Source organism: Moritella sp. JT01 (genome assembly GCF_001574435.1).
Classification (GTDB): Bacteria; Pseudomonadota; Gammaproteobacteria; order Enterobacterales; family Moritellaceae; genus Moritella.
Map to the genome: position 1 here is coordinate 14,774 of NZ_LOCN01000001.1, position 57,671 is coordinate 72,444.

Sequence of the window (57,671 nt, forward strand, 5' to 3'; positions counted from 1 at the left end):
TCTAGTTCACGTGCATCTGCTTGACGTAGGAACGTATAAATCTCTTCGATTAGTGCAGGTACAGACGTTTTTTCGTGCATTGATTGGTCAGGTAAAGGACCGAAGTCAGAACGCAGTGCCGCAACCATCCAACCAGAAAGGTAAACATAGCTTTTCTTGGTTGTTTTTTCGTGGCGTTTAACAGCCATCATCATTTGTTGCGCAGTGAAACCATGCCAGCAACCTAAAGACTGTGTGTATTGTGAAGAATCTTCGTCGTATTCTGCCATATCTGCACGCATAATATCAGCAGTGAACTGTGCAACGTCAAGACCCGTTTTGAAACGGTTTTGAGCACGCATACGCGCTGCATATTCAGGGTTAATAGCGGCCCATTTCGAACCTTGTTCAGCTTTTAATGTAGCAACTGAATCGATATCATTGTTGTATGTTGACATAGCAAATCCTTTACAGTGATCAAGTGATTATTAAATTGAAACGCAGCGATTAAAGCCTTTTATTCGTTTGCGTTTTGATGAGTTAATATTAAACGCTCAATTAATATTTAGTTAGTTTATATTTTCTATAGTCAGCATTCACACTATGAATATAGATGGCTGTTAATTTATCTTATTTATGGTGTATTCTGGTTATAGTCGTTAGATATGGTTAAATTTTTTTAATGGAAGTTGCTATACCATTGAGTTAGCATTGTTTTATTACTTTTACTGTTGTGGGTATTTATTTTATGAATATATCAGGGATTGATCTTAATTTATTGATTTACTTCGATGTTTTGTTGCGTGAAAAAAACGTAACGCGTGCAGCAAGTATGCTTAATATTACCCAACCGGCAATGAGTAATGGCTTGCGTCGATTACGTACTTTACTTAACGATCCAGTTTTAGTGCGTACCTCTGGTGGTATGACCCCGACTGAAAAAGCACGTAAATTAGCGCCAGTGATCAGAAAATTATTGCTGGAACTCGAAGAAGCCTTACAAGAAGAAAAAGAGTTTGATCAAAATAGTCAGCGGGTTTTTCGTATTATGGCTAGTGACTATGCGGAGTCAACTTTGATACCTAGGCTATTGAGCAAGCTAAATAAAGTCGCACCGAATATGACGGTGGATATTATGACGCCCTCTGATGTGACCTTCCATGATGTAGAGGAAGGTAAGATTGATATGGCGATTAACCGGTTTGATGAATTACCGCAATCGTTTTATCAAAAAACCTTATGGTATGATTCATTTACTTGCATGATGAATGCGGATAATCCGATCGTAAATAAATTTAATTTGAATCACTATTTAGCATCAAAGCATGTATGGGTATCTAAGACTGGTTTTGGCGTCGGTGTTGGGATGAATCCACATGATGTACAAAAGTTGGGTTGGGTAGATGAAGCACTCAGTCGCTTAGGTAAGAAACGTGATATTACGGTATTTACACGTAATTATAATGTCGCGATGCAACTGGCGCTACAAGATGAGCTAATAGCGACATTACCGACTCAGGCTGCGCTCATTCATAAAAACAACAGTAGCTATACTTTGCTTGAACCGCCATTCCCGATCCCAAAAATTGAATTGAAAATGATTTGGAGTCCGTTGCTGCATCACGACGCTAGCCACATTTGGTTCCGGCAGTTGGTACTTGAAGCCGCCACGGAACTACGTGCGGACAATTAATACTGCTGGATCTCTAAGCTGCTGATCACGTGATGGCCACTTGTTACTTGCTGGCTTAGTTGATACATCGCATTTGCAAGCTGGTCGATGCCTATCGGCTTTTGTTGCTTTAACAGAGGCACTGGAAAGACGGATAATACGGCAAGCGGGTAATAGGCGATGGCTTCCATGAATCTAAACTCATCACGTTTGCCATGTAATAATGTCGGTTGATAAAGGTATAAAGCAGTGAGGGGCAACTGACGTAATAATTGCTCTGTTTCGCCTTTAGTTTGTAAGTAACTACTTACCGATTTAGCATTGGCACCTACAGCACTGATGACATGTAATTGTGCTTTAGTATTATTTGCTACCCAAGTGCCAAAGTTAACAATATAATCTTTGTCTACTTGCCTAAATGCGGCTAATGAACCCGCTTTTTTACGTGTCGTACCGAGGCAACAATAAGCACTGCTAATGTCCGCTTCAATAGACAAATCATTAAAATTGGCTAAATCGATAATGATCTCAGTGACCTTATCTTGATGCTGAAACTGTGTCGGTCGATAATGCACGACATAGATATTTTCAACCGTCACATCATTGAGTAACTGCTGCATTAATTGGCTGCCCGTTGCTCCTGTCGCGCCTACAATAATGACATTTTTCATGCTAATTCCTTAATTTATAGTTCTACAACACGGCTAAGCAGGTTTATTACCGCGAATATGAAAGCGGGCAAACATTAGCGTTAATAGTTTTAAACTGAATAGCCAAAATAGGTTTAGCGTTATCCCGCCAATTAACCCCGTCACTATTGCAGCTTGGCTTAATGGTATGCCTGGTGTGAAAAGTGATAAGGTATTTTCAGCTAATTTACTGTCGATGCGAGTAACAAAATAAGTGAGTTTATTTATATAACTACCTTCTGTTAGGATCGTCAAATCGGTCGCTAATTCAGGTAATGATTGCTGTAATGTGAGCACTTGCTTACCTACTTGCTGAACAGCCGGTGCAGGGCTGGATTTAAAGTCGGCAATGAGTGTATCGAGCTGACCATTAAAGTTAGTATCGGCAATTAATTGAAATTGTTGTAGTTGGTTTTGTTGGGCGAGGTAATAACCGGAAAGTTGCTGGCTGTAATGATCAATAAATTGCGGAAGCTGCATAAATAACATGACGCCAATGGTAAATAATAAGCGTTGTAGTAAACCATGAATAAACGTCATATTGCGCGCGTCCTTTGCGATGATTCGACCCTGTAAATCACTACAGAGTCGTGCTTATAAATTTTATTGATTATAGTGTGACGCGGTATATCTTTGTTTACAAATTATAGCTATTTACCGTTATAACTCTGCGCCATATTGCGATTCCATCCAGCCTTCTAAGATCACCATCGCTGATGCACTGTCAATGGCGCCTTTTTGCAGGGCTTTAAAACCACCTTCTTCAAACAAGCGTGCTTTGGCATCTTTTGTCGTTAGACGTTCGTCATGCATTTCTGTTTTCACATTAAAGCGGCCTGTTAAACGATTGGCAAATTTAATCGCACGTTTGGTGATGTCTTGCTCGGTACCATCCATGTTGAGAGGTTTACCTACGATCACAAGATCGGGCTGCCACTCTTTAATCTGTTGTTCAATTAAATCCCAGTCTGGGATGCCATCATTGGCTTTAAAAGCCACAAGCGGTCGCGCTGTTCCTGTGATCTCTTGACCAACGGCGATACCAATACTTTTTGTTCCGAAATCAAAACCAAGCAGGGTTCTTTGTCCGTTTTCTGCATTACTCATATTCTTCTCCGTAGGGCTCTTTATACTCAAGCTACTTGGCTATATATTAAGAGTGACCTACTTGACTCGATAATTGGCTGACGTCGATACCTATTTTTTGTACGGCCTGTTCCCAACGTTGGTGTACTGGCACATTAAATAAGATATCTTCGTCTGCATTAATGGTTAGCCAACTGTTGTCAGCAATCTCTTGTTCTAATTGTCCTTTTGTCCAACCAGAATAACCTAACGCGACAATATAATTGTCGGGTTGTTTGTTGGTGCCAAGTGTTGCTAATACATCCAATGATGAGGTGATCATCAAGTCATCATTGATTTGTAAGCTCGAGCTAAAACCTGGATAGGCTGTATGCAATACAAAACCACGGTCTTCAGATACGGGACCGCCTTTAAATACCAGATCATCGATGACTGTTTTCGGCTCGATAGGGGAGGCTGTCTCATCGTCGAGATCAGCTTCGACTGTTTGTGATAATAACTCGTCGATAGAAATATTGACGGGAAGATTAATGATGATCCCCATCGCACCTTCGTTGTTATGTTCACAAATATAGATAACAGAGCGCTCGAAAATACCATCTTTCATGCTCGGCATCGCGATAAGGAAGTGATCTTGCAAAGAGTCCATAGGCCTATCTTTAATTGTTAGCTGTGAATTTTATTATGGCAGAAAACCATAGCTTAAGCGGTGAAATTCACTATAAGCTATGATTTATTTCATTCTTTATTGAGCGTGGGCAGGTAAATTAATCTTTCTTTAAACGCGCTTCAATCGCATCCATCAACATTCCGGTGATACTGACATCATAGGCGGCTTCGATTTCACGGATACATGTTGGGCTAGTTACATTGATTTCGGTAAGTTTGTCGCCAATCACGTCTAAGCCAACAAAGATCAGGCCTTTTTCTTTTAATTTAGGACCTAATGTTTTGGCAATATGCCAATCGCTTTCTGATAATGGGCGTGCTTCACCACGACCGCCAGCGGCGATATTACCACGTGTTTCACCACTTGCAGGGATACGCGCTAGGCAATACGGTACTGGTTCACCGTCAATCACTAAGATACGTTTGTCGCCATCTTTAATATCAGGGATGAACTTTTGTGCCATGCAGTAACGCGTTTCATGTTCAGTCAGTGTTTCGATAATCACGCTGACGTTTTTATCTTGTTCGTTAAGACGGAAAATTGATGCGCCGCCCATACCATCAAGTGGTTTTAAGATCACATCTTTGTGCTCTTTATGGAATGCGCGTAATTTGTCTTTTCGACGTGTTACCAGTGTTGTCGGCGTGAATTCGTTAAACCATGCCGTATACAGTTTTTCATTGGCATCTCGGAGACTTTGTGGTTTGTTAACGATTAATGTTCCTTCGTCTTCAGCACGCTCAAGCATATAAGTGGCGTAAATAAACTCAGTATCGAACGGTGGATCTTTACGCATTAATACCACGTCAAGATCGGATAGAAGATGGTTATTTTCTTCACCTAGTTCGTACCAGTTAGCGGGATCTTGTTGTACTTTTAATGGACGAGAAGACGCATATGCACGGCCTTCAAGCATAGATAGATCTTGCATTTCCATGTAGAAAAGCTCGTAACCACGGTTTTGCGCTTCGATTAACATTGCAAAGCTAGAGTCTTTCTTAATGTTAATGTCTGCGATGGGATCCATCACGATGCCAAGTTTAATTGTCATATTCTTTATCCTATCCTAAATCGCCAAAGCGGCATTGTAGTGCGGTTATCGCTGTTAATGCTGCTGTTTCTGTTCGTAATACTCGAGGGCCTAATAACGTTTCTTCAAAGTTAAATTGCTCTGTCATGCTAATCTCATCCGCAGATAAACCGCCTTCAGGACCAATTAATAAACGCACGCCATGTTTAGGTTCGGGTAAGGTATTAATGCTGTATTTTGCGCGTGGGTGCAGGTTCAGTTTTAATTCAGTCGTTTCTTCTGCCGCCCAGTCTTTTAGCTGTTTTGGTGCTAATACTTGTGGCACGAAATTACGACCACTTTGTTCACATGCTGCGATGACAATTTTTTGCCATTGCTGTACTTTTTTCTCTAAGCGTTCACCAGAGATCTTAACGCCACAACGTTCACTAAACAGTGGGGTGATGGCTGTTACACCCAGCTCGACAGATTTTTGGATCGTGAAATCCATTTTATCGCCGCGAGATATTGTTTGACCAAGGTGGATCTTGAGTGGTGATTCACTGTCGACATCTTGGAATTCGTCAATGTGAACTGTCACCGATTTTTTCGTGGTCTGTTCAATTGTGGCATGGTATTGGCCACCTTTACCGTTAAATAAAGTTAGCGTATCACCTGTAGTCATACGTAATACACGACCAACGTGGCCTGCGCCGTCTGGTGATAATTCAAAGCTAGAGCCCACGATTAGTTCGCCGGATTCGAAGATGCGAGGATGACGCATGCTATTTACCTTTATTCAAAAATGTAGTTAATAAAATGATTATACCCACTTTTTTTATTAGCAGATGAAATTTATCCGTTAACAAATAAAATAGTTGTAGGTTACTGCTGTAACCTACAGTGATCACCGTCTCGTTACTGGCATCGTCAGATTCATCCTAAGGTTAAAAATTGATCCTTTGTTCGTTTAAGCGGGGTCGATGCATACTCACTATCTTGAAAAGAATAAGTTATTAAAGAGTGCAAGTGACAAGCTTAAACGTCCTATATTGGCACTGTTATGGACGGTATTTTACTGTTCATGTTTAATCGTTGAGTGAAGGCATATGATGAATAAGACCCGGAACATACAATTAATAAATGAATTTCCATTGTTGGAATCGCTGATAGATCTTAAACCTCTGAGCTGGTTTAATCCTAAAGTGACAAGCTATGCGGAAGCCTTACCTTATGTTGGTTTAACTGCTGTGGATGTGCAGGAGGCGAGTGAACGTTTACTGCGTTTCGCCCCTTTCTTTTGTCAGGCATTTCCTGAAACACAGCAGAGTAACGGTATTATTGAATCACCGCTGCAGACGATCCCGGCTATGCAAGCGGCGCTGGGAGATTACTATCAGACGTCATTACCTGGTCGTATGATGATCAAGTTAGATTCTCAATTACCGATATCAGGGTCAATTAAAGCGCGGGGTGGTATTTATGAGGTTCTGCAGCATGCCGAAAAACTGGCAATTTCAGCAGGGTTGCTTAGTGTAGAGGATGATTATAGTAAGATTTATTCTGAACAATTCAGGGCATTTTTCAGCCAGTATAAAATTGCAGTTGGCTCAACTGGAAATTTAGGTTTATCTATTGGCATTATAGGGGCCAGTTTAGGGTTTCAGGTCAGTGTGCATATGTCTGCAGATGCTCGGCAGTGGAAAAAAGACCGTCTGCGTGCTCATGGCGTGAATGTGATTGAATATGAATCGGACTACAGCATTGCGGTCGAACACGGTCGTGAAGAAGCGTTACAAGATCCGTTCTGTCATTTTGTTGATGATGAAAACTCCACGTCGTTGTTCTTGGGTTATGCGGTCGCTGGTGAGCGATTAAAGCAGCAATTTATGGAGAAAAATATACTTGTTGATGCCCAACATCCACTCTTTGTTTATCTTCCTTGTGGTGTGGGTGGGGGGCCAGGCGGCGTTGCTTTTGGTCTTAAGCTGGTCTTTGGCGATAATGTTCATTGTATTTTTGCGGAACCGACACATTCGCCGTGTATGTTATTAGGCGTTTATACCGGACTCCATGATCAAATATCCGTTCAGGATCTCGGTATTGATAATATGACGGCTGCTGACGGTCTTGCTGTTGGTCGTGCTTCGGGTTTTATCGGTAAAGCAATGGAGCGGATGTTAGATGGCTATATTACGTTAACGGATACTGATATGTATCAGTTATTAGGGCTGATTCATGACACTGAGCAGCTTAAGCTTGAACCTTCTGCACTGGCTGGAATGCCGGGTATTGTGCATGTGGTCAATAATTCAGAGTATCTTGAGCGGATGCAACTTGGCGATAGTTTGGCGGATGCAACGCATTTGGTGTGGGCTACCGGCGGCGGTATGGTGCCAGAAGCGGAAATGAAAGCTTATTTACAGCAAGCTAAACATTGATCCTTCGCTTACCCTACGGGCGACTCGCTCGAATAACAGTACTGCGTTACAATATTTGAAAATGATATTTTAAAATCGAATACCATTATCTGCATATTGTGCCTTGTTCTGATATCCCAGCGAGTCTCTGATATAGCATCTTGAAGGAGTTTGGGTATTAAGTTATGGAATTAACATTCGGCAATCATAAACAATTTAGCGGTAGCCAATTAGCTAACCTGGATACCTTTGTCAAAGCAGCGCAGTACGGTTCATTCACGCAAGCGGCAGAGATGCTTTTTCTCACCCCCAGCGCGGTCAGTCATCGTATTGCGAAGTTGGAACAAGAACTCGGCTTTAAGCTGTTTCATCGTTTGCATAAACAATTGAAATTGACGGGCGAGGGCGCGAGGTTATGCCGTAGTTGCGAACGGTTGTTTAATTCACTGGATGAAGAGTTAAATGATATTCGCAGTAATGAATTATCAGGTCGTCTGACAATCTATGCCCGTCCTTCTATTTCATTGTGTTGGCTGGTCCCTCGGATCCATGATTTTCATCGCCAATATCCAGCTATTCAGTTGGATATTCTTACCGGTAATGACGATATTAATTTTCATACCCAGTTTATTGATGTCGCACTTTATTATACATCGGGCCCCTTTCCTGGACTATCGAACATTGAATTGATGTCTGAGGAGGTTACGCCTGTCTGCTCTCCCGCTTATGCGGAGTTACACGGCCTTATTGATAACCCCGAGAATATTCGTTACTGCAGCTTATTGCATGATTGTAAGGCGTGGCCACAAGCCGCTTATAATGCGGAATGGTTAGAATGGGCTGAGTGCCATCAGATACGTGAAGTGAATTATAATCGTGGTTTGAGTTTTGACCGTTCTGATTTGGCGATGGTTGCCGCGATTAATCATGCTGGATTGGCAATCGGGCGCAAACGACTGGTAGATAAACATTTACGTAGTGGTGAGTTAGTCGCTCCTTTTCCTGAACTCATTAGCCCTGCAGCATATCAATATCATGCTGTATATAGCGCAGACATTACACCCAATCCAAGAGTGAAGGTGTTATTAGACTGGTTACAGCAACAGGCTGAACAATAGTCGTGATTTTAAATATGAAAAATAGACAAAAGTGGTATCACCTGCACTTCATTAATTGGGTGATACCAGCATCAGGGTTGGCGTATTAATGCTATTATTAGCGGAGAATAACGCCTTTATTTAAGTCGATAAGTTTACTTAATACTTTGTCACCGTCCATACGGATACCATTGTGCTCGAACTCTGATGTTAACCAATATTTAAGGTTGTTAACGCGTGCGGCAGTTTCTAAACTGTATTGCATTTCAACATACATATCTTCGCTATAGATCGCCGCGGCAACCGGCACTTGGTTATTTTTAAGCACGTCAAGGTCGTAAAGACCGGACCAATCTTGTTTTTTCGCTAACAGTTGCGCTGCTTCGTGTAATGGTTTCAAATTCTCAAATTGCTCGAACATCCACGGATAAATCATTTCACCAGTGAATAAGAATGGCTGACCTGTTTGGTAATTAAATTCGTCATAGTCTGCGCGAACGCGGTGTGCAGCCCAGTCAGATGCTTGTTGCTGGCAATAGATAGACTCATGCAGTAACGCAAAAATTGGGTTGGTATTGTAATCCAAGAATTGACAGAATTGCGCTAAGAACAATGGATTAACTTGGGTGCTTTTTTGCGTACCTTGTTGCGTAGTGATAAGCGCTTGTTCAAGTAAGTAATAAACAGCTTCCGGTCCTTCTTCCATCCCTAAGTTAACACCAAGTAGTTGCAGCATTTCAACCGTTAGTTTTTCACCTGTCGCAAGGTAAGTATCGTTATCGGTAATATGTTTCGCTAATGCAGTAACAAGGTCTTGCGCATCACTAAAACGGTTAAAGAAATCATTATTTTTCGCCTGAACGCGTTTATAGGTGGCTTGATAAACCTCATCGGCTGGACGAGTCAGTGATGGTAAGCCACCAGTGATGAAAGCTTGTGTTAACCCTTCTGGCGCAGCGGTTAAATAACGTAATACACAGAAGCCACCAAAACTTTGGCCTATGATGCTCCAAGTATTGAACGGTGATAATTGTGCACGGATAGCTTCGGCATCACGAATAATATTATCAGCGCGGAAGTGGGTGAGGTAGTCAGCTTGTTCACTTGCTGTTAAGTGGGCAAGACTCACCGCGCTGATTGGTGAAGATAGCCCAGTGCCACGCTGATCTAGCAGCAATACGCGATATTCTTGTAATGCGCGTTTTATCCAACCGCCATTTGCCATCGGGCGCACCGCGCCAAACCCTGGACCACCTTGAAAATAAACCAAATACGGGAGGTCTTGATCTTGTTTATCTGGCGCGACAAGTTCACGTACAAATACGTCAATCGTGTCACCGTCAGGTTTGTTGTAATCAAGTGGCAAGGTGAATGTGTGCTTTTGTGCAACTAAGCCGCTTAATGTGAGATCAATTTTCATGGCAATCCTTTGTTCGCAATAAAGTAATTATGTAGGGTATTGTAACCTTAAATTTGCGCTAAGTATTAATGTTTAATGGCGGTCGATTAAGACCTATTAAATAAGAAATCATCTTATAGTAAGAATTATAACTGTTAACAACTTGTTATCAATTGCATGGTAATTCGTAAGCATTTATTTACGTTACAGTGTGTGGATTACTCGTCTCAATCTTTTTTATTTATCTATTATATTACAGTTAATATGGAATAGGCTTATTTAACAGTATATTAGGTGTGTTAATTTTAGGTTTACATCGCTAATGTTAAGTGCGGTTGATATTTGAATTAATTTTCTAAAAAAAGTTGGCAATACCCAATTGTTAGTATATTGTTAATTTAATTGGTTTTGAGTCACTCCCTAAGGTTGATGCGCGTTAATAGTGTTAGCTAAATTTATTTGTAACTTCAGGAGGACAGATAAGCTAAGCATTACTCAATTTATCTGCCATTTAGGTAGCACTGGTAATGTTGTAATGTCCAGAGTATTTCTGAACGGATTCAGGTGTTGAGTGTTCGTTTTAAACAACACATTACAGGTGTTGTATTAGCAATCACAATATTTAGATGGAGACTACAATGAATAAAATAAATAAATTTATTTTAAGCACTATAGCGCTAAGTATTCTTAGTTCCACCACTGCAGCTACCGCCGCTCAGAGGACCAATTTACGTGACAATGTTCAACAATTGTCAGCAATATCTTCAGCAACAACATCCATTACAGATCCAAATACAGCTCAGTTATTGGGACTAGCCAGTAATGAAGATCTTAGTGTGGTTAAAACTTATCGCAATACTGATGGTGGTGTTACCACGCGTTATCAACAGATGTTTAATGACATTCCTGTTATTGGCGATCATGCAATTATATCTCGTTATTCTGACGGTACTATTAAGAATGCTCATGGTGCTGTTGTTTATGGGATTGCCACTGATGTTATCAATACCACGCCTCGGCTAGCAGAGAAAACAGCGTTAAATAAGGCTAAAATGCTTAGTGCACCGGCGAGTCCCCTTCTTGTAGGAGGCTCTGTCAGTGTAGAAAATGAAACGTCGAAGCTAGGCATCTGGCAAGATGAAGACGGAGTTGCCCGCTTGGTATATGAAATCAGTTTCCTCCAGCATAGTGATAAACCATCGCGCCCTTACTATATTATCGATGCGCAAACGGGTGAGGTATTAAAGTATTTCAATAATCTGCAAACTGCCGATGCCACTGGTTTTGGTGGCAATGAGAAAACGGGAAAGTATCATTATGGTACTGATTTCGGGTACTTGAATGTAGGGCAGTCTGGCAATAACTGTATTATGAATAATACGAATGTTAAAACCATTAATCTAAATCACGGCACTAATGGTTCATCGGCGTTTAGTTTTACCTGCCCTGAAAATACGGTTAAATCAATTAATGGTGCTTTTTCTCCGCTTAATGATGCTCACTACTTTGGTGGTGTGGTATTTGATATGTATAACGACTGGATTAATACAGCGCCGTTATCTTTTCAGCTGCAAATGCGGGTGCATTATAGCAAGGACTATGAAAATGCATTTTGGGATGGCACGGCGATGACCTTTGGTGATGGCGAATCGTACTTCTATCCGTTAGTAAGTTTGGACGTTTCAGCCCATGAAGTCAGCCACGGTTTTACCGAGCAAAATTCAGGATTGGTTTATGAGGCTAAGTCAGGAGGCTTAAATGAAGCTTTCTCTGATATGGCAGGTGAAGCCGCTGAATTTTTTATGAACGGTACTAATGACTGGCAGGTGGGTGCTCAAATATTCAAAGGCAACGGCGCATTACGCTATATGGATGAACCGACCAGAGATGGAAGATCTATTGATCATCAATCCAATTATAATTCAAGCATGGATGTGCACAATACTTCAGGTGTATATAACAAGGCTTTTTATAACTTGGCAACGACAGTTGGTTGGGATACAAAAAAAGCCTTTATTGTTTACGCAAAAGCTAACCAACGCTATTGGACCGCTAATACTAACTGGGATGAGGCTGGTAATGGTCTGATGGATGCGGCCTGTGATTTGGGTTATAGCACTGATGAGGTTAAAGTTTCATTAGCTGCGGTAGGTATTAATTCTAACGCTAGCCCTGGTACTAGTTGTGGCGGAACTACACCTCCTGATAGTAAGAAAGTATTAGAAAATGGGGTTACGGTAACAGGTCTTGGTACTGACAGTGGTGACGAAATTATTTATACAATGGAAGTTCCTGCTGGTGCCAGTGACATTCGCTTTAGCATGAGTGGCGGTAACGGAGATGCAGATCTCTACGTCAAGCTCGGTTCTAAACCGACAGAGAGTGTTTATGATTGTCGCCCTTATACTGTAGGAAATGATGAAAGTTGTGATGTTACGGCATCGGGCGGGACTTACTATGTTCGAGTTAAAGCATATAGCGCTTTTTCGGGATTGAGCTTGGTAGGCAGTTATACAGCTGGTAGTGGTGGCGGTAATGATGTCATCGACAGAACAGAATCTAATATATCTGTAGATCGTCAGCAGTGGAAACACTTCACTCAGGATCTGAATAAAGGTTACGCTAGCTTCACTGTAACAATGTCAGGTGGCAGTGGTGATGTTGATCTTTATGTTCGGCATGGTGCTGAGTCTTCGCTTGTTCGATACGATTGTCGCCCATACTACTTAGGTAATGACGAAAGCTGTACCTTTGATGCACCAAAGTCGGGTACATGGTATATAGATCTTTACGGTTACAGCGCAGCATCCGATGTGACGCTAAATATCCAAGCAAATCCTTAAACGTATCGTTATCTATTTTGCAGGGGGATATTCCCCCTCTCTTATTCAGGTAAAATTCAATGAAAAATTTATCTTATACCTTGCTTCTATTAAGTTTAGCTTCTCTATCGACGCTGGCTGCCGAGGCGGAAAAAAATATTGAGACACCACAACAGGTGTGGATCACTTTAGGTTCAGATGCTTACAAATTAATTAACCAGAAGCATCGCACTCAGTTTAACCTAAGTCAGAACAATATGCTGAACGCTGGTAATAGCGAGATTGCGTTGGTCAGTATGAGTGAAGACAAAATAGATCAGCTCAGTGAACTTATGCATCACAAATTTAACCGCTGTGGCGGTTTCTTCTTCCATGAAACGTTTGAGCAAGCGCAGGCATTTGCCAGTGCGCCAGCGAAAATCGAAACACAGATAATGGTCAATTACACTATTAATAACACAAGTGGGGTTGATGCCTTGTTGAGTGAGTTATCAGCAGATAATTTAGCGAATACAGTTAATACCTTAAGTAGTTTTCATAATCGTTATTATAACAAGCAGGCCGGGGTTGATGCTGCGACGGAAATCAAGAATAGCTGGACGAATATTGCGGGTGATCGCGCTGATATTAAAGTGGAATTTTATAACCACAGCTGGAAACAACCGTCGGTTATAGCAACTGTCGTTGGTAGATCAGAGCCTAATGATATCGTGGTTATTGGTGGGCATCTTGATTCTATAAATCAGTCGGGGACCTCAGACCGAGCACCTGGTGCTGATGATAATGCTTCCGGTATATCAGTGGTTACTGAAACGTTAAGAGCATTAGTTGCTAGTGGGTTTAAGCCTAACAAAACAGTTAAATTTATCGCCTATGCTGCTGAAGAGGTCGGGTTACGAGGTTCTAATGCTATCGCACAGGATTTTAAAAACAGCGGTAAAAATGTTATTGGTGTCGCCCAGTTTGATATGACAGGGCATCATGGTACTGCAGATCATGATATTGTCTTTATGACAGACTATACTAGTCGTGCGCAAAATCAGTTTATGAGTCAGCTCATTGATACCTATTTTTCTGATATCAGCTATGGCTATGACAAATGTGGCTATGGTTGTTCTGATCATGCGTCTTGGTATAACCAAGGATTTGCAGCGTCAATACCATTCGAGTCAACCATGGGAGATATTAATACCAAGATACATACTGAGAATGATTCAAGTTTTGATGCCCAACATGGAATAAAATTCGCTAAATTGGCGGTTGCTTATCTTGGTGAGCTGGCCAAAGGTGGTACCGGTGATACGCCTCCTCCTCTTCCTCCACAAGATGATTTATTGATAAACGGTGTAGCCAGAACTAATCTAACCGCGAATGCAGGGCAAGATGTCATGTTTAGAATGGAAGTCCCAACCGCTGCTACAAATATAAGCTTTGTTATTAACGGTGGAACGGGGGATGCTGACCTGTATGTTAAATTTGGTTCAAAACCAACAGATAGTATTTATGATTGCCGTCCTTATGCCGTAGGTAATAATGAAAGTTGTAATGTTACTGCATCGGGCGGTACTTATTATGTTCGGGTTAAAGGGTATAGTACATTTTCCGGATTGAGTTTGGTCGGCAGTTATACCGCAGGTAGTGGTAGCGGTAATAATGTAATCGACAGAACAGAGTCTAATATATCTGTGGGTACCTGGCGGTGGGAACACTTCACTCAGGATCTGAATGAAGGTTACACGAGTTTCACTGTAACAATGTCAAGTGGCAGTGGTGATGTGGATCTTTATGTCCGGCATGGTGCGAAGTCTTCACTTCGTCGATACGACTGTCGATCAAACGACTCAGGTAATAACGAAAGCTGCACCTTTGATGCTCCAAAGGCGGGTTCGTGGTACATCGATCTTTATGGTTACAGCGCTGCATCCAATGTTAAGCTAAATATTCAAGCCAATCCTTAGCTATATAAGATATGGCCTTGATTTAAAATAATTGAATCAAGGCTTCATCTCCTGTCCTGTCCTTTCCTTTCCTTTCGGTATATTTGATATCACTTTATTTTCATTATGTTTAGATCGTGATACTTTTAATCTAATTTGTTGATTATAAGTGTGAAATGGAGTGGTCATTATGGATGAAGATTATAAAATAAGTGCTAATTTTGCAGATATGGATTTAGCGGTAATACACGAATTTATTGCGGGTACATATTGGGCGAAAGGAATTCCGATGGCCACGTTGCAGCGTTCGTTAGAAAACTCATTATGCTTTGGTGTGTTTACCCAAGCTGGTGAACAAGTGGGGTTTGCGCGGATGATCACAGACAAAGCAACCTTTGCCTATTTATCGGATGTTTTTGTACTTGAGTCGCATCAAGGTAAAGGGTTAAGTAAATTGCTTATGGCGGCTATATTAGATCATCCGGATTTACAGGGACTCAGACGCATGATGTTAGCCACCAGTGACGCCCATGGTTTATATCAACAATTTGGTTTTACAGCGCTGGCAGCGCCAGAGGTTTATATGGAACTGCATACGCCGTATTTGTATGAGAATGCATGAATGTAATTATTCTTCAGTGATTTAATTAGGTTCGAATTACCTCATATTTTCAAGTTTCATACATTGTAATACCTTATTTTTAATCATTAATCATTAATCATTAATCATTAATCATTAATCATTAATCATTAATAATTAGTATTCGAAATACCTAGTCGTTATTTGGACTGGTTTTAGTGTGTTATTTAGGTTTTATATTTATACCGTATGGATATTTGTTTATAACATAAATGACGATGCTTGGTTGCTTGCTGTTTAAGTTGCTTAGTTTTAGATAAATGTTATTGATTCTTTATGCTGAGGTGTAAACGTAGTGGAAATAAATTTACTCAATTTCATTTTGATATCAATAGCATTGGTATATTTTATTAAATGGCTTCAGCGTATGCTTTTAGAAGATAAAGTGGGGGGATTGTTATACGTAATGATTCATCTTTCTATTGCATATGTATATGCCACTGTATCGAGATACGACAGCTTTTATTCCTTAATTTGGATCGCAGAAGGTGCTGATTTAATCCCTGTATTGTCTTTTTTAATGGCTATGTATCATTTATATCTATTTTCAAAGTGTAGATCGTAAAAATTAGGGAAGAATTTTGCCAAATTATTTAAAGCTACTGTGGATAGTAAGTATAGCGTGCCTTGGTCTAATGCTCAGTGGGATGATATACACTCATAACTCGTTGGCTGTAAAAGGCATCATTCAAAAATCAGGATTGATTGATGATATTTATTGCTCTGATTCTCGCTTGCCAGAGATTAAAGATATCAATATTGTGAGTGGCACAGACTCAACGATTGAGTTTAGTGAAGAGGGGAATTGTCAGCAGCTCAAAACTTATTATAGTCAATTCAAGACTTTTCACGCCTACCAAATTAAAGTTCCCATCTTGGATAATTTCAGGAATTTGTCACTTGTTCTTGATGATGTTGAGAAGTTAAATTTTCGAACCGAACGTATCATGTATAACTTGTACTTATTATTATCCCCGCTTTTAGCGCCGCTGATAATAGCTATTGCTAGAACGATGAATTGGCGACGTCAGAAAACACGAGATACATGGGATGAACTAAAATGAAGCGTTTCTGGAAAGACAGTATGAAAGAAATAGGTAAGATTCTAGGCCTGTGCTGGGCGCTGGCATTTTTTGTATTCATTGTATTGGTATTAGCTGCGGGAATGGTCGAGTTACCAGACTTTGCACTGTCGTATGTTGATAAATTTCAGTACTTGTTTACTTCATTTTTAACATCTTACTGGTTCATTGCTTTCTTTATTGCTGGGTGGTTATTTATAACTTATTCTTTCGCTAAAGAAAGTGGCTGGCGAAGTTTAGCTGTAAAGTTTCGGTATGATTTTAATTTAAGTAAAAATGAAAAATTTATTACGGGCAGTGGCTATATTGGTAAACGGTATAGTAATGGTACGTTACAGTGTTATGCGAACAACCAGGGCCTTTTTTTGAAAATGCTATTACCTTTTCGGTTTGGATCTAAAAACCTGTTTATTCCCTGGCATGATATTGCCAGTATTACGGAAGAATACAGTGTATTTTTTGCTGGTTATCCTCGCTTTATAAAAAAAATAGTAAGTATTATCTCCAGACAAACCTACTTAAATATTAAACTTAAAGATTTTCCAGAGCAAATTATTACAGTGAATAGTGCTGGTATAAAGAATGAAATCCCAACAAATTTACGTTGATGGGATTAAAGCGAAATACGTTTCTCGTTTTGCTGCAATTTGTTTCCTACATTGATGTTACTTCATCGCCAGTAATGCACCAAAACTAACCAGCCCAACCCCACACACCTGATTCAATCGTTTTCTAACACGTAGTAATCTTGTCTGTAATGCCGCAGAGGTAAATAATATCGCGACGATCGCAAACCATATGCCATGTAGGGCAATCATATAAGCACCGTAGATGAAGGCCTGAGTATTGTCATTTGAGTCTGGTGAGATAACTTGGCTAAATACACTTAAGAAAAACAACATTGTTTTAGGGTTTAAGACATTACACAGAAAACCTTGAGCTAGATATTGCCAATTTTTATTTTTACGTTGTTCTGCCGACGTGGTATTTAATGGACTGTTTGCCGAGCAAATACCTTTGATACCAAGGTAGATCAAATAGCCTGCACCAGCGTAGCGGATCATGTTATACAGAAATTCATTCTGTGAGATTAAATAGCTAATACCAAACATCGAATAACTGATGTGCACGCAGATGGCGAGACTCAGACCAAGTGCAGTATAAATCCCCGCTTTACGCCCATCGTTAATACTGGTCTTTAAAACTAAAACAAAGTCAGCACCAGGGCTGATAACGATTAAGATGCCTAATATAGCCAGACTAAATATTTCCATAACGATTCCATTTATGATTCATAATTATTGATAGGCGTTCATTGTAGGTTAATTGTGAGTTAGCTATAATCGAATAGATTTCAATTAATATGTGAGAAAAAGTCACCAATGAGGCATTTAAAAGCATTCCATATTTTCCATATTGCAGCGGTGCTAGAAAGTTATAGTAAAGCAGCAGACAAGCTGTGCATTACCCATGGTGCGGTGAGTAAGCAGATTAAAACATTAGAAACGCACTTAGCGGTAAATCTGTTTTATCGTGAAGGGCGAAATGTGAAATTAACGCCTGCTGGTAAACTATTGTCTGGATATACAGAACAAGCATTTAATGCCTTGGAAGCGGGTGTTCAGCATGTAACTCAGGCTACGCATACACACTTAGAAGTATCGTGTGAGCCAACATTAACAATGCGTTGGTTAATGCCAAGGTTGAGTGATTTTTATCAAGATAATGTCGATGCCGATGTGCGATTATCAACAGCAGGCGGCCCTGTGATACTTGGCAGTAATGGTTTGTCGTTGGCGATACGACGAGATGACTTTCCACTATTGCATGATTACCAACAGACCCCCTTAGTTGAAGAATGGGTTGGCCCTGTCTTCTCTCCTGAATATTGGCAACAGGTACAGAATGACGCTGGTAAGCTTAAATTATTACATAGCCAGACTCGGCCACAGGCTTGGGATAATTGGTTACAAGGTAATGCTGTTTCATGTCTTCAAGTACAAAGTCTGAAGGTGAAAAGCGAACAAACATTCGCACATTTCTATTTTTGTTTACAAGCGGTGGTTGATAACTTAGGGGCGGCAATAGGCTCATACCCCTTAGTCATGGATGATTTACTACGTGGTAATTTAGTCGCGCCGTTTGGCTTTAAACGTTCAGGTCATCACTATATGTTATTAAGCCAAGGTGACACTTTATTAGCGCAAGGCAATACTTTGTTAGGTAAAGATGGTCAGTCTGATGTTTTACAGCAAAACTTCATTGATTGGTTACAACTGAATCTCGCTGCCTGTGTGCCAAGTCAATAAATCAGGTTACCAAAAACCACGATCTAAACAGGCAGACTTAACAACGTAATTTTCATTGCCTTGCAAGCTCTCAATAAGTTGTGTACGTCGACATTCAGTACGCGTCACTGGATATTGTTTATCCCATGCCTGCAACTCACGTTTCTGTCTACCTATTTTGTACATAGGGTAGGCGGCTTCCATATATAAGTAAGCACGGGCTATTTGGCCTTTGGCATAATTAGGTGGTTGTACCGTTTTATTTTTTATTTTGATAGGGCAGCTGCCGAATTGATTTTTTTTTGCGTTGACTGAACTGGCAAAATTGTAGTTACTACGTAATGCGTTTACAGCACCAATTGCTGGATATAGGTTGTACATATCCGCCTGCATATAGCGGTAAGGGATATTAATTTTTTCTGCACAACGACGACCTTTAAAGTTTTTGCCTTTGCTGTTCACGCAAGCACTATTACCTTCGCGCCATTCACTAAAGTTACGACCGAAGTTTTCGGCTGGCACAACGTGTTCCCATTCAACTTTTGTTTGGCGTTTCACATGCTTTGTCGAAGTAAACCCATTATTGTCGGTGATCTTCTTTTTTCTATTGAAATCAGCGTGGCAATAGATCGTCAGTCTAGGTACATCGGTATATACCTGCCGTTCAAGCATTTTTTTGGCTTTACTAAAGGATTGATTTGTTTGATTGCCATTGTCCGAAGCATTAGCAAAAAAAGGGATGAATAAGGTGGTCGATAAAACTATAATACCGAATTGTTTTAACATTACAGACTGCTCCAATGTAATAATGCAGCATTGTAACACAGCTAAAAATAGACGGCAGAATAGGCTTAATTAGTGGTGTATTGATATAAGAGTTTAGAAATGAATGCAATAATTAGAAGCTGGCAGAAACTGAAATAAGGAGGCAGACATGAGGTATAAAAAAGAGCAGAAGAGAATAACTGCTCCTTGGATATCGAAGTGGTTAGTTTGCGCGAGAAGCGGCGTAACGTACTGCGATATCTGCATCCGTAAGCATTTTTTCTTTTAACACACCGGACTTTGCCATGAAAATACGTTGGGAGATAGATAAAGCACTAAGATCAAGAGTTCGGGCGATTTGCTCCGCTTGATTTTTGTTACGTTTTAAAACTGCAGCTATCAGTTTTTCCATTTCATAATCGGTAGATCTTGCAGTATCTAACGTTTGAGTCATAACCTAGTTCCCTATCACAATGGTATGTATTGAGTTATTTTATCTTATGAATTGAGATAAATACACCTATATACGTTAATTTTTTAGATAATTATCAAACAAGTAGTCACATATACAGATTAAGTTAATCCATTGTAATTCAATGTTTTATGATTAAACTTTGTTTGCAATAACGACAAATATATTTGATGTTATCACGGACTATTTTATTATGGCGACGAATTGTTAATAAGTGTTCTGTACAGTGACAAGCATAGGTAAAAGTTTTGCCTTTCACTCTGGAAACATCATATTGATGTGTGGTTTTGGCAGCGAGGTCAAAAATTTGATTCATAACTTGTCGCCATTCTTCACCATGGGGTTTAGTCCGCCCATAGATTTGATAAACCAATAAATGCGCCACTTCATGTGGCACTGTATTTGCTATGAAATGCTGTTGGTTTTCTTGCAATAAGATAGGGTTAAAACGTAACTCATTAATTTGTAATCGAGCACTACCTGCGGCTTTACCACGTTGATTAAAGTGAATTTGAGGACGGGGAAAGGTTCGGTTTAAGTGCTGCTCGGCTTGTTGATAGCAAGTGGCTATTTTACCTAACACCAAGTTTTCGAGCGTTTCGGACGTTGCATTTGGCTGGGGTAAACGGTTGGGCATGATCGTTATCTATAAAAAAGGCGCTTTGGTTATGTTACCAAAAGCGCCTCTTTGTAATCAACAGCTAGTTAAAGCTAATGTTGATTAAAGACCTGCTGCATCACGTAGGATTTCAGCTTTGTCTGTTGCTTCCCAAGAGAATTCTTTACGACCGAAGTGACCATAAGCTGCTGTATTTTGGTAAATCGGACGCTTAAGATCTAGCATTTCGATTAAACCGTGTGGACGCAACTCGAAATGTTCACGAATAAGTTTAACGAGTAGCTCGTCGCTTACTTTACCTGTACCGAATGTTTCAACAGAGATTGACGTTGGTTCAGCAATACCGATCGCGTAGGACACTTGGATTTCACAACGATCAGCAAGACCTGCTGCTACGATATTTTTCGCTACATAACGTGCAGCGTATGCTGCACTACGGTCAACTTTTGATGGATCTTTACCAGAGAATGCACCACCACCGTGACGCGCCATACCGCCGTATGTATCGACGATAATTTTACGACCTGTTAAACCACAGTCACCTACTGGACCACCAATAACGAAACGACCAGTTGGGTTAATGAAGAATTTAGTATCTTTATTTAACCATTGCTCAGGTAATACTGGCTTAATGATTGTTTCCATTACTGCTTCAATCAGATCAGCTTGTTTGATGTCTTCTGAATGCTGTGTTGAAAGAACAACGGCATCGATACCAACAATTTTTCCATCATCATAAGCAAATGTGATTTGGCTTTTTGCATCAGGGCGTAACCAAGGAAGTGTACCATTTTTACGTACTTCAGCTTGGCGTTTAACCAGCTTGTGTGAGTAAGTAATCGGAGCTGGCATTAATTCTTCAGTTTCATTGTTTGCATAACCAAACATTAAACCTTGGTCACCAGCGCCTTGCTCTAGTGGATCATCGCGGTCAACACCTTGGTTGATGTCTGGAGATTGCTTACCAATTGTGTTTAATACTGCACAAGAGTCGGCGTCAAAACCCATTTCTGAGTTGATGTAACCGATTTCACGTACTGTTTTACGGGTGATTTCTTCGATATCAACCCAAGCGTCAGTCGTTACTTCACCACCAACCATAACCATACCGGTTTTAACATAAGTCTCGCAGGCTACGCGTGCTTTTGGGTCTTGAGCGATGATTGCATCAAGTACAGCATCGGAGATTTGGTCTGCAATTTTATCAGGATGACCTTCTGATACTGACTCAGAGGTAAACAAGTGTTTAGCCATGGTTTTAATTCTCTCTTAATTTAAACACAACCGACGTAATGTACGTTCATATGTGTAGAAGTTTTAACATCTAGACGGCTATTCTAAACTACTTTACCTGTATTAAGATAGTCCTTCGATCATATTAATTTCGTAAATATTTTTAAACGCACTATTTTAAGTATATTTTTATTTATGTATATATGTAATAAATAGTCAATATGAAGTAGCATAGTGCGAAAGTATTAAAAGTATGAAGTGACGAGCTTTTTTCAGCTTAAAATAATTATTCGTTCACTATCATTAAATGTAACTACCACTCATTTGCCATTGGGAATAATAAAGTGTCATTGAAAAAATCATTAGTTATCACTGCAGGGTTACTGGCTAGCTTTAGCTGCGCTGCATCAAACATCTCAGTCGCGTTCGATAACGACAATATTGTGTTGGGCTATGGGCTTGAAATGCAAGAGGCGCTTAAGTTAAAAGGTGATTACCTACAGACTATCGACAATGGTTATACCGTAGATACGGGACTTTATGCGTTTCAAGATGTTGGTTCAACATTCTTTGAGATTGGCGCGAAAGCCATAAGAATGGATAACGATAATGGTGATGGTTATGCATTAGCATTTGGTGGCTTAGGTGGTCTACGTTTAACTCAAGAGTTTAGTTTAGAAGCTGGATTTCATTTCAGTCCTGAAATCCTCGCATTTGGTGACACTGAAAACTACACGCAGTGGGTCGCTCGTGCTAACTACGCGTTAATGCCAACAGCAAGTTTCTTCGTTGAGTATAATCATACAACTGTTGAGTATAAAAACATGCCAAAAGAGAGTTTAACAAGTGACATTCTATTTGGCATGGAATGGGTATTCTAAGACGTTTATAGACTTAGTCAATATCATGAAAAAAGCACCTAATAGGGTGCTTTTTTTGTTTCTAGTTAAAATGTGGCATTAACTTGTTGGAGAGCGTGTTGTTGTTATAGCGTTATCTTCTGCTGCCGGTTCTTTAGGTAATGACAGCTTTAATAATTCTGCATAAAGCGGCTTTCCACCGATTGCTTGGGCGACAAACGTTGCGCCAAGACAAGTGATGAGTAAAGGTAGAATCAACTCATAGCTATCAGTCATTTCAACCACTAATACAATGCCAGTCACTGGCGCTCTTACTGTCGCGGCAAATAATGCCCCCATCCCTGCTATCGCGTATACCGTTGGTTCGGCTACGAAGCTGGGAAATAGCTCGGCTGCAATAACGCCATAAGCAAGGCCAAATAAAGTGCCTAGTGTTAACATTGGGGTAAACACACCGCCAGGTGCGCCCGAAGCAAAACAAGCGATAGTACCGAATAGGCGGATCACAAATAAGCCGACTAAAATAGCCCAAGTACTTGGCTCTTGAATCATCCTGACCATTAGATCTCTACCGTTACCAGCGGTGTCAGGGGCAAATGACTGTAATAAGGCAAACAGGCAACCAAAGAATACACCGGTAAGAATAATACGGTGCATTTTATTATTTTGTTTACGTTTTAATAATTTTGTACTGTTTATAATCCAGCGATTAAAATACACGCCAATGACACCAAAAATGGAGCCTAATAAAAGAAATAGCCAAAGCGAGGTTAGTGGTGGAACGTCAAAATGCATGACTGGCATAACGGCTTCTTGGCCATGAAAAGCGCGCATCACAATGGTGGAAACCGCCGCTGCGAGAGTCACACATTTTATCGATGTCATGTTGTAACGAAAATGGGGACGCATTTCTTCAATAACAAATAAAATCCCGGCAAGTGGCGCATTAAATGCGGCTGCCAGCCCCGCCGCCGCCCCAGCAGCAACAAGGATATGAGTGGCATTGGTATAACGCTTTGCTGTGTCTGCAAACATGCGCCCAATTGTGCCGCCGATTTGAATCGACGGGCCCGCCCGACCAAAAATCATACCTGAACTAATGGCTAATGTACCTGCTATAAATTTAACCGGCAATAAGCGACGCCAGCGAATGTCATACATGCCATCAAGCGCACCTTCGATATGGGTAATGCCACTGCCCGATGCTTCGGGGGCGAAGCGTAATGTTAGCCAAAATGAAAAACCAACCATAGCGCCACTGAGTATTATGATTAACAGTATATTGAGGCTTGGTGGCAGTGCTAAAGGATTGAACATTTGTAATCGTTGGGCGTCAGTCCATAGTACCGCCGCTTCAAATAGGGCGATGATTAAGCCTGTCATCCCGCCAACAAGCGCAGAAATAATAGGTAGCACAATGTAGTCGTGTTTGGCAGAAAGTAATTTTGGACTTGTACGATGCTTACGCAGTGCAGTTTTGAAAAATTTTAAATTGGGCGATTTAGCCATTTGCATGTGCCGTTTTCTGCTAAGTTCGTTGTGGAGAATGAATGCAGAAACAGTATAACGAATAAACAGCTTCGATAGTATTTCTTTTTAGTTAGATCGCATAAAAACAATTCCGATTAAAAAATATTATTTATGTACAAGGCTCACATTATTGTTAATAAAACTGCAGCGTTAAGTTCGCTTGAGTGCTAGTATACTTTCATTCGAAAGGTTAAGGGGTTTGTATAGAACGTTAATACCCCGACCGGAATCTAAAATCCGATAAATCTAAATAAACTAAAAAAACTTGTTATACATAAGATAATTTTATGACAATATAACAGCTTAAAAGTATTTTAAATTAATCATAGCAGGAGCAAAATATGCCATCTCGTCAAGAGCTAGCGAACGCAATCCGTGCATTAAGCATGGACGCAGTTCAACAAGCAAATTCAGGCCATCCAGGCGCACCAATGGGCATGGCAGATATTGCCGAAGTTTTATGGCGTAAAAATCTTAACCATAACCCAGCAAATCCAAACTGGGTTGACCGTGATCGCTTTATTCTTTCAAACGGTCATGGCTCAATGCTTATTTACTCACTGCTTCACCTTACTGGCTATGCATTACCAATTGAAGAATTGAAAAACTTCCGTCAGTTGCATTCAAAAACACCTGGTCACCCAGAATACGGTTATGCACCTGGTATTGAAACAACAACAGGTCCACTAGGCCAAGGTATTACTAATGCTGTTGGTATGGCGATTGCTGAAAAAACATTAGCAGCGCAGTTCAACAAACCAGAACATGAAATTGTTGATCACTACACTTATTCTTTCCTAGGTGATGGCTGCCTAATGGAAGGTATCTCACACGAAGCATGTTCACTTGCAGGCACATTAGGTCTAGGTAAACTGGTTGCATTCTGGGATGACAACGGTATTTCAATTGACGGTGAAGTTGATGGTTGGTTCACTGACGATACAGTAAAACGTTTTGAAGCTTACGGTTGGCATGTTGTTTCTGTAGACGGTCACAACCCTGCAGAAATCCAAGCGGCAATTGAAGCATCTAAAGCTGAAACATCACGTCCAAGTCTTATCTGTTGTAAAACAGTGATTGGTTTTGGTTCACCAAACAAAGAAGGTACGCATGGCTGTCATGGTGCTCCTCTAGGTGACGCAGAAATCGTTGCAACACGTGAGAAATTAGGTTGGAAACACGCTGCATTTGAAATCCCTGCAGATATCTATGCTGAGTGGGATGCCAATGAAGCTGGCGCACAAGCGGAAGCGGCATGGAATGAAAAATTTGCGGCTTATCAAGCGGCATTCCCTGAACTAGCTGCAGAATACGCACGTCGTACTTCGGGTGAACTACCAGCAGACTGGGAAACTAAAACGTCTGCCTACATCAAACAGCTGCAAGCTGATTCTGCAAAAATAGCGACACGTAAAGCATCACAAAACTGTATCGAAGAGTTTGGTGCAATGTTACCTGAACTACTCGGTGGCTCAGCTGATTTAGCACCATCTAACTTAACGATGTGGTCTGGAACTAAAGCGATTACTGCTGATGACGCATCTGGTAACTACTTGCATTACGGTGTACGTGAGTTTGCTATGACGGCAATCATCAATGGTATGTCTTTACACGGTGGTTTAATGCCTTACGGTGCGACATTCCTGATGTTCATGGAGTATGCGCGTAATGCAATGCGTATGGCTGCATTAATGAAAGTGCAAAATATCCAAGTGTATACGCATGACTCAATTGGTTTAGGTGAAGATGGTCCAACTCACCAACCAGTAGAGCAAATTGCAAGCTTGCGTCTAACACCAAACATGAGCGCATGGCGTCCATGTGATTCTGTCGAATCAGCAGTTGCTTGGAAATATGCAATTGAACGTAAAGACGGTCCAACGGCATTAATTTTCAGTCGTCAAGGTCTAGCACCTATGCCGCGTACTGATGCTCAGTTAGCAAACGTTGTTAAAGGTGGTTACACGCTAGTTGATTGTGATGGCAAACCAGAGCTTATCCTTATCTCTACCGGTTCTGAAGTTGAGCTTTGTACTAAAGCTGCTGCAGAACTTACTGCAAAAGGCCGTAAGGTACGTGTTGTATCTATGCCTGCAACAGATGTATTTGATAAGCAAGATGCAGTATACCGTGAATCAGTTCTTCCGTCTGACGTTGTTAAACGTGTTGCGGTTGAAGCGGGTATCGCTGACTTCTGGCACAAATACACTGGCTTTAACGGTGCTATCATCGGCATGACAACATTTGGCGAATCTGCACCAGCTGACCAACTGTTTGAAATGTTCGGCTTTACTGTAGCAAACGTTGTTGCAACGGCTGAATCACTGTAATTCAAATTCGGCATGCTGATATTGCGGCACACTGTCTTTAATTAGAGTAAAGAATAAAGAGAAAAGAGCGCTTAGGTGCTCTTTTTTATTACCTGTAATTCATTTATTTCGATTGGTACTAGATTTTAGGCACAAAAAAACCAGCATGACGCTGGTTTTTCATTATTCCGTATCGGTTTGCTAACTACGCAACCTGTACTGGAATATCGTTACTTGTACGAACTATGTCATTAACTTGATCAAGATAAACAAGCGAAGGTTTGTGTTGTTTCGCTTCTTCATTGTCCATGCGTACGTATGCACAGATAATGATGCGGTCACCGACTGCTGCTTTACGTGCTGCCGCGCCGTTCACTGAAATGATTTTCGAACCGCGTTCGCCAGCGATAGCGTAAGTTGAAAAGCGCTCACCATTATCAATGTTATAGATATCGATTGCTTCATATTCTAGGATCCCTGACGCATCAAGCATATCTTGATCGATTGCGCATGAACCTTCATAGTTTAATTCTGCATGTGTTACACGCGCTTGGTGTAATTTACCTTTTAGCATTGTGGTTTGCATGTTCTAAAACCCATTCCATTAATAGTTTATGACTATATACTGTACAAAACAGACCGTACAAAATATGTACCCGCGACCATAGTAGCGTATTTGTTTAATTAGCGCAATTGTACTAGTTGTTAGGTAAAATTGCGCTAATGGTTAGCGTAATTTAATCACTTTATTATCGATTAAACGTGCCTTTCCTAAGAATGCAGCCATTAAAACAACGGCTTGCTGACTGTCTTTAGTGAGACTCGCTAACGTATCCGCGTCAACAATATCAATCGCATCGGTATTAAAACCAGCAGCATTAAGCTGTGCAGTGGCTTGTGCTACTAATGTTTTATTTGCTTGTTCATCAGTGCTTACTTGGTTCGCAATAGTGTCCATCACATCAGCTAATAGTGGTGCTACCATGCGCTCTTCAGCGGTTAATAAACCATTGCGAGAGCTCATTGCCAAGCCTGATTCTTCACGTACAGTCGGCAGGCCAACAATTTGAATTGGCATTGCCAGATCATCAACCATATGACGGATTAAGGCTAATTGTTGGAAATCTTTCTCACCAAATAAAGCCACGTCAGGTTGTACTAAATTAAATAATTTAGCCACAATCGTCGATACACCATTAAAGTGACCCGGACGATGTGCACCTTCAAGTACTTCAGAAATACCCGGCACTTGAATGAAGGTTTGCGATGCTAGGCCGTGTGGGTATATCAGCTCTGGACTTGGCGTGAAGACTAAATCGGTATCAACACTTTGTAATGCGCGGCAATCTTCGTCTAACGTACGCGGGTATGCTGCTAAATCGGCAGCTTGGTTAAACTGCATTGGATTAACAAATATACTGACTACAACACGGTCAGCGTATTTTTGCGCTTCTTTAACAAGGGCTAAATGACCATCGTGTAAGTTACCCATAGTCGGTACAAATGCAGTGGATAGACCACGACGACGCCAAGCGATAACCTGTTCTCTAAGAACATCAATATTTGCAATAATATCCATATATGAATTACCTAATTAAATTGGTAGGGGATGTTGAAAAAGGGGGTGCATGCAAATTTTAACTATTTGCTTATAGCCCCCTCTATCAATTTAAGCGTGCATGTGAATTTATGAGAACATGTGCTCATCGGCAGGGAAAGTCTGTGCGGCAACTTCATCGATATAAGCGATGATGGCTTTACGCATATCGCCGGTTTCGGCTAAAAAATTCTTTGAGAATTTAGGTACAAAGCCTTTCGAAATACCGAATGCATCATGCATAACTAAGATTTGACCATCTGTATCGCGACCAGCACCAATACCAATGACAGGGATAGTTAAGGCCTCTGAAATACGTTTTGCCAACGGTGCTGGGATACACTCTACAACTAATAGTTGGATACCAGCAGCTTGTAATGAAAGTGCATGCTCGACCATTTCATCCGCTTTATCTTGTGCTCGGCCTTGTACTTTAAAACCGCCAAAAACGTGAACGGATTGTGGTGTTAAGCCAAGATGACCACACACAGGGATACCGCGTTCAGTCAGTGCTGCAACGCTCTCAACTAACCATTCGCCGCCTTCAACTTTAACCATGTTGGCACCCGCTTGCATAAGCGTTGTCGCATTGGTTAAGGTCTGCTCTTTAGTGGCATAACTCATAAATGGCATATCTGCGATAACCAGTGAGTGAGTCGCACCTGCACGAACACAGCGGGTATGATAAGCAATATCTGTAACAGTAACAGGTAGCGTATCATTGTGGCCTTGCAGTACCATGCCCATCGAGTCGCCAACTAATAATACTGGCACTCCGGCTTCGTCAAATAATGCAGAAAAACTCGCATCATAAGCGGTAATACTGGCAAACTTTTGTCCTGCTTGTTTCATTTTAAGCAGTTTAGATACGGTAACTTTGCTCATTATAAATCCTTCTTCACATTACTCTATGTTTTGATAAATAGCTAAGTCATTACGCGGACAGGCCTTAAGGAAGTCTGACAATACCTGACCACAAGGTAATTGTAATTGTGGTGCTATTTCTGCTAATGGATAGAGTACAAATTCACGCTCTTTCATGCCGTAATGCGGCACGGTTAAACGGGGTGTACTCATGATGTCATCACCGTATAGTAAGATATCTAAATCGAGGGTTCTTGCTCCCCAATGTTCTTTACGTACACGGCCTTGCTCATTTTCAATCTGCTGTAGCGCATCAAGTAATTCAATTGGCGCTAAACGGGTATCGACACAGGCAACCGCATTAATATAATCTGGTTGCTCTTGTGGTCCCATTGGCTTACTTGCATACAGGGATGATACCGAAATAAAACGACTTTCAGTCAGTGCCTCTAGCGTTGTTATTGCTTCTTTGGCTTGCGCTACTGGATCGGCAAGATTACTGCCGATCGCGATATAACAGCGGGTATAGTCTTGCTTGTTAATATCATGTTTTTTTAGAACTGACATACTACTAAGCATCACTTTCGCTCGCAGGCTTCTTCTTTTTAGCGCGTCGAGGACGTGTTTTTTTACCTGCAGGTGCATTCAATTCTTTAATTAAGTTTTGACGGCCTGTTGCATTGGCAGTTTGATAATCGCGCCACCATTGAGTGACTTCAACTAAGTCGCCACCTTGGATCTCGGCGCGCATTTCTAAGAAATCAAAACCAGCACGGAATTTTAAGTGTTCGAACGCTTTTTCTGCGCGTTTACCTTGGCGACGTGGTAAGCGGCCTTGTAAATGCCAAATATCACGGATTGTTGAAGTGAATCGACGTGGAATTGCAATACTCTTAGTTTGCGAATCCAGCGCGTCATTCATTGCTAATAACAAGGCATCACTGTAGTTAAGACCACTGTCAATAACGCGTTCTTCAGCCATCGCTTCCAGTGGATACCATAACATCGCGGCATATAAATAAGCCGGTGTTACACGCTTGCCAGCATTAATACGGCGGTCAGTATTGTCTAACGCAATTTGGATGAATTTATCACAGTTACTTGAACCGTCTTCATTTTGATACTTGCTAACAAGTGGGAACAAAGGTTGGAATAAACCATGTTTTTTCATTAGTTTGTAAGTGGCTAAACCGTGACCATTTAAGAATAGTTTTAATGTTTCTTCAAATAAACGGGCTGCTGGAATACTTTGTAATAAGCTGGCTAGCTGTTTGATTGGTGCTTCTGCTTCAGGGCTGATTTGCATGTCTAATTTAGCGGAAAAACGCACTGCACGTAACATACGTACTGGATCTTCACGGTAACGAGTCTCTGGATCACCAATTAAACGTAGTTGTTTACTTTGTAAATCGGCAAGGCCGCCAGCAAAGTCATAAACAGCACGGTCGGCAATGTTGTAGTAAAGTGCATTAACGGTAAAGTCACGACGTTCAGCATCTTCACTAATGGTGCCGTAGACGTTATCACGTAACAGCATGCCACCATCAGACTGCTTTGATGTTTGTTGATTTTGTTCTTTTTCTTCTACGTGATGACCACGGAAGGTTGCAACTTCGATCATGTCACGGCCAAATAAGATGTGAGCAAGACGGAAGCGGCGGCCCACTAAACGGCAGTTATGGAATAGTTTTTTGATTTGCTCTGGTTCAGCATTGGTCGCAATATCGAAATCTTTTGGTTCTTGGCCGATAAAGATATCACGTACACCACCACCAACCAGGTAAGCTTGGTAGCCTGATTTGTGTAAACGATAAAGTACTTTTAAGGCGTTTTCACTAATTAAATTATGGTTTACCGGGTGTTGACCCTTCTCCAGTTTCAGTTCATTTAATCCTAAATTCTGTACATCTTGTGGTACTACTGGCGCAACGGCCGTATTAGAATGAGTATCTTCAGGTGTGTTTTTACTCTGTGCATCACGATCTTTGCGTGTATTTGACGCTGTTTCAGAAACAGTTTCTTTCACATCCGATGTTTGATCTATCTGCTTTCTGCTTAGTATATTTTTACAGAATTTAGTGATTTGAGTGAAAATGGTACACCTCGAATTAATAGTAAAATAGGTTGAATTATTTATGCCGCCATATAATAGCGCTGCATTGATAAAATGACAAAGATTGTTGACGAAATTTAGTATTAATCTTGCCTTATCGGCTTAATACGATTGATTTCTGTCTGGGTAGGTTTTTGACGGACCAATGTTCTGTACCCCATTGTAATAGGTGGGGGATAGATAGATCTTGAAGCTCGTTACACACGGGTAATGCTAAGAATCTGAATGCATCAATTAAGAGGGCTTTAGCCTGACTGATATCTAAGCCGGGCGCATGATTCTGTTTACTCAATTTAGAGCCATCGGCATTACTGGCCAAAGGCAAATGTAAATATGAGGGGGCTGGCTGTGAAAATTGTTCAAACAGATATAATTGTCGTCCTGTTGGTTCAATTAAATCAGCGCCACGCACCACTTGGGTAATACCTTGGTAAATATCATCCACGACAACGGCAAGATTATAAGCAAACAGGCCATCTTTACGATGAATGATAAAGTCTTCTGCAGCCAGTGCTTTCTCGATATCTATTTTACCATGTAACTCATCCATAAAATGATTAACTGGCACTGTCGTCGTTACCCGCAAGGCGGCATTATTTGCAGTCAGTTGTTTGTGCTTACAGTGTCCTTGATAAAAGACGCCTTGTGCTTGGATCTGTTTGCGGGTGCAATGACAGTAGTAGGTTAAACCTTGCTGGTTAAGCTGGGCAATGGCTTCTTGATAAGCAGAACTGCGCTGGCTTTGATAGATAACATCACCATCCCAATGTAACCCAAAGGCATCGAGTGTTGTTAAGATATTCGTTGCGGCACCTGCAATTTCTCTAGGGGGATCGAGATCTTCAATGCGCACTAACCAAGTACCTTGGTTGGCTTTTGCTTGTAAATAGCTGCCAACAGCAGCGATCAGGGAACCAAAATGTAATGGTCCTGAAGGAGAGGGCGCGAAGCGTCCTACATAGCTATTGGACATAAACTGGGTTCTTAAAATAGAAAGAGGGCTAAGAAGCCCTCAATAAATCATGTCAGTTAAAAACTGATTAGCCAACCATTTGCTTTTCTTTGATTTCAGAAAGCGTTTTGCAGTCAATACATTGGTTTGCAGTCGGTCGTGCTTCTAAGCGACGGATACCAATTTCGATACCACATGTGTTACAAAAACCGAATTCATCATGTTCAATTGATTGAAGTGTTTTTTCGATTTTTTTGATCAGTTTTCGTTCACGATCACGTGCTCGAAGTTCTAAGCTAAATTCTTCTTCCTGAGCTGCTCTATCAACAGGATCTGGAAAGTTTGACGCTTCATCCTTCATATGAACTACAGTGCGATCAACTTCTTCACGTAGTTCATTACGCCAAGCACTTAAAATGTTTTTAAAGTGATCGCGTTGCTTCTCGCCCATGTATTCTTCACCAGGCTGTTCTTGGTAAGCTTCAACACCTGCGATGGCTAAAACACCGAGTAATTTTTTCGCTTCAGGCATGCTATCTCTCCTAGTCCGCATTACGCCATAATATTACAGAGCACTGCTAAGCAATATTTATGGGCGGTATAAATACCAGAAACACACAAACTGCGCAAACTAAACTGGCAAATTGTTCACTAACACCCTCTTTTGGGTTAGTTTAGCTGTGACATTAGTCACAGTTGAATGAAATTTGTTCTATCAACGTAATTTCGTGTTTTTCTATTGTACTCGCGTATGCAAATACTTCAACTCCTTGGTCAATTGCCTGCTTAACAAGATTACTATAGTCTTTATCTAAGTGTTTAGCAGGTTTTAGCGTCTTAATTCCTGTGTGCTGAATAACAAATAATAATACTGCTCGGTGTCCGTTTTTCTTTACAGTCATCAGCTCTCTGAGGTGTTTTTGTCCCCGGACGCTGACAGTATCGGGAAAATAACCACAGCCGTTTTCTAATAAGCTGGCACTCTTCACTTCGATATAGCATTTACCGCGTTTAGCATCATCGAGTAAAATATCAATCCGGCTATTTTCATTACCATATTTCACTTCGGTGGTCAGATTTTCGTAGCCAGTTAGCTGTGATATAGCGGCCGATTGAATTGCTTCTTTGGCTAGTTGGTTGGCTCTGGCTGTATTGATGCAAATTAAATCACCATTGGCTTTTTCGGTAAGCTCCCAAGAGCGTGAATATTTACGTTTTGGATTGTCTGAGGTTGAGTACCAGATAGTATCGCCTGGATCACCACAGCCTGTCATTGCACCGGTATTAGCACAGTGAATGGTAACTTCTTCACCATTTTCAAGAATGACATCGGCTAAAAATCGCTTGTAGCGTTTAATTAACGTGGCGGACTGTAAGGGTGTTGGATAATGCATAATCAGCTCATTAGTGGGAAAACAGCCTAGAGCATAATAATTTTTGGAAAAGAAAGCCATAGGTAACCAGAGGTTACAACATCATGGTTGCCTATGTCGTCGAAAGGTAATTAGTTGAACTTAGACAGATCTCGTCGCCACTGTTTGTCTTCTTCACCCCCAGATTTTTGCCATATTTGTTTTACATTGACGGTCAATTGGCCATTAATCTCATTCGCATTGAGGATGAATGTAAGCGGGTTAGCGATATTGGGTTGTGATAAAATCTGTTGGTCGTTAAATACTTGCTCGACAATACATATCGAGGTTTTATCTGGGCTGTCAGCATCGCGAGCGAGTGGGTTATTACAGTTGTTCATCAGATCTCCCCCATTAGGATACAGCACACCTAACATTTGATGCTGGTTACCAATTGAAATATCAAAATAGATTTTTTGACTGGCAAGGTAATTATAGATGTTAGCTGACAGTATCGACGGTGCACGCTCTTTTTCGTTATAAAACCGGGATAGTTTTAAATACGTAGAGCTACCACCGGGGGCAGTAACATCGGCAGAACGCACGTATTTATGTAATATACGCATATGGTGTATAGGGAGGGTCCAGCCAACTTGCACTTGGACTTTAACATCGCCATTATTCAGTTCTTCAACATTGGTGATGCGTGTTCGTACTTTGGTATTGAGGATAGGGTCAATGACTTCTGCTTCAATACTATCTCGTACTTTTAATAACTGGGCTAGATTGAATTGCGGGCTACTACCGTGATCTGAAAACAGGCGCTTTACATCATCGAGTACCGATGTAAGCTGCATGACTTGACGGTCTTGTTGGCGTATTAACCGTGCGCTTTGCTGCGTTGATATTTGTTGTTCAGCAATGGCTAATTTGATCTCACCTAAATTTTTTAAATTATTATCGAATTCGTTATCTAGGGTGATCAGACTTTTTTCTATCGTGGGACTGTTACGTAATATGGCGATGCTTTGGCCAATGTAATGTTCATCAAATGTTGCCCGTATTTGCTGTACTACAAATATTTGACCTTTGTACACATCTTTATCTTTGACTATCTGTGGTTTGTTTTGTGGCGTAATTTTAATATACGCGGCTTGAATAATAGGCACATATTGTTTGTAGTTAGTAAGATTGACGGGTTTGTTCATTAATTGATAATTACGTACATTAAAGCTGGCTTTGATACGGGCTTTTTCTTGCATAATTTGTTTGGCACTGGCAATACTTTCGCCATTGCTGAGTTGATGGGTAATAGTATATGTTTTTGACCAAAAGCCAATGTGAGCCATTGCGGTATGGTTATAACTGAGTGTGAATAATAAGGATAAAAAAAGTGACGTAGATAGGCGCATAGTAACTTCCTTTTGCTATTCCTTATAAATAATAGACTTAAATTTAATGAATGGTGTTTTTAGGGTAAAATCGAACTATTACTGATTAATTTATTTTATTCTGAGAGGCCTTTGTGGCAGCGTTACCGATCACCGCCGTATTACCCGATTTATTTACAGCCTTAAAATCATCCAATCAAATTATCTTGCAAGCGCCACCTGGTGCTGGTAAATCAACCTTATTACCACTTAAATTACTGCAAGAAAATATCTTTAGTGGTCGAATTTTAATGTTAGAACCAAGGCGTCTTGCTGCGCGTAATATTGCTGTATTTATGGCCTCGCAGTTACAACAAAAAGTCGGAGAAGATATTGGTTATCGTATGCGTGGCGATACTAAAGTGTCGAAATCAACACGGTTGGAAGTGGTAACTGAAGGGATCTTAACGCGGATGATCCAGCAAGATCCGGAACTCAGCGATTACGATCTCATTATATTTGATGAATTTCACGAACGCTCACTCAATGCTGATATCGGTTTAGCGTTTGCGCTCGAAGTGCAGCAAGGTTTACGCGATGATTTAAATTTATTAGTGATGTCGGCAACGCTCGACAGCGAAGGGCTACAGAAAATGTTGCCAGAGGCGAAACTATTAACGGCAGAAGGACGTTGTTTCCCGGTTTCTTATAGTTATCACCCGATGAACTTACAGCGTAGTACGATTAAGCAAGCGTTGCCCAGCGCGATAACAGCAACGGTTAAATTAGCGCTACAGCAGCAGGGCGGTAATATTCTGGTATTTTTGCCTGGGGTGAGTGAAATTAAACGTTGCCAGCAACAGTTACAAGAATTAGTTAATGCGCATCTACAAGTACTGCCCTTATATGGCCAATTAACGCAACAGCAGCAACAGGCAGCAATTAATCCTATCGCCGCAGGGCAACGCAAGATTGTATTGGCGACCAACATAGCCGAAACCTCATTAACTATTGAAGGTATTTCGGTGGTGATTGATTCTGGCCTTGAGCGCCGAGTTAGCTTCTCCCCACGCTCGGGGGTCAGCAGATTACAGACCAGACGAATAAGCCAAGCATCTGCAACTCAACGAGCAGGGCGTGCGGGGCGTTTACAAGTAGGGCACTGTTATCGTTTATGGCGTGAAGAAGATCACAGTCGCTTAGATGCACAAATAGAACCAGAAATTATTGCTGCTGATTTAACTTCAACCTGCTTAGAACTTAAGGTATGGGGGGTCAATAGCTTTACGGAACTGTCATTACTCGATCAGCCTTCATTGGCAAATGTGCAATATGCTGAATCGTTATTAACCGAACTTGGCGCTCTAGACGCGGGGAGTTGCAGTAAACATGGCCAAGCATTGGCTGAATTTGGTATGTCACCACGGTTAGCGCATATGCTGTTAACGGCAAAAGAGTGGGAAAGTGAACTGCCGGGTATTAGTTGGTTGGCCTGTCGATTAATCGCATTACTTGAAGGTAGTGAACGCTTACCACTTGATTTGGATTCTGCATTACAACAAATGGCATCGGGGCAATTTAAACAAGCGCAACGTCAAGCACAGCAATGGGCCCAACGTTTTAGCTTTGTGAAAAGCAGCAGTCAGTATCGAAACACGAATGCTTATACTGGGTTGTTATTAGCGTTAGCGTATCCAGACCGTATCGCACAGCGTCGTGATAGTACAGGACGAGGGCAAGCTGGTCACGGGCAAGATGTGCTGTATATGTTAAGTAATGGACTCGGGGTTAAATTGATGAGCGACGCCAGTTTAACCAGTGCTGAATTAATGGTTGTGGCTGATTTATCCTTAACCGAACAAGGCGCTGATGCCATGGTGTATAACGCCTGTGCAATTGACCTCGTGGAATTACAAACGTGGTTACCGCAGTTATTTAGTCAACAGGCGTTTGTGCAATGGGACTTAAAAGCGCAGAAATTGATTGCTGAGCAGCGTCAATGTTTAGGCAAGTTAGTATTATCCCGTAAGGTATTAACCGATATCACCCCAGCGCAAAAGCAAACAGCAGTACTGGCTGGCATTCGCAAGGCTGGTTTGTCGGTATTACCGTGGAACGAACAAAATAAGGCTTTACTTACACGCTTGCGTTGCGCACACCAGTGGCTGTCTGAATTGGGCTTTGTTGATTACAGTGATGTGGCTTTAATTGACGATCTAGAACACTGGTTACTGCCGTACTTAACAGGCGTAACTGGGCCTGCGCAGATGAAAAAAATACCGTTAACAGAGGCGTTGTTATCACGTTTGGAGTGGTCGCTACAGCAGCGTTTGGATAAAGAGTTACCCACTCATTTTACAGTGCCAACAGGTTCAAAAATTAAGTTACGTTATAATGATAATGCCGCGCCGAGTTTACCGGTGCGTATTCAAGAGATGTTTGGTCAAGCTAATAAACCTGCGGTAGCCAATGGCCGCGTACCGATTGTGATTGAATTACTGTCACCGGCCCAACGTCCACTACAGATAACCCAAGATTTATTGGGCTTTTGGAGTGGCAGTTATGCCGAGGTGAAAAAAGAAATGAAAGGTCGTTATCCGAAGCATTATTGGCCAGATAACCCATTAGAAGCGATGCCGACACGACGTGTAAAAAAACATATGTAGGAAAGCAGCAATAATTATTCGTAATCTGCTATTATCCCGCAGAGTTCGTTTCAGACAAATAAAAGAAGATTTATCATGACTAAAAAAATCGCTACATTGCATCCCCGTAATCCACATCAGGGACGTTATGATTTAACCGCCTTAGTTAAAACATACCCAGCGTTAAAAGCGTTCATAACGCAAAATCCTAGTGGAGAAGATACGGTCGATTTTAGTGATGATAAAGCCGTCATTTGCTTGAACAGTGCATTATTAGCCCATTTTTACCAAGTACCAAATTGGCAGATCCCGACAGGTTATTTATGTCCGCCAATTCCAGGTCGTGCAGATTACATTCATTACATTGCTGATTTACTGGCAGAAATGAATAATGGCGAAGTGCCAACCGGTAAGCGTGTTAAAGCGTTAGACATTGGTACTGGGGCTAACTGTATTTACCCTATTCTTGGTCATCGCAGTTATGGTTGGGGCTTTGTCGCTACCGATATTGACACTGTGGCAGCAAAAACTGCGAATGTAATCGTGCAAGCGAACCCAGGTTTAAACAAAGCGATTAAAGTCGTGTTGAAGAAAACATCGGGCAGTATGTTTAAAGGTGTGATTAAGTATAACGATAAATATGCGGTTACGGTTTGTAACCCGCCATTCCATGCATCAATGGCAGATGCGGCCGCTGGCACCGAGCGTAAAATTAAAAATTTACACAAAGGTAAAGCAGCGCCAACGGATACCACTAAGTTGAACTTCGGTGGTCAGAACAGCGAACTTTGGTGTGAAGGTGGCGAGTTACGCTTTGTTAAAGACATGGCGAAAGAAAGTAAAGATTTCACTGAGCAAGTGTCTTGGTTCACGAGTCTTATCTCAAAGGGTGAGCATATCGAAGAACTTGAAGAGTATTTACAATCGCTTGGCGTAAAACAAATCCGCGTGATCCCTATGTCGCAAGGTCAAAAAGTCAGTCGTATATTAGCGTGGAGCTTTATGGATACTGATGAGCAACTGCAATGGGCTACTGATAACTGGTAGTCGACGTTATATTTAGGTAGATTAATACGGCAAGCATCGCGCTTGCCGTTTTTATATCTAAGGATAATGTGATGTTGGTATGGTTAGGTTACAGTTATTTAGTATTGAGTATCATTACTCTATTGGTATATGGTAAAGATAAATGGGCGGCTAAACGGCAGGGATGGCGTACACCAGAGCGTACATTGCACTTGTTGGCGCTGTTAGGTGGTTGGCCAGGTGCGCTCGTCGGACAAAAACTCTTTTCTCATAAAAAAAGTAAAATCAGTTTCAAACGTATTTTTTGGTTAACGGTTGTTGGTAATGTATTAATTGTACTCGGCATTTTTCAAATTGATCCGAGTTATGTGATTGTGGGTTAGTTTCAGATACTAAAATTTTCGCCTGATTTACACATATTTACGTTATCTATACTATGCCTTTGTTTTGTTGTGTTATACCATTTCGGTCTTATTATGCTAATTACTGCTATTTTGAACGAAGACTGGGTATTCATTAAATGTCGTCAATTAAAAAAAATAAATTACAGTTAGTGCTAACGTGGGTGCTATTAACAAGTGTATTACTCATCATTGTCGCGCTATTACCAGTGACAGATAAAGTCGATGACAGTAATAATATCGGCGTCAGTGCTAATCCTGTTACCGCTGAAATTACGGATGTATCGAAAGCAAAAACAGCTACGTTGCTACCTGAATCATTGTCACAATCAGCATTGCCTGATCCCGTTGCGACTGTTACTGAATCGGCTGTTGCTGTAATCGCTGAGGATCTTGCAAAGTCGTACCCAAAAACCATTAACTACGTGATCCAAAAGGGTGACACCTTAGGGGCTATTTTTGAGCAGTTAGATTTAAGTCAAACGAGTTTATATCAAATACTGGAAGTGGATTTAAACGTTCTGGCGTTAGATAGCATTAAACCCGGACAAACCTTAATATTCACCGAGTTTGAAGGCGAATTGACGCGTTTAGAATTACAAGTAAGTCTTGCTCATCAAGTCGTTTATAAGCGTTTAGGTGAGACCGGTTTTGAGTTTGAAGAGATAAATGTTGACGGTGAATGGCGAGACCATAGTTACATCGGTACCGTTGAAAACAGTTTTTCTAGTTCGGCAAAGCAAGCAGGACTATCGTTATTTGAAGCACAATTCATTGTGACGTTATTAAAAGACAAAATTAATTTTAGCCGAGACTTACGTAGCGGAGATACGTTTAAAGTCTTAGTGTCTCGTCAATATATCGGAGATCAACTCACCGGTGAAAATCGTATTGATGCGGTAAGTATTAATAATCGTAATCGTAATATTAGTGCCTATTTGTATGAAGGTATTTATTATGACGAAGCAGGCCTGAGCATTGAACGCGCGTTTGTGCGTCGTCCTGTTAGCAGTAAGTATCGTATATCATCAAGCTTCAATCCAAGACGTGTACACCCCGTGACAGGTTTATTACGTCCGCATAACGGTACAGATTTTGCGGTACCAATTGGTACCTCTGTTTATGCAACGGGTGATGGTGTAGTGTCGCGAGTGGTTAATCATAAGTATGCTGGACTGTATATTGAGATCTCGAATGGTCAAACATACCGTACTCGTTTTTTACACTTAAGTAAGGCGTTGGTGAGAAAAGGACAGCGAATAAAACGTGGACAAAAAATTGCGTTATCGGGTAATAGTGGTCGTGTTACCGGCCCTCATTTACATTACGAGCTACACATACGTGGCCGTGCAGTTAATGCGATGACTGCGGACATTCCTATTGCGTCGGCAATTGATAAACGTCAACAAGCGGCATTTAAACTGGCGTTAAATAGTTACCATGCAGCTTGGGAGCAAGCTAAAAGCTAACTTTACCGCGCATGTTTTTGGTCTTACCACGCTGAGTTTTAGTGTCCATACGTTTCTTTTTGGCATTACGACTCGGCTTGGTGGCACGACGTGCCTTTTGGATCACGGTCGCCTGCTTAATCAATTCAACTAAACGTTCAAATGCCACCTGTTTGTTATAATCCTGACTACGCGATTCTTGTGATTTTATTATGATCACACCGTCTTTGGTAATACGATGATCGCTTAACGCTAATAATCTTTCTTTATAAAAATCGGGTAGTGAAGACGACTTAATATCAAAGCGCAAATGGATCGCCGTTGATACTTTATTGACGTTTTGACCACCGGCGCCTTGTGCGCGGATGGCTTGAATATCAATTTCTGAATCTGGAATTGATACATTGCTCGAGATGAAAACCATTGATGAACCTTGGTGTTATATTACAGTGCGATATTGGGCAGACAGATGCTGTGTTATTGATGAGTAACCGCTAGCGTCTGGTTTTAGATGCACCTATGATACGCGAGTTTGTGGCTATTGTTAATTTTCAATTGCCACACGTGATTATTTGCAATTCGATTAGAGAATATTTATGGAAATAATTCGACCAGTCAAAGTGACGGATGCTCACGCGTTATCAGCGTTATTTTCGCAACTGAATAACGAAACGCCGTTTATGTCCATGGGTGAGAAAAATAGTGCGACTGAACTCAGCGAGCACCTGGCGTTATTTATCAATTCAGCAACCCAAGTGCTTTATGTAATAGAACGAGGTAACCATAAACTGATCGGTTTTGCGATAGGCATAACAGGTTATATTAGTGGTGATAGTCATACTGCCTCTTTGGTTATGGGTATTCAGCAAGCGAGTATCGGTTTGGGGCTTGGCGGGAAATTATTGGCACATGTCGAAGCGTGGGCGCGTCTGTCTAAACTAAAACAACTAGAATTAACCGTCATGATAGCCAATGAAAACGCGATAGTATTTTATAAAAACAATGGCTTTAAGCAATTAATATCAAAACCACAAGGGATGATTGACGACCTTGCTGAAAATGAATTATATATGGTAAAGGCAGTTAATTTGGATTAAGGAAGATCAGATGGATATTGGTTACTGGGCAATGTTTCTCACCGCATCATTAGCACTAAATATGACACCGGGACCGGATCTGATATTTGTACTGACTAAGACGGTTAGCCATGGTCGTAAAACGGGCGTAGTTGCCGCCGCTGGGGCTTGTTCTGGTGCTTTGGTGCACGTAGCTGCCGCAGCATTAGGTTTATCAGCGATCATCGTTTCTTCCGCTTATGCTTTTATACTCATTAAAATCATTGGTGTGGGTTATCTTATTTATTTGGCTTGGCAGGCATTCACTGCATCAGGTGGTATTGAATTAACGACCACTGGCCATACTGATGGTGATTCTTCATCGCTAATGTCGCATTGGAAAATATTCAAACAAGGGGTATTAATCGATGTCCTGAACCCCAAGGCGGCGATCTTTTTCATGGCTTTTTTACCACAGTTTGTGCGTGAAGGGCATGGTTCGATCTCAATGCAATTATTGTTGTTGGGTTTGATTGTGGTGATTGGCGCATTTGTGGTGGAACTCGGTTATATTTTTGTTGCCCATCGTTTAACCAAAAAAGTAAAAGGTAATCAAAGTTTTACTGTTTGGCTTAATCGCGCTGTTGGTACTGTTTTTGTTGCTCTAGGGATCAAACTCGCGGCCACATAATCAGGTAGTTAAAATACCCCGCTGCAATAGTTGAGTTAGGGGGAGTGAACAGGGTAAACTAACGATTCTTTTTTACGCTATTTTATCTAATCGTATTAGACTGTATTTAATGCAATTTCTAGGACCCTTTCCATTGGCTAAACGTCCCGTAAGTGATGACACAAAAAAAACTGTCAGCAAACGAAAAACACCAGCAAAACCTGCAGCAAAAAAAACAACTAAGAAATCCACAGCCAAAAAAACCACGAAGCTAAACACGAAAAAGGCAACCAGTCGTACCTGGACTCGCAGTATTGTCATTTTCCTATTTAAATTTAGTTTGGCTTTTTCGGCTCTTTTTGTTCTCTATGGTATGTATTTAGACAGTAAGATTCAAACGCGATTTTCTGGCCCTATTTGGAAGACCCCAGCGCAGATATACGCACGCAGTTTAGAACTAAAACCAGGGATGTTTTTACCACACGATAAATTGGTCGAAGAACTGGTGTTACTTAATTATTTGAAAGTAGCAAAACCGCGTACTGCAGGACAATACTCGATATCGGCGACTAAAGTCGAATTACTGCGTCGAAGTTTTACTTACCTTGATGGCATAGAGCCGAATAAAGCGTTGTTTCTGTCCTTTGCCGACAATCGGTTAGTCAGTATCCGTGATCAGGAAACCGGTAAATATCTTAATTCAGTCAATCTTGATCCTATGCTGCTTGATACTCTGCAAGCGCCGAACCAAGAAGATCGCATTTTGGTAGAATTACAAGATTACCCACAATTATTAATTGATACCTTATTATTAGTGGAAGATGGCAACTTTTACCATCATAACGGCATATCGCCTGTTGCTATTATTCGTGCTGCGTTTGCCAATATGAATGCTGGGCGAACGGTACAGGGAGGCAGTACACTGACTCAGCAGTTAGTTAAAAACTTTTTCTTAACCCGTCAGCGCAGTTATTGGCGTAAATTTAACGAAGCGTACATGGCAATATTGATTAACTATCGTTTAAGTAAGGATGCGGTATTAAGTGGCTATCTTAACGAGGTTTATTTAGGTCAAAACTACAGTGATGGTGTATATGGTTTTGGTTTAGCCAGCTACTTTTATTTTGGCAGACCAGTACCGGAACTGAGCATAGACCAAATGGCATTCTTGGTTGCCGTTGTTAAAGGGCCGTCGTTTTATGATCCGTGGCGCTATCCCAAACGTGCACTTGAACGTCGTGATATGATCATTCGTTTATTATCCAAAAATGGCAAGATCAGTACCGCTGAATATCGCGCCGCGATTACTCGACCGCTGGGTATTATTCCACGTGGACACATGAGTATCACTAAAGCACCGGCGTTTTTATCGTTATTACGCCGTGAGTTAAAGACCACGTTTGGCGATGCGCTTTATGATCAATCCGGATTGAAAATATTCACTAGTTTGGACCCGCTGGCACAACATGCGGCAGAAACAGCGGTCACGACAAGTCTACCTCGATTAGAAAAGGCTCGTAATATTTCCGGATTAGAAACCGCCATGGTGGTGACCGACCGCCAATATGGTCGTGTCAAAGCAATAGTGGGTGGTCGTAACACGCAATATGCAGGCTTTAACCGCGCGCTGGATGCTTCTCGTTCGATTGGATCAGTGGTGAAACCCGCCATTTATTTAACCGCATTTGAGCAGGGTTATGATCTTAATTCACCGTTAGAAGATAAACCGCTGCGATTAAATAACCAGTACGGTAATAACTGGCAGCCAAAAAATTATGATCGTAAATACCGTGGTGAAGTACCGCTGTATCAAGCCTTGATGCAATCGCTTAACGTACCAACGGTTAATTTAGGCATGGCTCTGGGTGTGGATAATGTGATTAAAAGTTTAAAACGTCTAGGTGTTGAGAAAGTTGATAATCACTATCCATCGATGTTATTGGGGGCATTAAATATGTCACCATTCCAAGTATCACAAATGTATCAGACCATTGCGACCGCTGGGGTGTATCATAAGTTAACCAGTCTAGTCGCGGTGGTTGATGAAGAAGGTGATTTAGTCTACCAACAAAACCTGAAAGGTCAGCGTCGCTTCGATCGTAAAGATATAGACCTGACTATTTATAATATGACGCTGGTGGCCAAAAAAGGCACTGCTCGACGGTTAAGCTGGCAATTTCCAGGTATTAACTTTGCAGGCAAAACCGGTTCGACCGATAAGTTACGTGACAGTTGGTTTGTGGGTTTAGATAATCGTGACGTGGTTACGGTTTGGGTGGGACGTGATGATAATAAAACCTCAACCTTGACTGGTTCGAGTGGAGCATTAACGGTATTTGGTGATTATATGAAACTACGTAGTGCAGATAGCTTAGTGGTGAATTAGCGTAGATACAACAAGATTATATCAGAACTAAAAACGGCGAAGGATTACTATGATGACTATTACTAGTAAGATAGAAAAACCTCGCCGTTTTTATTTATGTGAACGAGTTGGTATTAACTGGACCTAGAAGTGACCTTCAAAACCAACAAATGCACCGTCAATGGTTGCATCAGCTTTCACGTCATCAACACTAAAATTAAGTTGTTGAATACGGTAGCCAGCGCGGATAGACCAATCAAGTACATAACCTGGGTTTAGCATGAAAGATAAACCTACTTCTGCATCACCGTATACATCACCAGTAATACCGATCGCATTTACCATAGCAAAGGCTTTCAATGGGAACATAGGCAGGCCTACTTCACCGTATACATAACCCATAGGTAATGGACCAGAGAATGACACATTAGTCGAACCATCTTCGAAAGTACCGTTCAGTTGACGCCATGTCACACCTGCATCAAGTGATACAATGTCATTGTCTAAGAATTCATAGTACAGGGTGAAATCAACGGTTTTTAAGTTAACCTTTTTGCTCGCTGAAGAGCCTTCAACATCGATATTTGAGAAACTAACTGCTGCATTTGGAATTAATGGAATTGGATGTTCAAACTTCACATACATACGGTAGTTGTAAGTTTCTTCGTAATTAGTGCTTAAAGCATCGCCTTTGTAGCTAAGTGTACCGTCAACACCTGATTGCCAGATATCAGCACCAAAATAGGTGCCAAGCATATCAGCAGCTACGCCGTTCGAAAAACCGGTAAGAAGAGTTAGTGCAAGTAGTTGTTTTTTCATAATGAGTCCATGTTCATCTATGTAATTTGTCGCGCAACAGTAACAGCAAGCGTCCTTAGTTAATAAGTATTAGTCAAAACCTAGTTATTTCCTAACACTATTAACAGGCGGTTAATACTTTCAGCCTGTGTGGGAAAAAGTTTAGCGCTAATATTAAGTTTTACAAAGCCGTTTGCATGCAGTTGTTTTTGGTGGCTATTATACATTTTACAGTTAAATTATCATGTTTAATGATCTATTTATGTCATTTAAACCAAAGTAGCTTAACTTGTTTTTGGCTGGTACTTTTACTAGGTAAAAAAAAGACACAAAAAAGCCCTAAAAATAGGGCTTAACAAAATGATAAAAATGGTACTTTTATCATACTTTTAGGTGCGAAATTGTTACGCTAGTTTAGCAAAACAACGTTCAGCCGCTGCAATTGTTGCTTCAATATCGGCACTGGTATGCGCAGTTGATAAGAAACCGGCTTCAAATGCAGACGGTGCAAGGTAAACACCTTCAGCTAACATTAAGTGGAAGAATTTCTTGAAGCGTTCTGCATCACACTTACATACAGCTTCAAAACCAGTGACTTCAGCTTGGTCGGTAAAGAAGAAACCAAACATACCGCCAACGTAGTTTACAGCCAGTGCGATGTTTTGGCGTGCAGCTGCGGCTTTAAGACCTTCTGCTAATTGCTTGGTGCTTGCACTTAATTGCGCAGCCACTTCTGGCTTATCAATTTCGGTTAATGCAGCAAGACCTGCCGCCATTGCAATTGGGTTACCCGACAATGTACCCGCTTGGTATACCGGACCTGTTGGGGCAATGTGTTGCATGATCTCAAGTTTACCGCCAAACGCGCCAACTGGCATGCCGCCGCCAATTACTTTACCTAATGTCGTTAGGTCTGGTTCTACTTGGTAGTGTGCTTGTGCACAGCCCGTTGCAACACGGAAACCTGTCATTACTTCATCAAAGATAAGTACGGCATTGTATTTATCACAAATACTACGCAGTCCTTGTAGGAAACCTGCTTGTGGTGGAATGCAGTTCATGTTGCCAGCAACAGGTTCTACAATGATACAAGAGATGTCTTCTGGATATTCAGCAAAGAGTGATTCAACCGATGCTAAATCATTGAACGTTGCTGTCAGTGTATGCTTAGCAAAATCAGCTGGAATACCTGGTGAACTTGGTTGACCTAACGTTAATGCGCCAGAACCAGCTTTAACCAGTAGTGAATCTGCATGGCCGTGGTAGCAGCCTTCAAATTTCAAAATTTTGTCACGATTTGTGTAACCACGCGCGAGACGGATCGCACTCATTGTGGCTTCAGTACCTGAGCTAACCATGCGTATTTGTGCCATTGACGGCACCATAGATTGTACTTTTTGCGCCATGATCACTTCTATTTCGGTTGGTGCACCAAAACTTAAGCCATTTTCAACAGCGGCAAGTACCGCAGATTTGATCGCAGGGTGGTTATGACCCAAGATCATTGGCCCCCATGAACCAACATAATCAATATAAGTATTGCCATCTACATCATAGATGCGCGCGCCTTCGGCACGTTGAATAAAGAGTGGGCTACCACCAACGCCATTGAATGCGCGCACTGGCGAATTAACACCACCAGGAATAATAACTTGAGCTTGAGTGAAAAGTTGGCTTGATTTTGACATCTGCAATCCTTTTATCTACTGTCAGAGACGATATATTAGAAATATTTTAAGGCGTTATTATACCTATTCAGGGGTTTAAACGTAGCTTTTTTACATTTTTAGCGACTTGTACTTAAGTTGCCTTTGTTTTCGTCGGTATAATCGTTAAAATAGCGCTTTATTTTTATGCTTCATCACGAAAAAGGCTGACATGTTTAAGATTATTAAACCACGTTACATCGTATTATTAGCGCTCGCTATATTATTAGGTTATGGCTTTTCTTATTTAAAAGGCATGGAGTCAGCAGCAAAAATAACCATGAAAGATGATGAGATTTCACGACTCAGTAGTGACTTAGCGGAAACGAGTAAGATCAAAGCACAAGTTGAAGTCGAACTACAAACCTCGCAAGTATTAGTGGGTCAGCTAACCGAGCAGCAACGTACGCTATTTAATGAAAATGCTGAGTTAAAGCGTGAGTTAGTTTTTTATCGACGAATCATGGCACCGGAAGACGTCATTAATGGCGTGAAATTAGAAAGCCTGACATTTATTCCCGAAGTCAGCGAAGATTACTACTTTATGCAGCTTGTATTAATGCAGGTACAAAAGAAAAAGCGCCACATTAAAGCCTCTGCCGATTTAATTTTTTACGGTAGCCTCGATGGGAAACCAGTGGAGTACCGTTGGAATGAATTAGTGGATAAAAAACAACAAAAATTAAGTTTCTCATTTCGTTATTTCCAAGCGGTGGAAGGATCAATTAAGTTTCCGTTGGGGTTTGTACCCGAGCGCGTTGCATTTGTGGGTAAGATAAAGGGGAATCGTTGGAATTCTGGCGTTAACTTAAAACAAAGCTTTGACTGGAGTGCGGTATTACAAACCAGTGACTCTATCTCTGGGTAATCACCTATCATTACAGTGCTAGGTATAATGCATTAAGAAACGATAGTTGACGAAATTAGTCAGGTATTAGATAATTGAACGTATAAATCGAGTTTAAGTGAGAGCAGATATGGAACTATTTACAGACGTTGGTGCAACTCAGGCTGATAATAATATTGTTGAACAAGCTGTTACACCTGTCGCAGTGGAAGCAAGTGCAGACGATATGGTATTGCCAATTCACTTTAGTGATGCAGCGGCAGCGAGAGTAAAAGAATTGATCACTGAAGAAGAAAACTTAGCACTTAAATTACGCGTGTACGTTACAGGTGGTGGGTGTTCTGGTTTCTCTTACGGTTTTACCTTTGATGAAAAGATCAATCCAGGTGATACGGTTATCGAAAAGAACAGTGTAATTATGGTTGTAGACTCGATGAGCTTGCAATATTTGGTTGACGGTACGGTGGATTATATTGATGGCTTAGAAGGTTCACGTTTTCTCGTAAACAACCCGAACGCAACAACAACGTGTGGTTGTGGTTCAAGCTTCTCAATCTAAGTTCTAGTTTACTCTTCTGATAATCGAGCTCTGAAACTGTCATTGTCAGCCAGCTTGATTAGGATGGAATACAATTTCATACTCAAGTTAGCATTAAAATTCAGATAATAAAAAAGGGACCGAGGTCCCTTTTTTATTATCTGAATAGCCAGTAACTTACAGGGTCACCTGGGCACTCGTATGGACCACATTCGGCGAATGCATTTAGCATATTTGATGCTGTTATCAGGATTACTGCGATAATAGCTATTTTAGCTATACCAGTCTGCATTGAAAAAGGTACATATTTAACTTTTTCATATTGAGCAGAAAAAGCCATCATTATAGCGGTTCCAGCAATGATTACAGCGAAAGTAATAAATGCCCAAGTATAAAAATGCATGCCTAAAAACGGAGCACCATAGTGTGGTGTTCCAGGTATTACGTGTAGCGATACTTGACGTAATGCGACTGCTGCACCTAAAAGTGCACCTGCAAGCATAGCGCTATAATGTATCATTCGAGGGCCAAAGATTATATTACATAATAAGCCGAATAACACAGCGATAAAGCCAACACGTTGCAATAAACAAAGTGGGCAAGCTAGTATGTTTTCTGCAATTTGTGAATAAAATGCAAATCCAAGTACTAATGACAATGCAATAGCACCAAGGGCATTTAACTGGCGAGATAGATTATTAGTCATTATTTATCCTAAAGTAAAATTTGTAGCGTGTCAGTTGCATGATGTGAAAACCAAAATGCGCTCACGAGCAATGAAAATATAAATCCATAGAATGACCATACCCGTTTCCCTTTTAATGCGAACACCATGCTCACTAGGTATAGGGCAAAGATTAATGCCATCATAATTAATTACCTTAAAATGTGTTTTTGAATAACTTTTGTTGAATATACTCGCTCATATCAAAGTTTTCAACATTAAAGTGTGTTAAGAGGTCGAGTTTGTGCATCAACTATCATATTTGTGAAGATCTACGTGCCCACGAAAGCGACAGTATCGATTATTTAATCTTGAATGCGCGCCAAACCAACAATAACCAAGACAACATCAGGCCGCTGCCACCGAAAGGCGTGATACTACTTAGCCATTTCTCACCGGTTAATGCATACAAGATTAAACTGCCACTGAACGTAATAATACTTATCAGTTGTAGTCCTGCTATCCAATTAAATCGTCCCGCGACAAACTTATTATCCAATAAAGCCAAAAATAACAGGCTTAAAGTATGAATAAATAAATAGTCTCGTGCCGTCGCAAAGTTGGCAACACTGTTATTCAGTACCAGTTGAGAGTGCCATAGATGCGCACCTAATGTACCCACAAGAATATTGGTAAACATTAATATTGAACTGATGATAAGGAAATACTTGAGTCTGTTGTTCTGCATGGTGCGGTTACCTTTGATAAGTCGAAAAACTTAATTTGTTGTAATACGTAATACTTACGCTGTTGTAATACGTAATAAAGTTGTCATTTATCTTACATTTTTTGTTCATATTTATCACATATCTTTGTCATATTTCATCCTTAGAATTAATCTAAATTTAAAGTAACTACTCAACAAAATATTTTATATTTTTTAATGGGATGGAATTCAAAATGAAAAAAACATTACTTGCACTTGTATTACCAAGCTTATTCGCATCAACTGTTGGCGCAGCTGAAGTTTATAGCGATAACGGTCAATCAGTTAACGTTTACGGTCGTGCTTATGCAGGGCATGACTTTAGCGGTGAAGACAAAAATGCTAATTATGGTAATGATTCTTACATCCGTATTGGCGCTAAATTAAAATCAGACATCTCTGACTCACTATCGGCATTTGGTCGTTATGAACTACAGTGGGATCTAGCTGATGGCGAGAAACAAGAAAAAACGAAAACTCGCTTAGCGTATGTTGGTCTTAAGAGTGACGTTGGTGCATTCAGCTTCGGTCGTCAATATGGTGCTGTTTCATTAGTATCAGATATTACTGATACGGCTTATACCAATGCATATGGTGGCAATCTGGGTGTAGGTAAAGACCACGATGGTACAAATCGTGACAGTAGCCTATTAAAATACAGCAACAAATTTGGCGGACTACAATTAGATGCGTCATACCGCCTTGATGATAACCGTAAAGATGCAGAAAGTGATGCTGCATACGGTTTAGCTGCGGCATATAAACTTGATTTTGGTCTAACACTTGCGGCTGGTTTTAACGCGAGTTCACCAACAGATGATTATGACGCATCAATCTTCTTAGTGGGTGCTAGCTATAAAACGGGACCTGTTAAATTAGCTGCTACGTATTCTCAAGGTTCTGAATTCTTAGCTGAAGGTGAAGACCATACTGGTTACGAATTAACGGCTGAATACAAGATAAATAAACAATTACGTGCGCAAATTTTGTATAATGTACAAGAAACTGAAGACACAAAATCATCGGCTAAAGCAGACTCTGTTGATGACCTCGTATTCGGTGTCCGTTATGACTTCAACAAAAGCTTCCGTACTGTTGCTGAATACCGCATTAATGGTGTCGATGGCATGGATGACGATTTCCACTTAGCTGCACGCTACAGCTTCTAATTATTAAATTAGCGATAGCGGGGTTAAATTAGCCTCGCTAAATTAAGATAGTTGAATGCGCAAAAGCGGCTAACCTTCGGGTTAACCGCTTTTGCGCATTCAGTTCTCTATCTAGTTCATATTCAAAGCGTAAGCTGGTTGTGTATAGCTTGAAAACAGTTGATAATGGCTGCAAATTTCTAGTTTGGCCTTTTAGTTTAGTAAGGTAGGTAAAGATAATGCAGCAATTGGACTTAAGTCGCTATGCTTGCCCTTTACCACTTATTAAAGTGAAGCTATGGTTAAAGCAAGCTGAGCTTGGCACAGAAATAACCGTACTACTGACCGATCCTGGTTCTCGTCAAGATATACCCAAATTTTTAATCAGTCTTGGTCAAGAAGTCGTTGAGTTAGAAAACTCGCCATTAATGTTACGCATTAAGGTGAAGAAGCTAACGCCGCATTTATCCCTAACACAGCTCAATACTCAATATTAAGGCAATAATAATTTATGATCTCTGTCGTATCTCGTTGGTATCAGGAACGTTTTTCTGACCCGCATGCAGTCACTTTATTTCTTCTGTTAGTATTTGGCTTTTCGGTTATTTATTTTATTGGTGGATTAATTACCCCTTTTTTAGTGGCTGTGGTACTGGCTTATTTACTTGATTGGCCATTAATACAGTTAATGCGTTTAGGGTTATCCAGAATCTGGGCCACGGTGATCATTCTAATGTTATTTGTCACCATGATGGTCATGCTCACATTGGGTTTGGTACCAACCGTATGGCATCAAGGTGTGAACCTGGTTAAAGCGATGCCAACGATGCTTAAGGAAGGGCAGGAATTTTTACTGATGTTGCCGAAAGAAAATCCAGATGTATTTAACGAAGAATTAATCAAAGCGGCGTTACTGACTTTGCAGGAACATATCGTTGGGTCTGGTGAAGCGATTGTTAGCGCTTCTTTTGCGTCGTTATTTGATCTTGCCGCGATCTTGATCTACTCAATTTTAGTACCGCTATTAGTGTTCTTTATGCTTAAAGATAAGCGTCTTTTGGTGAACAGTTTAGTGAAAATATTGCCGCAGAATCGTCGGCTTGCGATGGAAGTTTGGACCGAAATGAATGGTCAAATTGCCAATTATATTCGTGGTAAGGTATTTGAAATTATCATTGTTGGTTTTAGCACTTGGTTGGTGTTCTTCTTTACCGATTTACAATATGCGGCGCTGCTTGCTGTATTGGTTGGTTTCTCGGTATTAATTCCTTACATTGGTGCTGCCGCGGTGACGGTTCCAGTGATAGTCGTGGGTTTATTCCAGTGGGGATTAACGCCAGAATTCACTTATATGATGATTGCTTATGGGGTTGTTCAGGCACTTGATGGCAATTTGTTAGTGCCAATTCTGTTCTCTGAAGCGGTGAATCTACACCCTATCGCGATCATTATGTCGGTATTGTTATTTGGTGGTTTGTGGGGATTCTGGGGCGTGTTTTTTGCGATCCCATTAGCGACCTTAGTGAAAGCGGTGTTTAACGCTTGGCCTAAAAGCATCACTGAAGAAGCTTAATAGTATATCCAGCGAATCTCTACGGGAGGTGAGCAGGAATAACAGCATAGCGTTACAATATTTGAAAATGGGATAACCATTATTTACATATTGCGCTTTGTTCTGATATCTCTGCTCGTCTCTGGTATAGCATTTTGAAGTAACTTGGATATATTCGTTGGACGCTATTTATTGTTATTTAGTCTGCTAGTAATTTATCTGTCTTAGCCGCGCACACAAAATCATTCTTATGTAATCCTTTAATACTGTGTGACCACCACGTGATCGTCACTTTACCCCATTCTGTTAATAGCGCAGGATGATGGCCTTCTGCTTCAGCCAACTCCGCTACACGATTAGTAAATGCGATCGCTTGTTTAAAGTTTTTAAACTTAAATTCACGCTCTAACTGCATAATGTTGTCACGTACTTCCACTGCCCAATCTGGGATCTGGTTAATTAATACGGCTAACTCTGCGTCACTGACTTTTGGTGCATCGGCGCGACATGCTTGGCAACTTTGTAAATTTAACTCTGTCATGGCTGTGTTCTCGTTTTAATTAAGGTGTTAAATAAGGTTTTAAATAGGATTCACGATTATTTGTTATGTCAGGGTTTAACAAGCCGCATCTTCTTTCGGTGTATAAGCCGAAGGTTTCATGCCTAATATTTTGGCTTCTTTTATCAAGGCAATTAAATCGAGTTTAATTAATTGTTGTAAATCGGATAGCTGGTTAATCACAAAGTAATTCTTTTGTAACTCATCAATACGGTAATGAGTTCGGAATGCTTCTATCACTTGCAGTGGTTGACGATTGGGAATATCGCTGTCTAAGCTGTAGCACGTTTCTTCTTTAGATGACAGAATTCCACCGCCAAAGATCTTCAAACCTTGGTCGCTTTGCATTAAACCAAACTCAATCGTAAACCAGTATAAACGTGCCAGCATAGGGCGATCTGCTTTGTCGGCTTTTAAACCCAGTTCACCGTAATGCTGAGAAAAATCAGCATAAGCTTGATTGGTGAGTAGCGGGCAGTGACCAAACAATTCATGAAAAATATCCGGCTCTTGAATGTAGTCTATGTCGGCTTTGGTGCGAATGAAAGTAGCCGCCGGAAAACGTTTCGTTGCCAGCAATTCAAAAAAACGTTCAAAACCAATTAAAGCAGGGACATTCTCGACTTGCCAACCCGTTAATTTCTTTAGCTTACGGTTGATATCCGGCAATTGCGGAATGCGGTCTGCGCCCATTTTCAGTAGTTCAATACCCGCGATGAATTCATCACAGGCACGGTCTTTAATAATACGTGTTTGACGATTGTAGAGCGTTGCCCAAGTATTGTTTTCCTCATCGCTATAATTGATGTACCCGTGCTGATCTGGCTTGTGTGAAACATATTTTGGTGTCGGATCAATTGCTAAAGATGAGTTCATAATTACGGCCTACCGCTGTGTTATTCGATTGATGTTTAGATTAACCTTAATAAAACTTGCGGTACAGATTCAGTAAAACGATAAATAAACCAGTACAGTCGTGCTAATCTGTCACTGTACTGGTGAGTAAACGCGTAAACTGTACTGGTTTATGACTCATCGATTACTCATCAATAATAAAAGCAGCAAGCATAAATGACTAAAGTATTGTTATATCAGCAAATAGCTGATGATTTACGTGAATTTATTCATCAAGGTGTATATTTACCAGGTGACAAATTACCCTCACTCAGAGCCTTGTCAGTAAAGCGAAAAGTAAGCATTACGACCATTCAAAGGGCGGTTGAAGAACTTGAGATAATAGGCCTTATTGAAGCGCGACCTAAATCGGGTTATTACGTGTGTTTTAAGACCCGTACCGAGGTGGTTATTGAGCAGCCAATTATCCCGATGAAACCTAAGTCGGTGAAGATCCATGAGTTAGCCAGTCAGATATTTCATCAGTGCGGAGCGCCTGATGTTATCAATATGGGCACCTCATACCCGTCGAGTGATTTTATGCCGACCCCCGCATTACAAAAAATAGCCAATCAAGTGATTAAGCATCACATGTCAGATATTGTTGAAGTTCAGTTTTCTGCCGGTAATGCTGTATTACGTGACGTATTAGCTAAGCGCATGAATGAATCGGGTTGTCAGGTTACCTCAAACGATATTATCGTGACCAATGGTTGCTTAGAAGCCTTATCGGTGTGTTTACGTGCCGTGGCGAAACCGGGTGCAACAATTGCGTTGGAGTCGCCAGGTTTTGTCGGTTCATTGCAATTAATTGAATCATTAGGGTATAAAGCGTTAGAAATACCTTGCCACTCGGTGACGGGAATGAGTCTAGAAGCGTTAGAGTTAGCGTTAGAGCAATGGAAAATTTCGGCGGTACTTGTGGTACCAAGTTACAGTAATCCGCTGGGTTCGTGTATGCCGGAGGCCAACCGTAAAAAGCTGGTGGCGCTATTGTCGACTCATGATATTCCGTTAATTGAAGATGATTTGTTAGGTGATTTATCGTTTGATGGTTCGCGCTTAAAACCCTGCAAGGCATTCGATAAAAAAGGCATGGTGTTGTATTGCTCATCCGTGTCTAAAACTATTGCGTCAGGATTACGAGTAGGCTGGATTGCGCCCGGGGCATATTACAAAGAAGTCTCTTATTTTAAGACTTTTACTAATATCAGTGCCCCGCAATTCTCGCAGATTGTCGTTGCTCAGTTTTATAACAGTGGCAAATATGAACGTCATGTTCGTCAATTGACGACGAAGATCGCCAAACAAGTATATTTGATCCAATCTTTTATCCGCCAATACTTTCCTGAGGGAACACTGGTATCAAGTCCACAAGGTGGATGTATTTTGTGGGTGGTATTACCCAAAGGTATCGATGGACATCAGCTGCATCTTAAAGCGATTAAGATGGGTATTGGTGTGATCCCTGGGCAGTTAAGCAGTGCAACGAATAAGTTTGACCACTGTATCCGCATTAACTGTGCCTGTGATCCTAAAGTTGATATTCAGCGCAGTATTAGAACATTGGCTGATATCGCACATGAAATCTTAGGTAATAGCGGTTGATAGTGGCCGTGAAATTTTCCATCTAGTCATGACCAATATCAATTTTTATTGCGGGGTGGGGCGTTATAATCTCACCTCCAGAGCTCTCCCATTCTTAAGTTACGCTTTTCTTGTCGTTCTTAGTTGGTCTCTTTATGAGTAAAAAGTTATGAGTCACAAACCTAATCTCTCTAGCGCAATGATAAATCTTATTGAAGAAGTACGCGGTGTTTTTCCTTTCTACGAACCAGAGAGCAGTATCTGTGGTGACTCTTGTGAAGGTTGCCCGAAGAAATTATTAGAATTAGTCGATGGTGAACTTTGCTATTGGGAAGATCAAGTTAACAGGGGCACCGCGCCAACATTTGATGAATTAAACCGCGTTGGTAAATTGTGCAAAAATGTTAGACGCGGTTTAAAGCGTAATGGATTAGTTGATTAGGTTTTTATATTTAATTGCTTGAGGAAATACTCAATATTGGAAATTTATGTTCTCCAAATGAGACTGTAATTGACTGCGTTTCTCGACCTCTAAAGTTTAATTTATATTGAAGTGGGCTCATGCGGCTACCGTCAGCAAATAAAGCGATTAAGTGCTCATTATTAAACTCTCGATTACCGGATGATAAATTAGTGAGTGTAATTACAGCCCAGCGTTCGCCAACGTCATTACTCATGAGTACATAGTTAACGATCTCGAAGTCACCTCTTTTGGGGTCAATATCATAATCGTTTGGGAAAGAGAGTTGGATATCTTGTGATACAGAACGGTCAACCGTCAGAGCCTCGTTGCCTTCAGCTTGAGCGAACCAAGATATCAATATTAAAACTGGAAGTAGAAATTTAAACACGCAGACTTCTCCTTAAATATACCATTTGTATTGTAGGAAGCCCCATTTATCAAGGTGGATTTGAAAACGTGAGCATTCCTGTTGTATATTTTTAATCGTTAATTAAAAACATACAGCTGATTCTATTGGTATTTTAATTTAGGGCAAGGGATAAATATTATTTTTCTAAATGGGCTGGTTGATGAGTAAACTTAACCTTTTAATCTAAGGCTAAGTTTACGGTTTCATCACTTTAAGTTATCGCTCAGCAGCTGGAGACACATAATATTATTATTGCGAATAAGCTCTAATTTCACCTACATTAATATATTGATCTGTCTGCTCTAGACGTATATATCTCGCGTTAACTGCACTAAAGCCTGTGTCTGAATCAAAAAACCATCTTGGACTATCATCTAATATGGTTGACCATATTTCATTTCTATCTTGATCTAATACAGACAGTGAAGCGCCGATAGTTCTGTATTGATACCCATTATGTCGATTTTCTAACACGATAGCGCCTAGGTTTTGTTCTGTTTCTAAATCAATTTCGAGCCATTGCAGACCTTTATTTTTAGTCACTGCCATCGTATTAGTTTTACCATCGACTAAGTTACTGGTTGGTCTACGGACACTATAAATAGATGAAGCAGTAACGGTTTTATTCAACGCAACATTGATAGGTGCAGCAGGTAAAGGTGGTTGTTCAGGAAGTGGGGCTGGCAGGGTGTCTTCTTTATAAACCGCCAATTCCATAAAAGTTAAATGCTTGTTAGTATTGTTTATTTTTATATACCTCACATCATTGCCGTTGAAACCACTAATCGTGGAATTAAACACCCATTGGGGTTGGTTTACTAACGGTAATGATTTCCACACTTCTATTTTATTTTCATCAAGTAATGATAAAGTAACGCCCTTCGCCCTGCTACTTTTATATGATCTATTATATAGAACAACTGACCCGATATTGGTGGCGGTTTCTAAATCGACTTCTAGCCATTGATCTCGCCCCTTACTTGTTGCCGTATGCTCTGCCATCTTACCATCGGTTAAATAGCTGGCAGGTCTGTTAGGTTCAGCTTGAGATGAAGCGGTTACTGGCTTGTGCAATGCTAAGTTAGTTAAACCGGTAGGTAAAATATAGCTAACTAGCTGGTCTTCATCCTGTATATCCGCACTGAGCAGTACTTTTTTATTAAAATTGATGTGTGGCAGCAAATCTATATTAATTTCGTTATTACTTATTGTTGCACTTCTTACTATGCTATTTGTATAAATTAGATCAATATTTTCAAGGGTATAGCTAATGTCATGTGAGTAAGCTTTAAATTTCCCCTCAT

57 protein-coding genes and 1 pseudogene (1 of these 58 cut by a window edge) are annotated in these 57,671 nt (G+C 40.8%); 25 read left to right on the forward strand and 33 right to left on the reverse strand.

Translation table 11 applies throughout. The annotated features are described in order from the left end of the window. A pseudogene (locus tag AKG98_RS22595) lies at positions 1 to 437 on the reverse strand (isocitrate lyase); the annotation flags it as partial. Between the two features lie 290 nt (positions 438 to 727). On the opposite strand from AKG98_RS22595, the gene AKG98_RS00060 reads away from it, so the two are divergent. Then, on the forward strand, positions 728 to 1,672 hold the full coding sequence (locus tag AKG98_RS00060; RefSeq protein ID WP_067039498.1) for a LysR family transcriptional regulator: 945 nt from the start codon (positions 728 to 730) through the stop codon (positions 1,670 to 1,672). On the opposite strand, the gene AKG98_RS00065 is transcribed toward AKG98_RS00060, so the two are convergent. The 6 genes from AKG98_RS00065 to rsmE all read right to left on the reverse strand — a co-directional run bounded on the left by AKG98_RS00065 (position 1,669) and on the right by rsmE (position 5,889). Continuing rightward, complete coding sequence (locus tag AKG98_RS00065) at positions 1,669 to 2,322, reverse strand: NADH dehydrogenase (protein ID WP_067039500.1); 654 nt, start codon at positions 2,320 to 2,322, stop codon at positions 1,669 to 1,671. The genes AKG98_RS00060 and AKG98_RS00065 overlap by 4 nt on opposite strands. Positions 2,323 to 2,355: 33 nt before the next feature. Continuing rightward, positions 2,356 to 2,880, reverse strand: coding sequence for a DUF2937 family protein (locus AKG98_RS00070; protein ID WP_067039502.1), 525 nt, complete (start codon positions 2,878 to 2,880; stop codon positions 2,356 to 2,358). A 120-nt stretch (positions 2,881 to 3,000) separates the two neighbouring features. Then, positions 3,001 to 3,447, reverse strand: a complete 447-nt coding sequence (ruvX, locus tag AKG98_RS00075) for a Holliday junction resolvase RuvX (protein ID WP_067039504.1) — start codon at positions 3,445 to 3,447, stop codon at positions 3,001 to 3,003. 46 nt (positions 3,448 to 3,493) lie between these two features. Further along, a complete protein-coding gene (locus AKG98_RS00080) occupies positions 3,494 to 4,075 on the reverse strand; it encodes a YqgE/AlgH family protein (protein WP_067039506.1) in 582 nt (193 codons plus the stop codon). Between the two features lie 118 nt (positions 4,076 to 4,193). After that, positions 4,194 to 5,147, reverse strand: coding sequence for a glutathione synthase (gene gshB, locus AKG98_RS00085; RefSeq protein ID WP_067039508.1), 954 nt, complete (start codon positions 5,145 to 5,147; stop codon positions 4,194 to 4,196). Between the two features lie 10 nt (positions 5,148 to 5,157). Further along, on the reverse strand, positions 5,158 to 5,889 hold the full coding sequence (rsmE, locus tag AKG98_RS00090) for a 16S rRNA (uracil(1498)-N(3))-methyltransferase (protein WP_067039510.1): 732 nt from the start codon (positions 5,887 to 5,889) through the stop codon (positions 5,158 to 5,160). 328 nt (positions 5,890 to 6,217) lie between these two features. On the opposite strand from rsmE, the gene dsdA reads away from it, so the two are divergent. Together dsdA and dsdC are read left to right on the forward strand one after the other, a co-directional pair. Further along, complete coding sequence (dsdA, locus tag AKG98_RS00095; protein ID WP_067039512.1) at positions 6,218 to 7,546, forward strand: D-serine ammonia-lyase; 1,329 nt, start codon at positions 6,218 to 6,220, stop codon at positions 7,544 to 7,546. A gap of 164 nt (positions 7,547 to 7,710) precedes the next feature. After that, complete coding sequence (dsdC, locus tag AKG98_RS00100) at positions 7,711 to 8,643, forward strand: DNA-binding transcriptional regulator DsdC (RefSeq protein ID WP_067039515.1); 933 nt, start codon at positions 7,711 to 7,713, stop codon at positions 8,641 to 8,643. A 97-nt stretch (positions 8,644 to 8,740) separates the two neighbouring features. Here the strand turns inward: dsdC and AKG98_RS00105 are convergent, their stop codons facing one another. After that, positions 8,741 to 10,042 carry an alpha/beta fold hydrolase gene (locus AKG98_RS00105; protein ID WP_067039519.1) on the reverse strand — a complete coding sequence of 434 codons (1,302 nt, stop codon included), beginning with the start codon at positions 10,040 to 10,042 and terminating at the stop codon, positions 8,741 to 8,743. Positions 10,043 to 10,659: 617 nt separating this feature from the next. On the opposite strand from AKG98_RS00105, the gene AKG98_RS00110 reads away from it, so the two are divergent. The 5 genes from AKG98_RS00110 (at position 10,660) to AKG98_RS00130 (ending at position 17,110) form a co-directional block, all read left to right on the forward strand. After that, positions 10,660 to 12,864, forward strand: coding sequence for a M4 family metallopeptidase (locus tag AKG98_RS00110; protein ID WP_067039522.1), 2,205 nt, complete (start codon positions 10,660 to 10,662; stop codon positions 12,862 to 12,864). A 59-nt stretch (positions 12,865 to 12,923) separates the two neighbouring features. Continuing rightward, a complete protein-coding gene (locus AKG98_RS22820) occupies positions 12,924 to 14,801 on the forward strand; it encodes a M20/M25/M40 family metallo-hydrolase (protein ID WP_067039525.1) in 1,878 nt (625 codons plus the stop codon). A 169-nt stretch (positions 14,802 to 14,970) separates the two neighbouring features. Then, a complete protein-coding gene (locus AKG98_RS00120) occupies positions 14,971 to 15,402 on the forward strand; it encodes a GNAT family N-acetyltransferase (RefSeq protein WP_067039528.1) in 432 nt (143 codons plus the stop codon). A gap of 599 nt (positions 15,403 to 16,001) precedes the next feature. Next, the gene (locus AKG98_RS00125; RefSeq protein ID WP_067039531.1) at positions 16,002 to 16,484 is read left to right on the forward strand and encodes a hypothetical protein; all 483 of its coding nucleotides are present in this window, start codon (positions 16,002 to 16,004) and stop codon (positions 16,482 to 16,484) included. Positions 16,485 to 16,504: 20 nt separating this feature from the next. Continuing rightward, on the forward strand, positions 16,505 to 17,110 hold the full coding sequence (locus AKG98_RS00130; protein ID WP_157534036.1) for a hypothetical protein: 606 nt from the start codon (positions 16,505 to 16,507) through the stop codon (positions 17,108 to 17,110). Between the two features lie 57 nt (positions 17,111 to 17,167). Here AKG98_RS00130 and AKG98_RS00135 read toward each other — a convergent pair whose 3' ends face one another. Then, positions 17,168 to 17,776 carry a LysE family translocator gene (locus AKG98_RS00135; protein ID WP_067039538.1) on the reverse strand — a complete coding sequence of 203 codons (609 nt, stop codon included), beginning with the start codon at positions 17,774 to 17,776 and terminating at the stop codon, positions 17,168 to 17,170. Between the two features lie 108 nt (positions 17,777 to 17,884). On the opposite strand from AKG98_RS00135, the gene AKG98_RS00140 reads away from it, so the two are divergent. Then, positions 17,885 to 18,811 (forward strand): LysR family transcriptional regulator, encoded by a 927-nt coding sequence (locus tag AKG98_RS00140; protein WP_067039540.1) that lies wholly within the window; start codon positions 17,885 to 17,887, stop codon positions 18,809 to 18,811. A gap of 6 nt (positions 18,812 to 18,817) precedes the next feature. Here AKG98_RS00140 and AKG98_RS00145 read toward each other — a convergent pair whose 3' ends face one another. The 4 genes from AKG98_RS00145 to metK form a co-directional block, all read right to left on the reverse strand. Beyond that, complete coding sequence (locus AKG98_RS00145; RefSeq protein WP_067039542.1) at positions 18,818 to 19,576, reverse strand: endonuclease; 759 nt, start codon at positions 19,574 to 19,576, stop codon at positions 18,818 to 18,820. Between the two features lie 202 nt (positions 19,577 to 19,778). Then, a complete protein-coding gene (locus AKG98_RS00150) occupies positions 19,779 to 20,009 on the reverse strand; it encodes a hypothetical protein (protein WP_067039544.1) in 231 nt (76 codons plus the stop codon). A gap of 139 nt (positions 20,010 to 20,148) precedes the next feature. Further along, positions 20,149 to 20,664 carry a SprT family zinc-dependent metalloprotease gene (locus tag AKG98_RS00155; protein ID WP_067039546.1) on the reverse strand — a complete coding sequence of 172 codons (516 nt, stop codon included), beginning with the start codon at positions 20,662 to 20,664 and terminating at the stop codon, positions 20,149 to 20,151. A gap of 84 nt (positions 20,665 to 20,748) precedes the next feature. After that, positions 20,749 to 21,900 (reverse strand): methionine adenosyltransferase, encoded by a 1,152-nt coding sequence (gene metK / locus AKG98_RS00160; protein WP_067039548.1) that lies wholly within the window; start codon positions 21,898 to 21,900, stop codon positions 20,749 to 20,751. A 323-nt stretch (positions 21,901 to 22,223) separates the two neighbouring features. On the opposite strand from metK, the gene AKG98_RS00165 reads away from it, so the two are divergent. Beyond that, positions 22,224 to 22,760 (forward strand): YfaZ family outer membrane protein, encoded by a 537-nt coding sequence (locus AKG98_RS00165; protein ID WP_067039551.1) that lies wholly within the window; start codon positions 22,224 to 22,226, stop codon positions 22,758 to 22,760. A gap of 78 nt (positions 22,761 to 22,838) precedes the next feature. On the opposite strand, the gene clcA is transcribed toward AKG98_RS00165, so the two are convergent. Beyond that, positions 22,839 to 24,248, reverse strand: coding sequence for a H(+)/Cl(-) exchange transporter ClcA (gene clcA, locus AKG98_RS00170; protein ID WP_067039554.1), 1,410 nt, complete (start codon positions 24,246 to 24,248; stop codon positions 22,839 to 22,841). A 362-nt stretch (positions 24,249 to 24,610) separates the two neighbouring features. Between clcA and tkt the strand changes: the two genes are divergently transcribed. Further along, a complete protein-coding gene (gene tkt, locus AKG98_RS00175) occupies positions 24,611 to 26,599 on the forward strand; it encodes a transketolase (protein ID WP_067039557.1) in 1,989 nt (662 codons plus the stop codon). A gap of 184 nt (positions 26,600 to 26,783) precedes the next feature. Here the strand turns inward: tkt and panD are convergent, their stop codons facing one another. The 9 genes from panD to AKG98_RS00220 all read right to left on the reverse strand — a co-directional run bounded on the left by panD (position 26,784) and on the right by AKG98_RS00220 (position 34,868). After that, a complete protein-coding gene (panD, locus tag AKG98_RS00180) occupies positions 26,784 to 27,164 on the reverse strand; it encodes an aspartate 1-decarboxylase (protein ID WP_067039560.1) in 381 nt (126 codons plus the stop codon). 141 nt (positions 27,165 to 27,305) lie between these two features. After that, positions 27,306 to 28,157, reverse strand: a complete 852-nt coding sequence (panC, locus tag AKG98_RS00185; protein ID WP_067039564.1) for a pantoate--beta-alanine ligase — start codon at positions 28,155 to 28,157, stop codon at positions 27,306 to 27,308. A 108-nt stretch (positions 28,158 to 28,265) separates the two neighbouring features. Further along, the gene (gene panB, locus AKG98_RS00190; RefSeq protein WP_067039567.1) at positions 28,266 to 29,060 is read right to left on the reverse strand and encodes a 3-methyl-2-oxobutanoate hydroxymethyltransferase; all 795 of its coding nucleotides are present in this window, start codon (positions 29,058 to 29,060) and stop codon (positions 28,266 to 28,268) included. A gap of 18 nt (positions 29,061 to 29,078) precedes the next feature. Further along, positions 29,079 to 29,606 carry a 2-amino-4-hydroxy-6-hydroxymethyldihydropteridine diphosphokinase gene (folK, locus tag AKG98_RS00195; protein ID WP_067040691.1) on the reverse strand — a complete coding sequence of 176 codons (528 nt, stop codon included), beginning with the start codon at positions 29,604 to 29,606 and terminating at the stop codon, positions 29,079 to 29,081. 4 nt (positions 29,607 to 29,610) lie between these two features. Continuing rightward, complete coding sequence (gene pcnB / locus AKG98_RS00200; protein ID WP_198155359.1) at positions 29,611 to 31,065, reverse strand: polynucleotide adenylyltransferase PcnB; 1,455 nt, start codon at positions 31,063 to 31,065, stop codon at positions 29,611 to 29,613. A gap of 181 nt (positions 31,066 to 31,246) precedes the next feature. Next, positions 31,247 to 32,125, reverse strand: a complete 879-nt coding sequence (gene gluQRS / locus AKG98_RS00205; RefSeq protein ID WP_067039570.1) for a tRNA glutamyl-Q(34) synthetase GluQRS — start codon at positions 32,123 to 32,125, stop codon at positions 31,247 to 31,249. 67 nt (positions 32,126 to 32,192) lie between these two features. After that, entirely contained in the window at positions 32,193 to 32,636 is a 444-nt protein-coding gene (gene dksA / locus AKG98_RS00210; RefSeq protein ID WP_067039573.1) for an RNA polymerase-binding protein DksA, read from the reverse strand. A gap of 154 nt (positions 32,637 to 32,790) precedes the next feature. Then, positions 32,791 to 33,498: a DNA/RNA nuclease SfsA gene (gene sfsA, locus AKG98_RS00215; RefSeq protein WP_067039575.1), complete on the reverse strand. Its 708-nt coding sequence runs from the start codon at positions 33,496 to 33,498 to the stop codon at positions 32,791 to 32,793. Positions 33,499 to 33,608: 110 nt separating this feature from the next. After that, the gene (locus tag AKG98_RS00220) at positions 33,609 to 34,868 is read right to left on the reverse strand and encodes a sugar fermentation stimulation protein (protein WP_067039578.1); all 1,260 of its coding nucleotides are present in this window, start codon (positions 34,866 to 34,868) and stop codon (positions 33,609 to 33,611) included. Positions 34,869 to 34,981: 113 nt separating this feature from the next. Here AKG98_RS00220 and hrpB point away from each other — a divergent pair, with 113 nt between their 5' ends. From hrpB to AKG98_RS00240, 4 genes are all read left to right on the forward strand, one after another. Next, positions 34,982 to 37,492 (forward strand): ATP-dependent helicase HrpB, encoded by a 2,511-nt coding sequence (hrpB, locus tag AKG98_RS00225; protein WP_067039581.1) that lies wholly within the window; start codon positions 34,982 to 34,984, stop codon positions 37,490 to 37,492. A 75-nt stretch (positions 37,493 to 37,567) separates the two neighbouring features. Then, on the forward strand, positions 37,568 to 38,518 hold the full coding sequence (rlmF, locus tag AKG98_RS00230; protein ID WP_067039584.1) for a 23S rRNA (adenine(1618)-N(6))-methyltransferase RlmF: 951 nt from the start codon (positions 37,568 to 37,570) through the stop codon (positions 38,516 to 38,518). Positions 38,519 to 38,589: 71 nt separating this feature from the next. Next, positions 38,590 to 38,880, forward strand: a complete 291-nt coding sequence (locus tag AKG98_RS00235; protein ID WP_067039587.1) for a DUF1294 domain-containing protein — start codon at positions 38,590 to 38,592, stop codon at positions 38,878 to 38,880. 137 nt (positions 38,881 to 39,017) lie between these two features. Next, positions 39,018 to 40,367: a peptidoglycan DD-metalloendopeptidase family protein gene (locus tag AKG98_RS00240; RefSeq protein WP_067039590.1), complete on the forward strand. Its 1,350-nt coding sequence runs from the start codon at positions 39,018 to 39,020 to the stop codon at positions 40,365 to 40,367. Here AKG98_RS00240 and arfB read toward each other — a convergent pair. Continuing rightward, a complete protein-coding gene (arfB, locus tag AKG98_RS00245; protein WP_067039593.1) occupies positions 40,357 to 40,770 on the reverse strand; it encodes an alternative ribosome rescue aminoacyl-tRNA hydrolase ArfB in 414 nt (137 codons plus the stop codon). The two genes, AKG98_RS00240 and arfB, sit on opposite strands and share 11 nt — an antisense overlap. 172 nt (positions 40,771 to 40,942) lie before the next feature. On the opposite strand from arfB, the gene AKG98_RS00250 reads away from it, so the two are divergent. From AKG98_RS00250 to mrcB, 3 genes are all read left to right on the forward strand, one after another. After that, positions 40,943 to 41,443 carry a GNAT family N-acetyltransferase gene (locus AKG98_RS00250; RefSeq protein ID WP_067039596.1) on the forward strand — a complete coding sequence of 167 codons (501 nt, stop codon included), beginning with the start codon at positions 40,943 to 40,945 and terminating at the stop codon, positions 41,441 to 41,443. A 10-nt stretch (positions 41,444 to 41,453) separates the two neighbouring features. Then, positions 41,454 to 42,092, forward strand: coding sequence for a LysE family translocator (locus tag AKG98_RS00255; protein WP_067039599.1), 639 nt, complete (start codon positions 41,454 to 41,456; stop codon positions 42,090 to 42,092). A 133-nt stretch (positions 42,093 to 42,225) separates the two neighbouring features. Continuing rightward, entirely contained in the window at positions 42,226 to 44,457 is a 2,232-nt protein-coding gene (mrcB, locus tag AKG98_RS00260) for a penicillin-binding protein 1B (protein WP_067039602.1), read from the forward strand. Between the two features lie 123 nt (positions 44,458 to 44,580). On the opposite strand, the gene AKG98_RS00265 is transcribed toward mrcB, so the two are convergent. After that, positions 44,581 to 45,255 (reverse strand): TIGR04219 family outer membrane beta-barrel protein, encoded by a 675-nt coding sequence (locus AKG98_RS00265; RefSeq protein ID WP_067039605.1) that lies wholly within the window; start codon positions 45,253 to 45,255, stop codon positions 44,581 to 44,583. Between the two features lie 383 nt (positions 45,256 to 45,638). Continuing rightward, on the reverse strand, positions 45,639 to 46,922 hold the full coding sequence (gene hemL / locus AKG98_RS00270; protein WP_067039608.1) for a glutamate-1-semialdehyde 2,1-aminomutase: 1,284 nt from the start codon (positions 46,920 to 46,922) through the stop codon (positions 45,639 to 45,641). Positions 46,923 to 47,112: 190 nt separating this feature from the next. Here hemL and AKG98_RS00275 point away from each other — a divergent pair, with 190 nt between their 5' ends. Together AKG98_RS00275 and erpA are read left to right on the forward strand one after the other, a co-directional pair. After that, positions 47,113 to 47,808: a DUF6776 family protein gene (locus tag AKG98_RS00275; protein ID WP_067039612.1), complete on the forward strand. Its 696-nt coding sequence runs from the start codon at positions 47,113 to 47,115 to the stop codon at positions 47,806 to 47,808. Positions 47,809 to 48,013: 205 nt separating this feature from the next. Beyond that, on the forward strand, positions 48,014 to 48,346 hold the full coding sequence (gene erpA, locus AKG98_RS00280; RefSeq protein WP_198155371.1) for an iron-sulfur cluster insertion protein ErpA: 333 nt from the start codon (positions 48,014 to 48,016) through the stop codon (positions 48,344 to 48,346). 136 nt (positions 48,347 to 48,482) lie between these two features. Here the strand turns inward: erpA and AKG98_RS00285 are convergent, their stop codons facing one another. The 3 genes from AKG98_RS00285 to AKG98_RS00290 all read right to left on the reverse strand — a co-directional run bounded on the left by AKG98_RS00285 (position 48,483) and on the right by AKG98_RS00290 (position 49,737). Further along, positions 48,483 to 49,031: a disulfide bond formation protein B gene (locus tag AKG98_RS00285; protein ID WP_067039618.1), complete on the reverse strand. Its 549-nt coding sequence runs from the start codon at positions 49,029 to 49,031 to the stop codon at positions 48,483 to 48,485. An 8-nt stretch (positions 49,032 to 49,039) separates the two neighbouring features. Continuing rightward, complete coding sequence (locus AKG98_RS22405; RefSeq protein ID WP_198155361.1) at positions 49,040 to 49,195, reverse strand: DUF5993 family protein; 156 nt, start codon at positions 49,193 to 49,195, stop codon at positions 49,040 to 49,042. A 155-nt stretch (positions 49,196 to 49,350) separates the two neighbouring features. Next, positions 49,351 to 49,737 carry a DUF423 domain-containing protein gene (locus AKG98_RS00290; protein ID WP_067039621.1) on the reverse strand — a complete coding sequence of 129 codons (387 nt, stop codon included), beginning with the start codon at positions 49,735 to 49,737 and terminating at the stop codon, positions 49,351 to 49,353. Between the two features lie 212 nt (positions 49,738 to 49,949). On the opposite strand from AKG98_RS00290, the gene AKG98_RS00295 reads away from it, so the two are divergent. The 3 genes from AKG98_RS00295 (at position 49,950) to AKG98_RS00305 (ending at position 52,476) form a co-directional block, all read left to right on the forward strand. Next, entirely contained in the window at positions 49,950 to 50,924 is a 975-nt protein-coding gene (locus tag AKG98_RS00295; RefSeq protein WP_067039624.1) for a porin, read from the forward strand. Between the two features lie 218 nt (positions 50,925 to 51,142). Further along, positions 51,143 to 51,400 (forward strand): sulfurtransferase TusA family protein, encoded by a 258-nt coding sequence (locus tag AKG98_RS00300; RefSeq protein WP_067039627.1) that lies wholly within the window; start codon positions 51,143 to 51,145, stop codon positions 51,398 to 51,400. 14 nt (positions 51,401 to 51,414) lie between these two features. Further along, positions 51,415 to 52,476, forward strand: a complete 1,062-nt coding sequence (locus tag AKG98_RS00305) for an AI-2E family transporter (RefSeq protein ID WP_067039630.1) — start codon at positions 51,415 to 51,417, stop codon at positions 52,474 to 52,476. 178 nt (positions 52,477 to 52,654) lie between these two features. On the opposite strand, the gene AKG98_RS00310 is transcribed toward AKG98_RS00305, so the two are convergent. After that, a complete protein-coding gene (locus AKG98_RS00310; RefSeq protein ID WP_067039633.1) occupies positions 52,655 to 52,996 on the reverse strand; it encodes a 4a-hydroxytetrahydrobiopterin dehydratase in 342 nt (113 codons plus the stop codon). Positions 52,997 to 53,071: 75 nt separating this feature from the next. Continuing rightward, positions 53,072 to 53,890, reverse strand: a complete 819-nt coding sequence (gene phhA, locus AKG98_RS00315; RefSeq protein ID WP_067039636.1) for a phenylalanine 4-monooxygenase — start codon at positions 53,888 to 53,890, stop codon at positions 53,072 to 53,074. A gap of 195 nt (positions 53,891 to 54,085) precedes the next feature. Between phhA and AKG98_RS00320 the strand changes: the two genes are divergently transcribed. Both AKG98_RS00320 and AKG98_RS00325 read left to right on the forward strand, forming a co-directional pair. Beyond that, on the forward strand, positions 54,086 to 55,516 hold the full coding sequence (locus AKG98_RS00320) for a PLP-dependent aminotransferase family protein (protein ID WP_067039640.1): 1,431 nt from the start codon (positions 54,086 to 54,088) through the stop codon (positions 55,514 to 55,516). A gap of 148 nt (positions 55,517 to 55,664) precedes the next feature. Then, positions 55,665 to 55,937, forward strand: coding sequence for a hypothetical protein (locus AKG98_RS00325; protein ID WP_067039643.1), 273 nt, complete (start codon positions 55,665 to 55,667; stop codon positions 55,935 to 55,937). A gap of 10 nt (positions 55,938 to 55,947) precedes the next feature. Here the strand turns inward: AKG98_RS00325 and AKG98_RS00330 are convergent, their stop codons facing one another. Then, entirely contained in the window at positions 55,948 to 56,346 is a 399-nt protein-coding gene (locus tag AKG98_RS00330) for a hypothetical protein (RefSeq protein ID WP_198155363.1), read from the reverse strand. Positions 56,347 to 56,616: 270 nt separating this feature from the next. Then, positions 56,617 to 57,671, reverse strand: the 3' portion of a protein-coding gene (locus AKG98_RS00335) for a discoidin domain-containing protein (protein WP_083543841.1). 895 nt of this gene lie beyond the right edge of the window; 1,055 of the gene's 1,950 nt are visible here — the last part of the coding sequence; its start codon lies off the right edge, out of view; the stop codon is at positions 56,617 to 56,619.

Coding starts and splice junctions, on each gene's coding strand:
- AKG98_RS00235 (WP_067039587.1), top strand. CDS start 38,590: ATGTTGGTATGGTTAGGTTACAGTTATTTAGTATTGAGTATCATTACT.
- dsdC (WP_067039515.1), top strand. CDS start 7,711: ATGGAATTAACATTCGGCAATCATAAACAATTTAGCGGTAGCCAATTA.
- AKG98_RS00325 (WP_067039643.1), top strand. CDS start 55,665: ATGAGTCACAAACCTAATCTCTCTAGCGCAATGATAAATCTTATTGAA.
- clcA (WP_067039554.1), bottom strand. CDS start 24,248: ATGGCTAAATCGCCCAATTTAAAATTTTTCAAAACTGCACTGCGTAAG.
- AKG98_RS00290 (WP_067039621.1), bottom strand. CDS start 49,737: ATGCAGAACAACAGACTCAAGTATTTCCTTATCATCAGTTCAATATTA.
- dsdA (WP_067039512.1), top strand. CDS start 6,218: ATGAATAAGACCCGGAACATACAATTAATAAATGAATTTCCATTGTTG.
- AKG98_RS00105 (WP_067039519.1), bottom strand. CDS start 10,042: ATGAAAATTGATCTCACATTAAGCGGCTTAGTTGCACAAAAGCACACA.
- rsmE (WP_067039510.1), bottom strand. CDS start 5,889: ATGCGTCATCCTCGCATCTTCGAATCCGGCGAACTAATCGTGGGCTCT.
- AKG98_RS00140 (WP_067039540.1), top strand. CDS start 17,885: ATGAGGCATTTAAAAGCATTCCATATTTTCCATATTGCAGCGGTGCTA.
- AKG98_RS00070 (WP_067039502.1), bottom strand. CDS start 2,880: ATGACGTTTATTCATGGTTTACTACAACGCTTATTATTTACCATTGGC.
- AKG98_RS00285 (WP_067039618.1), bottom strand. CDS start 49,031: ATGACTAATAATCTATCTCGCCAGTTAAATGCCCTTGGTGCTATTGCA.
- dksA (WP_067039573.1), bottom strand. CDS start 32,636: ATGCCTGAAGCGAAAAAATTACTCGGTGTTTTAGCCATCGCAGGTGTT.
- AKG98_RS00080 (WP_067039506.1), bottom strand. CDS start 4,075: ATGGACTCTTTGCAAGATCACTTCCTTATCGCGATGCCGAGCATGAAA.
- folK (WP_067040691.1), bottom strand. CDS start 29,606: ATGTCAGTTCTAAAAAAACATGATATTAACAAGCAAGACTATACCCGC.
- panC (WP_067039564.1), bottom strand. CDS start 28,157: ATGGATATTATTGCAAATATTGATGTTCTTAGAGAACAGGTTATCGCT.
- ruvX (WP_067039504.1), bottom strand. CDS start 3,447: ATGAGTAATGCAGAAAACGGACAAAGAACCCTGCTTGGTTTTGATTTC.
- tkt (WP_067039557.1), top strand. CDS start 24,611: ATGCCATCTCGTCAAGAGCTAGCGAACGCAATCCGTGCATTAAGCATG.
- AKG98_RS00065 (WP_067039500.1), bottom strand. CDS start 2,322: ATGAAAAATGTCATTATTGTAGGCGCGACAGGAGCAACGGGCAGCCAA.
- panB (WP_067039567.1), bottom strand. CDS start 29,060: ATGAGCAAAGTTACCGTATCTAAACTGCTTAAAATGAAACAAGCAGGA.
- gshB (WP_067039508.1), bottom strand. CDS start 5,147: ATGACAATTAAACTTGGCATCGTGATGGATCCCATCGCAGACATTAAC.
- hemL (WP_067039608.1), bottom strand. CDS start 46,922: ATGTCAAAATCAAGCCAACTTTTCACTCAAGCTCAAGTTATTATTCCT.
- AKG98_RS00255 (WP_067039599.1), top strand. CDS start 41,454: ATGGATATTGGTTACTGGGCAATGTTTCTCACCGCATCATTAGCACTA.
- AKG98_RS00305 (WP_067039630.1), top strand. CDS start 51,415: ATGATCTCTGTCGTATCTCGTTGGTATCAGGAACGTTTTTCTGACCCG.
- panD (WP_067039560.1), bottom strand. CDS start 27,164: ATGCAAACCACAATGCTAAAAGGTAAATTACACCAAGCGCGTGTAACA.
- AKG98_RS00295 (WP_067039624.1), top strand. CDS start 49,950: ATGAAAAAAACATTACTTGCACTTGTATTACCAAGCTTATTCGCATCA.
- AKG98_RS00130 (WP_157534036.1), top strand. CDS start 16,505: ATGAAAGAAATAGGTAAGATTCTAGGCCTGTGCTGGGCGCTGGCATTT.
- AKG98_RS00155 (WP_067039546.1), bottom strand. CDS start 20,664: ATGCCCAACCGTTTACCCCAGCCAAATGCAACGTCCGAAACGCTCGAA.
- AKG98_RS00135 (WP_067039538.1), bottom strand. CDS start 17,776: ATGGAAATATTTAGTCTGGCTATATTAGGCATCTTAATCGTTATCAGC.
- AKG98_RS00265 (WP_067039605.1), bottom strand. CDS start 45,255: ATGAAAAAACAACTACTTGCACTAACTCTTCTTACCGGTTTTTCGAAC.
- AKG98_RS00320 (WP_067039640.1), top strand. CDS start 54,086: ATGACTAAAGTATTGTTATATCAGCAAATAGCTGATGATTTACGTGAA.
- AKG98_RS00220 (WP_067039578.1), bottom strand. CDS start 34,868: ATGCGCCTATCTACGTCACTTTTTTTATCCTTATTATTCACACTCAGT.
- AKG98_RS00250 (WP_067039596.1), top strand. CDS start 40,943: ATGGAAATAATTCGACCAGTCAAAGTGACGGATGCTCACGCGTTATCA.
- AKG98_RS00240 (WP_067039590.1), top strand. CDS start 39,018: ATGTCGTCAATTAAAAAAAATAAATTACAGTTAGTGCTAACGTGGGTG.
- gluQRS (WP_067039570.1), bottom strand. CDS start 32,125: ATGTCCAATAGCTATGTAGGACGCTTCGCGCCCTCTCCTTCAGGACCA.
- AKG98_RS22405 (WP_198155361.1), bottom strand. CDS start 49,195: ATGATGGCATTAATCTTTGCCCTATACCTAGTGAGCATGGTGTTCGCA.
- erpA (WP_198155371.1), top strand. CDS start 48,014: ATGGTATTGCCAATTCACTTTAGTGATGCAGCGGCAGCGAGAGTAAAA.
- AKG98_RS00275 (WP_067039612.1), top strand. CDS start 47,113: ATGTTTAAGATTATTAAACCACGTTACATCGTATTATTAGCGCTCGCT.
- AKG98_RS00060 (WP_067039498.1), top strand. CDS start 728: ATGAATATATCAGGGATTGATCTTAATTTATTGATTTACTTCGATGTT.
- AKG98_RS00310 (WP_067039633.1), bottom strand. CDS start 52,996: ATGACAGAGTTAAATTTACAAAGTTGCCAAGCATGTCGCGCCGATGCA.
- arfB (WP_067039593.1), bottom strand. CDS start 40,770: ATGGTTTTCATCTCGAGCAATGTATCAATTCCAGATTCAGAAATTGAT.
- AKG98_RS00110 (WP_067039522.1), top strand. CDS start 10,660: ATGAATAAAATAAATAAATTTATTTTAAGCACTATAGCGCTAAGTATT.
- AKG98_RS00150 (WP_067039544.1), bottom strand. CDS start 20,009: ATGACTCAAACGTTAGATACTGCAAGATCTACCGATTATGAAATGGAA.
- phhA (WP_067039636.1), bottom strand. CDS start 53,890: ATGAACTCATCTTTAGCAATTGATCCGACACCAAAATATGTTTCACAC.
- AKG98_RS22820 (WP_067039525.1), top strand. CDS start 12,924: ATGAAAAATTTATCTTATACCTTGCTTCTATTAAGTTTAGCTTCTCTA.
- rlmF (WP_067039584.1), top strand. CDS start 37,568: ATGACTAAAAAAATCGCTACATTGCATCCCCGTAATCCACATCAGGGA.
- AKG98_RS00300 (WP_067039627.1), top strand. CDS start 51,143: ATGCAGCAATTGGACTTAAGTCGCTATGCTTGCCCTTTACCACTTATT.
- AKG98_RS00145 (WP_067039542.1), bottom strand. CDS start 19,576: ATGTTAAAACAATTCGGTATTATAGTTTTATCGACCACCTTATTCATC.
- AKG98_RS00120 (WP_067039528.1), top strand. CDS start 14,971: ATGGATGAAGATTATAAAATAAGTGCTAATTTTGCAGATATGGATTTA.
- sfsA (WP_067039575.1), bottom strand. CDS start 33,498: ATGCATTATCCAACACCCTTACAGTCCGCCACGTTAATTAAACGCTAC.
- metK (WP_067039548.1), bottom strand. CDS start 21,900: ATGGCTAAACACTTGTTTACCTCTGAGTCAGTATCAGAAGGTCATCCT.